Below are 56,733 nucleotides of genomic sequence, written 5' to 3'. Positions count from 1 at the left end.
GCGAGCCGGTCGACGAGATCTTCGAGTCCTTCATCCGCCCGCTCGTCGAGAACGCGGTCCCGGAATGGCGGACCACGCTGGACGCCCTCCTTGAGCTGCCCGAGATCGGCGGCCCGGTCGGGTACTCGGGGTGGACCGCCCTCGGTATCCACCTTGCGGCGGTCGAGCCGCGGATCGCGGCCGCCGGCTTCTTCGCCGGCGGGTACGTGCCCCGCGCCCAGCGCGAGGAGGCCCGGCAGGTCACCATTCCGCTGCTGTTCCTGCTCCAGTGGGACGACGAGGGGAACCCGCGGCAACGGGCCCTGGACCTGTTCGACGCCTTCGGCAGCAAGGAGAAGACGCTGCACGCCAATCTGGGCGGGCACACCGGCACCCCGTGGTTCGAGGTGGACGACGGGAACCGGTTCTTCGGCCGGCACCTGAAGTAGGACCTGACTGTCCGGCGGGCAGCTTGCGGTGAGCAGTATCGGCCAGGATGCCGTCATCGAGGACAGGTTCCGGCCCTCCTCGATGACGGCGGCCGACCGATGCACAACCGCCGCGATCGTGGCGGCAGTCGGTAGGTATTGACCCCGGAACCATCGGTGGCCGTCAGACGAGCAGGCCCACTCCGGGCTGCCGCGCGCGCAGCCCGGTTTGTGGCTTCGGGTCGACGAGCACCCAACCGGGGTGCGGATCGAGGAGACTGCCGGGACCTGAGCCCTGCCGGCCCGGTGCGAGCCACAGGGACGGGGTGCGGTGCCTTGGGCTTGTCCTTCGACCATGATCCGTTCGGGCCTGCAAGCGTCTCGCTGTTAGGACACGGCTTCTGAATCACGCGGGAGGGGACAGCTGTTCGCGCACCCATCCGGGATCGGGGTTGGTGTGTGGCCTGCCCGCGACGACGACAGTCGGCACGGTCTCGTCGTTGGCCGCTCTCACTGCTGCGGCTCCTGCCGGGTCACTCCAGATGTTGACCCAGTGCGCCTGGCAGGCGCTGCGGCCCAGCCGGATGCGCAGTCGCATGCAGTACGTGCAGCCGGGCCGCCAGAAGACGACCGGCCGGCCGTCGGCCGCGCTGCGGCGCTGTGCCTCCTGAGCACCGATCGACCGCGGGAAGATCAGGGGCGAGTTCATGCCTGCAAGCAGCACAAACACCAGCAGGAGCACCGCGGCTTCGCCGGGACTCCCCCTCAAGATCAGGCCAGCCGCGACGACCGCTCCACACAACACCAACAGCATCGGCAGGGTCCAAATGCGCCTCATGATGACGCAGGCTATCGGCGACCCGAAACGCTCCGAGAAGCAGGATCCGGGTCCTGGATCGGTGCCGGTGTCTCAGCGGGGGCAACGGCGGGCGAAGTCGCCGTTGTGTTGTCAACGCATGACCAGGCCGACGCCGGGAAGAGCCTCCAGGCTTGGGCTGCGGGTGGCCTGGTTGGCGTGAGGCTCTTTCGTGGGTCCCGTGGACACCCGTAGAGCCATGCACCCGTCACTACCCCCTGACAGCCAATCGTTGACGGCTTCGAGCAGAGCAGTCGCTTCGCAGCGTACGGCTAAGGGCCGTCCCGTAATCCCAGGAGGCCGAGGGTCATACTGTCTCCGGGTCGGTGCCGATGGCGCCAGCCGAGCGAAGGGAATGCCCGAGATCCCCGGTGAGGATGCGGGGGTATCGCCGCCACCACCACAGGTCGGGGCCGGGCAACTTGTGGAACTGGTCGAGTGCTTGACCGTCGTCGTCAACGGTCGCGGCCTTGTACCGGTCGTCCAGGTCTTTGATCTGTGGGGTCCAGAGCTGGACGATGTGTTCGTCCAGCAGGAGCCACGCGTCGTGGAGCCAGTTTCGGCAGTACAGGTCGTTGGTGTACTCGTGGATGTCGTCTCGACAGCCGTGTTCGATGGAGCTCACCAGGACGGCCCACGCGTTCACCCTTTCAGCGACTGTGAACGCCGTCCGCCAGCCGCGCTGGTGCAACAGCTCTCCCACCTCGGTTTCAGTAGCCACAGGCGTGAGGCTCTCACGCCAGATCCGTCAGGACTATCGAGTAGATCCCGCCACAGCTGGTGCGATCCCGCAGGTGATCAAGGTGGGACGATCTCGCCGTGGCTGGTGTGATCACGGCGTCGGAACGGTCCTGGATAACCCCGTTCACCGGGCTGAGCCCGCGGCAGTTCGGGAAGCTGGTGACCGTTCTGCGACGCGAGGGTGCGGACGCGGTCGACAGAGGCCAGGGCCGTGGAGCATCAACCACCAGGTCGTCATCGACGCCGACAGCCGCCTCGTCGTGGGGGTCGGCCGGCCCTGTCCGGTCGCGGTGGCGGCCGGCAACCGCAATGACTGCAAGGTGGCGGCCGCCCCAGCGGACACTTTCTCGCTGCGGAGATTCCCGCGGGCCGAGCCCTTCGGGCGGAGCCTGCCGCCCTTTGCCGGCCGGCAGGAAAGGCCGCAGCCATGCCCGCTCGCCATCCGTAAGAACTCCCCGTCTCATGCCCCTCCCAACGCCCTGGGTGCGAAGTAGTCACATGATCGGCTGGGCAAGCCATAGCCAGTGCCCGTGATGGCCCCCATACTTGGATCACGCCAATACGGGGAGGTAACAATGGCATTCGTAGTGCTTTTCGGTGTTCTGGGCGGCCTGGCTCTGCTGCTGATCGTCACGCTCCTACGCCGCAACGGGAGGCAGACGGAGACGACTGAGGGACTCCGTGTCGAGGAGCAGGCACGACTGCAGGCAGGACAGGACCGTGCTTCCTTCAATGTCGTGGCCATGCACACCGCACCGCCCACGGCCAGCGACGCCTACCACCGCCACTAAGACCCCAAAGCCCTGACGTCCCGGTCACATGCCGACCGGGACGTCGCGTGTTTCCCGCACCCTCCAAGCTGAACTCATGTCCGAGCGCCCCGGCCAAGGGCCGGCCCGGTCTCGGTCGTGTCGCGGCTGTGCGTCCGATGGGGTGGGGTCTTCATCCGGTCTCGAAGCCACGTTCGATTGTCAGTGGTGGGTGAGACGGTAGGAGCATCACGTCGGAAAGAGGGGGAACTGCCTTGTCCGGAAGCCAGAACTACATCAATCACGTTGCCCTTGTGCTGGATGCGAGTTCGTCCATGTCGCACCTGAGCCGCAAGGTCGTCGAAGTCGCCGACCAGCAGATTGCCTATCTTGCCCGTCGGTCGGGGGAATTGGACCAGGAGACCCGCGTCACTGTGTACGTCTTCGCCGACACGGTGGAGTGCGTCATCTACGACAAGGACGTGCTGCGAATGCCGTCCCTGAAGCAGTTGTACCGGGCCGGCGGAATGACGGCGCTGCTGGCAGCCGCTTTGAAGTCGCAGCGGGAGCTGGCGCAGACGGCTCAGCTCTATGGCGACCACAGCTTCTTGACCTTCGTGCTGACCGATGGTCAGGAGAACGCAAGTCATCGCTGCCCTGACGCCCCTGCCAGGGATCCGCGTGAACTGGTCGCGGCCGTGGCCCGGATGATCGAGACGCAGGAGGACAACTGGACGCTGGCCGTCCTCGTACCGGACCAGATGGGCAAGCGGGAGGCCATGCAGAGCGGTTTCCCGAAGGACAACATCGCCATCTGGGACGCCACCAGCACCCACGGTCTGGAGGAGGCCGGACAGGTCATCCGTGAGGCCACTGAGAAGTTCATGGTGGGCCGCACCCAGGGCATCCGGGGATCGCGATCCGTCTTCTCCACGGGTGCGGACGCGGTCAACAAGGACACCATCAAGGCAGCCGGTCTCACCCCCGTGAATCCCGCCGAATACCAGCTGATCCCGGTGGCACGCGCCGCGGCGATCCGCGACTGGGTCGTCGAATCCGGACACACCTACCGGACCGGTGGCGCGTTCTACCAACTGAGCAAGTCGGAGAAAATCCAGGCACGCAAGCAAATCGCGGTGTTGGAGAAGAAGACGGACCGGGTGTACACGGGTCCCGAGGCCCGAGCCCTGCTCGGCCTGCCCGACGAAGAGGTCCGCATCAAGCCGGACCATAACGACGACTTCACCATCTTCGTCCAGAGCACCAGCGTGAATCGCAAGCTTGTCGCGAACACGCGGCTGTTGCTGATGGTCTGACGCCCCGAAGCCCCGCCCCGTCCCCGCTTGAACTCTCGTGGTCGTCGCAACACCTCGGCTCAACGGGTGCGATGGACTTCGAGGTACGCCAGATCCGTAAGGCTCAGGGGGCGGCCAAGGAGCTGCGGTTGAGGCGTGGGAATACCCGCGCCTCATCTCGCTGAGCTCGTGGGCCGCAGCCAGTTGAGAAACTTGCAGGCCGGCGCGCGTGGTTCAGGCGCCCGCTCGAGGGATCAGCGCTGCGGTCGCCGGGGGCCCTCAAGAGGGGCAGGAGTCCCTGTGGCTGGCATCGCGTTCCACTTGCCGCTCCGCGACGACCTTCATTCCGTCTGGAAGCGCCGGCAGCGCGAGCCTCCACAGGCTGTCGCGCTGCCCGTCCACCGAGAGCTGCCGAAGCGCCGTGTCGGTCGCCTGAGCCACCTCCAGGACGGCGAGCAGGTACGTTCGGCTCACACCTTCTTCAGGGCCTACGGTCACCGCGTCGGCGCTCCACTGCCCCCGCCCCTCGGCGCTGTTCTGCCGGGCCTGCGCCACCAGGTAGTACGAACCCTCGATGCGTACGGCAATCCAGAGTTGGTGTCCCTGGGCAGGCTTCCCGCTGCCCGCGATGCTGAGGCACCGGGGAACGACGCCGGTGGCCGCCGGCTTGTCGATGCGTATGCTGCGGTCGGGCTCCTGTGGAAGCAGCGCCTTCAGCCCGACGATGGCCCCGCTGACCACCGTGACCGCTGCGGCCTGTCCTTGACCGCCGTGGCCGTTGCCGGCCCCCTGTCTTGTGTCTTCCACGGCGCGGTCTCCTCTGTCTCGATCCGGCTGTGGCTTCGTCCGTGATCCGCTGTACGGAACCCGACGGCGAGGCGCTCGAAAACCGGTGGCAGGGGGCCGGTGTGCGCCATTACCGTGTTGGTGGACCAAGTCGTCTAGGCAAGGACGTGCCGTTGTACACGCTGTGAGACCTCCCGAGAGCTGATGTGTCGCGCGTCGCGCATGTGCGCCGCGCTCCTTTTTGCTGCGGACTTCTCACTGAAACCGGTGTACTTCTGTGCTCAATAGCTGGGTGGTCATGCCCACCTGCCTGCCGCTCGTTCTCCGTGACTGCCACGCGTGCGCGTCCAAGCGCTTCCGGGCCAACGGCAAATTTCGTGTCAACGCCAACCACAAGCTCATCGATGCCTGGCTCCTCGTGCTCTGTACCGCCTGCGGGGAGACGGCAAAGCTCACGGTCCTGGAGCGGGTGAACGTGCGCTCCGTACGGCCTGAGCTGCTGGACCGGCTGCATGACAACGACCCCGGCCTGGCAGCTGAGCTGCTCCAGGATCCGGTCGTACGGCGCCGAAATCGCGTCGCCCTCGACTGGGACGACGCCTGGCGCCTCGACACCGGCGGGTCGGATCACCTGGACCGCGAGGTCCTGGACGTCTCGGTCCGCTTCGCGGCGCCGATCCCTGTCCGGCCGGTGCGCCTGATCGCTGAAGGTTGCGGTCTTTCGCGGGCCGAGGTCGAGAGACTGGTCGCGGAGGGCAAGCTCGTTTCGGCAGTCCGGCTGAGCGGCAGGCTCTCCGGCGACTTCACCTTCACGCTCAAACGCTGAGCCGTAAGGGCCTCCAAGCCCTCAAGCCCTCACCAAGGACCAGGGCCCGTCCGGCCAGTTCCGCCGGACGGGCCCTGAAGCGTGTTGCGAGGTGCTGACCGCGTCGGACAACGATGTCTGATTCCCGCCAGCAGGCTGGGCCGTGGCTGATCATCCTGGAGCCATGACGATGTCATCCACTCCTGACTCCGAGACGGTCCTCACCGGCATGTACGCGGCCGAGGCCGAGTACCTGGCGGCCGGAGGCCCCGGCGAGGCTTCGTTCGAGCTGCTCGCCCCGTTCTTCGCGTCCGATGTCGAGCTGCATCAAGCGGCTGCTCTGCCCTATGGAGGCACGTGGCGAGGGCACGAGGGATTGACGCGGTTCTTCCTGACGATGGGACAGGTCTGGGAGACGTTCGACATGGTGGAGCAGGAATTTCTTGCCACCGGTGAGACGGCGGTCGTGCTGACTCAGGTCCGTGCTCGCGCTCGTGCGACCGGCCGTGAACTCGACTTCCCCATCCTGCAGACGATCACGGTCAAGGGCGGGCGGATCACCGAGGTCCGTCCGTTCTACTGGGACACTCAGGCCATCGTCGACGCCTGCGCCCCGTCCGCGCCGACGGACTGAGACCCTGGTCGGCCGGCGCCCCGACCCCGGAGACCCGCGCCGCGCCGGCGGACGCAGGCGGGGAAGCCCGCCCCCGTGTTTCTGGGAGCGGGCCTCGACGTACGGGGCCTAAGCCGCGGCCGGACTGTCGTCGCGTGGGGTGGTGCCGGGATCAGGCGAACAGCTCGGCGAGCGCCTCGGGGCCGATGGCGATGGGGGCGGGTCGGTAGGCGGGGGGCTGCGTGCCCGTCAGTTCGCGTACCAGGAAGTCCCAGGAGCGCTTGCGGACGTAGGCCAGGCAGTCGAGGAGCGTGTGCTCGGCCCCGGGCACGATGAGCAGCTCGAAGTCCTTGTCGGCGGCCACGAGTCGGTCGGCGAGCCGCAGCGTGTGGTCCGGGTGTACCTGGTCGTCCATTTCGCCGTGGATGAGCAGCAGCTTGCCCTCAAGGCGGTCGGCGAGTTCGACGTTGGAGGTACGGGCCCACGCCTCGGGGTTGTCCGCGCCGTCGTAGGTCTCCACGAAGCCCGGGTTGAAGTGGCGGGCATCGTGTGAGCCGGAGAGGGCGACACCGGCCTTGTAGACCTCGGGGAAGTCCAGCATCGCCCGCGCTGCGGCGAAGCCGCCGCCGGAGTGGCCGAACGCGCCCACCCGGTCCAGGTCCATCCACGGTCGGGTCTCGGCCAGTTGCAGCAGCGCCGTGACGTGGTCGGCCAGGGAGCCCGCGTCGGCCAGGTGGCCGTAGGAGGCGTCGTGGAAGGCCTTGCTGCGGCCCGGGGTGCCTCGCCCGTCCAGCGCCACCACCACGAAGCCCAGCGCCGCGAGGGGTTCCGCGTCCATGCCCATGCCGCCGGGGTCGAAGCTCGGGGCTACGCGGTTGACCTGCGGGCCGGGGTAGAGGTTGTCCACCACCGGGTAGCTGTGGGCGGGGTCGAAGCCACGCGGCAGGTACAGCACGCCGTAGATGTCCGTCACGCCGTCGGCCGCCTTGACGCAGAAGCGCTCCGGCGCCGTCCAGCCGGTGGCGGTGAGCTTCGTGATGTCGGCGCGCTCCAGCTCGACCAGCGTCCGACCGGTCCAGTCCCGGACCGTCGTCACCGGCGGGGTGTCGACCGTCGAGGCGGAGTCGATGAAGTACTCGGTGCCTTCCGCCATGGTGACGACGTGGTCCAGGTCGTCGTCCGTGACCTTGGTGAAGCCGGAGCCGTCCAGGCCGACCCGGCACACCGTGCGTCGGTACGGGTCCTCGTCGACCAGGCCGGAGGCGGTGAAGTACACCAGCCGCTCGGTCTCGTCGACGCGCAGGATCTGCCGCACCGCCCACTGCCCGCAGGTGACCTGGCCGAGCAGCGCGCCGGTCGCCAGGTCGTAGCGGTAGAGGTGACCCCAACCGTCGCGCTGCGAGTACCACAGCACCTCGCCGCCCAGCACCCGCACGATCGGCGGCTCGTACAGCCACTGGTTGGGCTCGACGCGGGTGGCCCCGGTCTCGCTCAGCACGGCGGTGACCTCTCCGGTGGCCGGATCCAGGCGGTGAAGAGTGAGGGTGCGCAGGTCGCGGGGCCGGTCGAGGTAGTACACGGCCGAGCCGTCCGGGGCCCACCAGGCCCACTTGGTCGCGATCGGCGACAGCTGCGGCATGAGGAGCGGGTCGGTCTGCGCGCGGACCAACGTGCCCTCGGCGACGTCCAGGACGACGAGCTCGGCCTGCGGCACGTGCTCGTCGCCGGAGTAGGCGTAGCGCTGGGTGTGCACGAGGGGCGCGCTGCCGTCGACGGGCCTGGCCTCGACGAGGTGGGTCTGGCGGACGGCGCGCTGATCGGTCCGGTGTGCGAGCACCTTCGTCGAATCGGGCGACCAGGCCACCGCGGGCGGCATGTGCGGCAGGCCGATCTTGCGCAGCAGGGTGGCGTTGCTCGTGGAGTCCGGGCCGTAGCCGTACCCGTGGTCGGGCTCTCCGTCCGTGGTCAGCGCCCACTCCCGGCCGTCGGACAACGACCGGGCCCAGAGGTCGTGCCCCCGCCGGGACACCGCGAACTTCCCGTCGGGGGACGGCACCTCCAGCGGGTTGCCCGGCGGGGTGAACTCGGCTCGCTCACACGTGTAGTCGGCCAGCCCGCAGCGCCAGTACTCGCCGAGGGCGAAGAACTCCACGGCGTCGCCGGCCAGTTCGATCGCCGTGAAGGGCAGGGCTTCGGAGTCGACCTGCTGGCCGGAGGCGGCGGCCAGCGCGGTGGCGAGCCGGGCGTGGTCGAAGGCCGGCTCGCGGGTGCCCGCCGCCGGATCGGCCAGCACGAACCGCCTGCCGGCACCATTGCTCACCGCGTACCAGAAGCGGGTGCCCCCGTCGATCCACTGCGGCCTGACCTTGTCTCCGGTCACGAGCTCGCCAGGGCAGGCGGGACGGCGCAGGAGTTGCTCCGCGGCCTCGTAGTCCTCGGTGGTGCTCATTGTCGTCGTCCATCCTCAATGTCGATCTTGGAAATGATCATGCCATGGTGTCGCATCACGCGGGAGTGATGAGGGCATGTGCGGGTCAAGCGGGCTTCGGCCAACTCGCAGGCCGAGTCAGATGGGTGGGGCGGGGCGGGGCGAGTCGCGGGGCGAGGCGCGGGGTGAGGCGAGTCGCGGGGTGAGGCGAGTGAGGCGGGCCCCGGCCCGCCCGGGGCCGCGCCGGGGCCCGGCGGGGGCAAGCCGCGTCAGGCGGGAGCAGGAAGGGGCAGGGGCAGCGGGCGATGGCGTCACCGCCGTCGCCCCGGACGCTCCTTGACGGCCTTCAGAGACTGCGGGCGGTGATGTCGCCGTAGGCGGTGGTCGCCTGGATGGCCAGGCCGGCGGCGGTGCCGGCGGCGTTCGTCAGTGCGTTGTGGATGCGGCCGTAACTGGTGCGGGCCTCGAGGGAGGCGGAGACACCGTGGGCGGCGCCGACGGAGATGTCACCGGCCTCGGTGTGCAGCACGAGCGAGCCGCGTACGGCCTCCGTGATCCGGATGTCGCCCTTCTGGGTGCTGATCTCCGCGGCGCCGTCCAGCCGGCCGACCGACACGTCACCGGCCTGGAGGGTGAGGCGGACGCTCGCGGTCTCGTCGAGCTCGACCGTGCCCTGCGCGCCCTCGAAGGCGACGTCGCCGAGCCGTCCGATGCCGCGGAAGTCGGCGCCGGCCGCCGTGGCCTCGACACGGGAGCCGGCAGGCAACTGGATGGTCACCTCGACGGACCCGGAGTTGCCGAGGAGCCGGTGCTGCGCCGCCGGGGCCGTAATCCGCAGGACGCCGTCGCGGTAGTCCACCGCGACCTCCTCCGCGGCCTTCACGTCGCTGCCCTTGGAGGCGTCCGCGGGCAAGACCTCGACCGTGGTGTCAGCCCGGTCCGCGGCGAAGAGCCGGATACGACCCGCCGGGATGTCGAGGACGGTGGAGACGGTGGCGGGGGTGTCGAACTTCTGCATCGTGCTTCTCCTTCTGCTGCAGCGGGCGCTCTGCCGTCCCGTCGCTTTCCGATGAGGGAAAAGCTACGTTGCGTTCGATGTATTGGCAACTCGCTCGTTGCGTAAATCTTGCGTATGCGCAGGTAGATGGAGGTAAATCGTTGCGACGGGTTGACGATTAATGCAACACTCCCTCACCGTGTCTGTTGCAATGACATGGAGGTGAACGCCATGCCGCCAATCCGCCGCCGCCGACCGGCTCCCCCGAACCTGGGGCGATGTCGCCCGTGCGCGGGCACGCTTCCGTCGCCCGCACTGGTGAATCTAGGCGCGCGTGGAGCGCGAGACTGTACGTGGCGTGCAGGAATCCTCAACAGTTCACGCGTCGCTGGGACGCAGGGCGCTCGCGCGGTGTTCGCTGGGAGTGACGCCGTACGCCTCGCGGAAGACGCGACTGAAGACGGTGGAGCTGGCGAAGCCCCAGCGGGCAGCGATGGCCTGAACGGGCTGACTGCTCAGTCGAGGACACGCCAGGTCGGCGCGGCAGCGCTCCAGCCTCTGCCGGCGGATGAACGCGGCGACGCTCAAGGGCCGGTCGCGGAAGAGGGCGTAGAGGGTGCGAAGGGAGATGCCGTGTCGGTCGGCGATCGTCTGGGGGGTCAGGTCCGGGTCGCCGAGGTTGTTCTCGATGAAGCGGGTGATCCGCTGCATCATCACCTGGGCGCGGGCATCCGCCGGCGCCTCCTCGAGCGCACCGAGTTGTTGGGCCAGGCAGGCAGTGACCAGGTCCAGCGTGACGGACCCCATCGCGGCCAACTCCTGCTCCCCGCACAGCGGGGCGTGGTCGAGGAGCGTGCCGAGGAATCCGGTCAGGATCGCCGCCGTTCCCGATGCGGCGGGGATGCGCTGCGCGAGGAGACCGTCCACCCTGCCGGAGCGCAGAGCCAGGGCAGTTCGGGGTATCTGGAGTACGACCGCAGTTATCCGTCCGTCGTCGCAGATGCCTCTGGTCTCCGTGGGGCGTGAGGTGTCCGCCAGCACCATGGCTCGATTGACGAGCGCCTCGCGGCCGAGCTGGGCGACCTGGAAGGAGCCCCTCCTGACCCAGGTCAGGTGGTAGTGCTCTGGATCGCCCCGCCGGATATGAGCGGCGGTGCGCCGCGCCAGCACCGGCGAGAACGTGTACGCGGACACTCGGAGCGGCCCCAACTCCACATCGGTGATGTCTGCGCTGAAGTCGCTCACGTGCTTCGTGTTGAGCGACACGGGCATCACCTCGTTCGACACGGTCTCGCAGAACCAGTCGAACGGGAAAGCCTCCGCCACGTCGGCAGCGGATGTACGCGTCCATCCCACGGCAGTCTCCCCCCTACCCCGGCTTTGAGCGCAGGCAGCGCCCTGCCCAGGGCCTTGGTGAACAAGCGTCACCAAGCAACCCCAGCGCAAAGGTCCATTATGAGACATGGCCGGATCGCGGCGACGAGCCAGTTGGTCGAGAACGGCCCGGCGGCTTCGTCTCAGGTCCGGAGACGACCATCGTGGCAGCACCACACCAAGGGAGACCGAGCATGACGATCCAGCGGATGGACAACGTCCTCATCGTTGTCGACGACCTCGACGCGGCTATTGCGTTCTTCGTCGAACTCGGCATGGAGCTGGAGGGCAGGATGCCGATCGAAGGACGTTGGGTGGAGCGCGTCATCGGGCTCGACGACGTCCGCCAGGACGTCGCCATGCTGCGGACCCCGGACGGCCACGGCCGAATCGAGCTGGCGAGGTTCCACACGCCGAACGCGATCCGCCCCGAGCCGAAGAACGCGCCGGCGAACACGCTGGGCATCCGCCGCGTCATGTTCGCCGTCGACGACATCGAGGACGCCGTTGCCCGCCTGCGCACCCACGGCGCCGAACTCGTCGGCGAGCTGGCACGGTACGAGGACAGCTATCGGCTCTGCTACGTCCGCGGTCCCGAGGGCATCATCGTCGGACTCGCCGAACAGCTCGACTGAGCGGCTTGTCAGAGGGCAGTGCGAGGATGGCGAGTGTTCCGGCAGGTGACCGGGACGGAGACCTGGACAGGTTTCGAGCAGTAGGAGGCGGCAGATGGCCAAGGAATTCCAGGTGACTTACGACTGCGCCGACCCGGGCGCGCAGGCCGCGTTCTGGGCTCAGGTGCTGGGTTACCGCATCGCTCCGCCGCCCGAGGGCTTCGCCGACTGGACGGCTGCGCTGACGGCGTGGGGCGTGCCGCCTGAGCACCACAACGACCGGTCGGCCATCACGGATCCGGAGGGCAACGGGCCGCGGGTGTTCTTCCAGAAGGTCCCCGAGGGCAAGACGGTGAAGAACCGCTTGCACCTGGACGTGCGTGCGGCGCCCGGCCAGTCCGGGGAGGAGCGGATGGCCACGCTGGAGGAGGAAGCGACCAGGCTGGAGCAGCTGGGAGCGAAGCGGCTGTACCGGCTCGAGCCCAATGACATGGACGAGGGGATCATCGTGATGGCCGACCCTGAGGGCAACGAATTCTGCCTGGATTGAGAAGCCCGTCCGGCTACACAGCTTCCCGGCCTTCGACGATGGAAGGCAGGCCGTCGAGGACGGCCTTGAGGCCGAATGCGAACAGCACGTCGAGATGCAGGTCAGAGCCGTCGTCGAAGGCTCCGACCACCTTGGCGAAGGTCGGGAAGCGGCCGGATTCCCTCAGTCTCAGAAGAGGTGACGATCTCGGGGTTGCGGATGTCGTTGTCCAGGCCGCGGAAACCGAGATCGGCCAACGCCCCTAAGACGTCGTCTCATTTGGCGGGTTGAGTAGTCTGCGCTGTCGAACGCTTGGTGCCGGACGAGCTGTGGGAGCTGTTCCAGCGAGTGGTCCCGCCCGCTCCGGCGCGACCGCAGGGCGGCGGCCGACGCCGGTACGGGGACCGAGAAGTGCTGGCCGCGATCATCTTCGTGGCCACGACGGGCTGCACCTGGCGGCACCTGCCGCCGGTCTTCGGGCCGTCGGGACCAACCGCACACCGCCGCTTCACCGAGTGGAGTACCGCCCGGGTCTGGGCCAAGTTACACCGCGTCATCCTCGACGACTGGGCTCGCGCGGCGGCTTGGACTGGTCGCGCTGCGCGATCGACTCGGTGAACATGCGGGCCCTGAAAGGGGGGAACTGACGGGCCCGAATCCTGTCGACCGGGGCAAGAATGGCTCGAAGATCCACTTGATCACCGAGCGGACCGGTCTGCCCATCTCCGTCGGGATCTCCGGCGCGAACCTCCACGACAGCCAGGCGCTTGAGCCGCTGGTGCGCGGCATTCCGCCGATCCGCTCGCGTCGCGGCCCGCGACGCCGGCGGCCCGCCAAGCTCCACGCGGACAAGGGGTACGACTACGACCACCTGCGCCGTTGGCTCCGCTCGCGCGGTATCCGGCACCGCATCGCCCGCAGAGGTGTCGAACCCTCCACAGGTTGGGCCGACATCGCTGGACGATCGAGCGGACGATGTCCTGGCTGGGCGGCGCCGCCGCCTGCACCGCCGCTACGAGCGCAAGGCCGAGCACTTCCTGGCCTTCACCGCTATCGCCTGCACCCTCATCTGTTACGGCCGCCTGAAGATGTGACCCCCGGCCCGCATGAAGGTTGCGGCAACATGGTGTAGGTGAGCGAATCATCTGAGCAGATGCGGGATGCAGCCGGTCTCTGGCACGAACACCGCCATGCACCTTTCCCCGCCAGCCTGCGAGGTGCTGAGTTCGGGGGGGGCAGACATGGTGTTGCTTGACGCGGACACCGCCGGCTGCGTTCTTACGTGGCTGAACAACGGCGGCGCTCTCGACCCGAAGCGCACCCGCATCCTGCAAAGCTGCATCGAGGACCTGGACCGAGTCGTCCCTCAGATCACCGAACCCGCAGGAACCCAGTACTACGAGCGCCTGCGCCAGCTCGCCCTCCTCGTGTCAAGGGCTCCCTCCAGCACCAAATGAGATGACGTCTAAGCCAGCGGCGCGCAGGTGGGCCAGGATGCGGTCGTCGCGGAAGCCGGTGCTGTCGTGGGTGCGGCCGGGCCGGGCGGCGGATGTCCCGGTCCGCTCTTCGGCCCTGTCCGTCGCCGTCTGCTTGTCGGCGGCCGGGTCTAGGCTGGGCCGCATGGCTTCCTGGGAGTTGGTGCGGCCCGGACCTGATGGTGACACGACCGACCTCGTCTTCCGCGAGACCGGCGGTTCGCGCGGCCATGCAGTGCTGATCGCGCTCGCCTCTCTGGTGCGGATGCTGATCCTGCTGTGCTGCTGCGCGGGAATCGCGATCACGATTCTCATGGCCGCCTTCGGCGTCGAATTCCCGAGGCGTTGATCGTGCCCGGCTTGGTCGCTGTGACCAGCTTTCTCATCGCCTCCCCCTTTGTCGCGGCACGCGCACTGCGTCGTGTCCGTCGAGTTCGGTTCGCCCTGGCTCAGGACCCCCGGTTTCGCTTGATCCGGGCGGGTCGGCCGGATCCCTGGGTGCCGATCGCCGACCTGGCACGCATAGATCTTGTCGAGAGCATCGTCGAGCCGTACGAGGGCGACCCTCTGCCGGCCACCCGAACGCTGATGGTCGCATTGTTCAGGGGAGATGATTTCGCCGAGCTGGCTTGCGGGCACTCGAGGCATACGGACGGACGGCAGCTTAAGGAGGCCCTGGATGCATTCCTCTCGGATGTCGGGGTCCCCGTTCAGCAGCACACATCGCGCACCCGGCGGCCCAAGCCTCCACCGAAGCCTCGTCGGTCAGGTTCGGCTCATGCCGGGGTGATCGCCAACAACGGGTGGTCGGGCGGTTCGGGATCTGGCAACGCTGCCGGCTTCTAAGACGTCATCTCATTTGGTGAGTCTGCGGTAGCAGGTGAGGGTGCAGGCGATGCTGGTGAAGGCGAGGATGTGCTCGGCTTTGCGTGCGTAGCCTCGGTGAGGCAGACCGGTCCGCTCGGTGATCAGATGGATCTTCGACCCGTACGTGCCCCGGTCGACAGGATTCGGACCTGTCAGGTCCCCCCTTTCAGAGTCCGCATGTTCACCGAGTCGATCGCACATCTCGACCAGTCCAGCTCACCGCGGGAGCCGAGCTCGTCGAGCACCAGGCGGTGCAGCCTGGCCCAGACCCTGGCCTTCGACCACTCAGTGAACCGACGATGGGCCGTGGCTCCGGACGGTCCGAACGATGCGGCGGGCAGCTGCTGCCACGTGCACCCGGAGGTCGCAACGACCACGATCGCGGCCAGCACCTCACGGTCACCATGCCGACGCCGGCCACCACCTTGGGGCCGGCGTCGGCTCCTTCGGCGCCACCCGCTGGAACAGCTCCCACAACTCATCCGGCACCAGCCGTTCAACGATCCCTGTCACGCTCCACAGGCTACCGAGCCAGTTGAGACAGCTTTGGATCTTGAATGATCTAATGATCGACGGCCCCGCAGGCGTCGGTCGTCGTCTTTGCCACGGCTGTGGCGAGATGAACGATCCGGCGGGGCCAGGCTCGCTCCCCATGCACCCCCGCCGAGGGGTGCATTTTTCTCGTTCGACGGCAAGGGATGTGAAGAGCTGGATGAGGAGACCTTCCATAGCAGTGGGCTCGGCCGTGCTGTGCTTCGCTCTGCTCGGCCTGTCCACGGGCGCCGGTAGCGCGACCGCCGCGCCTGGGCAACCGGCAGGGACGGCCACGGCATTCGAGGGCACTGCGGATGCGCCGACCATTGAGGCGGCCAAACCGGGCACCGGTGTCCGGTTGGCCGGCACCGGTGCCCGTCACGACTACAACGGTGACGGCCGCAGCGATCTGGCCGCCTGGTACGACTACGCAGACGGGCACGACGCCGTACGCACCTTCCTCGCGGGCTCAAACGGCGCTTTCGCCGCGCCCGGGGTGGGCTGGGAGACCCCCGCAGGCACCTACTGGGTCGAGAACATGAAGCGCCTCACCGGCGACTTCAACGGGGACGGTGTGGGCGACCTCGCGGCCTTCTACGGTTACGAGGACGGCCGGGTCACCCTGCTGACCTGGCTCGGCCGTGGAGACGGCAGATTCGAGAGTCCTCTCCATTCCTGGACTGCGGCGCCGGGCAACTGGAACTTCGACGCGATGACCGCCCAGGCCGGCGACTTCAACGGGGACGGCCGTGACGACGTCGCCGTCTGGTACGCCTACGGAGACGGCAGCGACAAACTCTTCACGATGCTCGCCCGCCCGGACGGCGGCTTCGGCGCGCACTTCTCCTCCTTCCAGCGGGCCCCTGGGGATGGCTGGTACGTCAACCGCATGAAGTTCGCCACCGGTGACTTCAACGGGGATGGTCGTGACGACCTCGCGGCGCTGTACGGGTACCGGGACGGCAGTGTGAAGCTGATGTACTGGGCCGGGCGGACCGATGGCGGGTTCGCCGAGCCCGTGCACGGCTGGGAGTCCACGGGCTGGACGTTCCGGCAGGCGAGTCTGCACGCGGGTGACTTCGACGGTGACGGCCGTGACGAACTGGCTGCCTGGTACGACTACGCAGACGGACACGACGCGGTGATCGGCTTCCGTCTCGGCACGGACGGAAAGTTCGGCGGCCGGCGGGACATGCTGGCCCTCCCGGCGGGCTCGTACGACCGTTCGCGTATGAAGATCGTCACCGGTGACTTCAACGGGGACGGCCGCGACGATCTGGCCACTCTCTACGGCTACGCCGACGGACGGGTGAAGACGATCACCTTCACCGCCAAGTCCGACGGTGACCTCAACAGTCCCCTGCACAGCGGGGAGTCCGAGCCCGGCAACTGGACCTTCAGCCAGGTCCACATGATGGAGGGGTACGCCAGCCCCACCCTGCTCCCCTACTGTCCCGCGGTGTTCGGGCACGGCGGGTGGCCCACAGAGGCGGAAGGCTGGCAAGAGGACCAGATCCGTGCAGCGAACCACCCCAGGGGCCTCGCTCAGGAGAAGAGCTGGGGCGCGGGCGGGGTGGAGGCCGATCTGCGGCTGACCAAGAACGGCACCAAGGCCGTGATGTGGCACAACAGAACCACCTACGGGCTGACCGGATCGTCCGATCCCGTCTCGGAGCTGACGTGGGCGAGCGGGCCGAACCCGCTCAATGGACGCACCATCACGCGCGGCCCTTACACGGGTGAGACCGTGTACACGTTCCGCGAGTGGCTCGACAGCGCCAAGGCCCTCGGCATGGTCGTGTTGGTGGAGGTGAAGAAGGAAACGAAGGAATCTCTCCTCAGCAGCGACTCGTCGATCCGGGACACGGCCTGGAACGAGGTGCTCGCACCGATCGCGGAGCGCATCGCGTCCCAGGAGATCATGATCTACACGCAGGACACGGAGCTGGACCCGGTGTTGCGGAGCCGGGTCAGCGCCGCAGGCCTCTCCGCGGCCCTCACCGGTTTCCCCGACTGGTACGACGTCGTCGACTGGCAGGAGCCGCCCCCGCCGGCCTCCGGCAACTACGCTTCCTGGCAGCGGGCGCTGGATGCCGATGTGACCCGTCTGGCCACGTCGTGGACGCCGGGCCTCACCGACTGGATGGACGGACGCTGCGTCTGACGTTCGCGCCTGGCCGCGGGGGAGGCGATGAAGTTCGCCTCCCCCGCGGCCCGGTGCTTGCCGGAATCGTGCCCCGGCAACTGCCCTGTGGAATCCGGTGGGGTCACAGCGGGAACTTTCCCGGATACCTCGTCGAATCGTAGGCAACCGCCAAGGGACAGCGCCAGGCGGCCATCGCCCTGAACTACGACCCGAACTCCATGCCGCACAAGACGAGAGCCGCGGTCGAGAAGCTCACCGAGACGACTGCTTGATCGAATAAGGAGTCAGTCACCAGGATCCGTTGACCGCCGGCACACGTCGGCGCCCCTGGCGGGGCAGGTGGAGTAGGACCGGCGGCCCCGGGTGACCGAAAGTGAAAGATCTAGGTCGGGGATGATTTGCGAGGTGCTGTTGGGTGATACGAGGATCACCCGGTCAACTTCTTTGTGCCTTTTGCCAGTACGGGCGGTCAGACGGCGCGGAGCAGACTCTCTGCCACGACCACGGCCGGCCGACCTCCGGATTCGGGGGGCCGGCGTGGCCACGTACAGGACGAAGCACAGAAGGGGGCGGCACGTGAGCGTGCAGCAGTACGACGAGATCGGCGAGGCCTTCGAGGGGTTCAAGTCCCTGCCGTTGATGCGGTTCGGGGAAGTGCCGAGCTTTCTGAGCATGGTCGGGGACGTGAGCGGCAAGTCCGTTCTCGATCTGGCGTGCGGCACCGGCTTCTACAGCAGGGAGTTCAAGCGGCGCGGTGCCACCGATGTCTTCGGTGTCGACATCTCCGTCGAGATGATCGCCGCCGCCCAGGAGATGGAGCAGGGCGAGCCGCTCGGTGTGCGCTACGAGGTCGGCGACGTATCCGAACTGCGCCCGGTGGACCGGCCTTTCGATATCGCACTGGGCGTGCAGTGTCTCAACTACGCCGAGGACATCGCGGAGATGGAGCGGATGTGCCGCAACATCCACCGAAGCCTGGTGCCGGGCGGAGAGTTCTTCATGCTCGCCCAGAAGCCGGACTACGCGTTCGACTGTCCGTCTCTGGACACGTACGGGTACATCTGCGAGCCGGCCGGCGAGGAGATCGAGACGGGTCCGCGGGTGCGGGTCACCGCCCTCCTCGAGCCGCAGCCGATCACCATCGTCAGCACGGCCCCGCGCCGCGAGGTCTACGAGCAGTGCCTGCGGGCGGCCGGGTTCAGTGCGGTGGAGTGGGTTCCGCTGCACGTGTCCGAAGCCGGCATCCGCGAGTTCGGCAAGGACTTCTGGGCGGACCTCCTAGCGCACCCGCCGCTCGAGATGCTGCGCTGCCGCGCCTGACCTCGACCCGCTCGTCAGGCAGGGCCGACGTCGCCGGATGATGTCCGCTTCATGACGGTCCGTCGGGTGAGAAGCCCCTCTTCCAGCGCGTCAGGGTGCAGAACCGTGCTGTATGGCGTGCGGGGTTGGCCGGCTGTGTGAGACATCCCTCTCCCGTCGTCGTGGCGCTGGAGGCCTGGGAAGGTTGACCATGTAGTCATGACCTCCTCGCCCCGCCCGCCGCACGTCGGTGACCGACCGGATCCTCCAGGCGGGACTTCCGCCCTCGGAGGAGAGCCCGCTCCCGCCCGTGGGTACCTGCTGGACAACGCGCGCGCCGAGGCGGGCGAGCGGTTCGTTTGGCTGGCCGAGCTGTTCGACGGTGTGACGCGCGGGCACTTCGATCGGCTGGGGGTCGGGGCCGGCTCGCGCTGCTGGGAAGTGGGGGCCGGTGGCCCCAGTATCCCGGAGGCGCTCGCGGCGGCCGTCGGTCCGACGGGGCACGTGCTGGCCACGGACATCGCCCCGTCGTGGCTGAAGGGAGGCGACGGGTACGAGGTGCGCCAGCACGACGTCGCCGCCGATCCGCCCCCGGAGCCGGGAACGTTCGATCTGGTGCACGCCCGGCTCGTGCTGGTCCATGTACCGGACCGGGCTCGCGCGTTGGCCACCATGGCGGCAGCGCTACGGCCCGGCGGCTGGCTGCTGATCGAGGACGCCGATACCGCTCTGCAGCCACTGGCGTGCCTGGACGACAGCGGCCCTGCGCAGCGGCGGGCCAACCGGCTGCGTGACGCGGTCCGGGAGCTGCTGACGCGCCGCGGCGCGGACCTGCGCTACGGCCGGACACTGCCGCGGGCCTTGCGTGAGGCGGGCTTGGTGGATGTCGCCGCGTCGGGCTTCTTCCCGGTCGGCGGACCGGCCTGCGACCGGCTGGAGGCGGCGACCATCCGGCACGTGCGCGGCGAGCTGCTCGCGGCCGGCCTGGCCGACGACGCCGAGATCGACGCGCACCTGGCCGCCGTCGACACGGGGAAGCTCGACCTGACGCTCGCGCCGCTGATCTCGGCCTGGGGACGCCGTCCATCCGAGCACCCTCCGGCACTCGGTTAGGTGCGGATCCAGGCGTTCGGGGCGTCGGCCCTCCCGAAGCCCCGGCTCCTCAGGTAGCGGCATCGGAATCGGCCGCGCGACTTCGACGTCGCGCGGCCGCATTTTCGGCGGCTCCGAAGCGGGCGATCAGCGTGTCGAGGCCGCACTTGATGCGGTGCACGTCCCAGCCGCGTTCGGTGCGCTGGAAGTCGAAGAGGCCTGGCGTGAACGCCATCAGGAGCAGGTCCGCCACGTAGTCCGCGTCCATGTCGGGGGCCAGTTCCGCGACCATGCCGGCGATCTGCTCGTGGTGCCGGCGGAACGGGGCGCTGTGGTAGCGGCCTGCCGGGGCGCTCGCTTCTGCCAGGAGCAGCAGTTCCCGGTTGCCGTCGACGAGGTCGGCCAGGCCGTGCAGGAACGCGCGCAGCCGGTCTTGCGCTGACGGGGCCTCGTCCTCGCACAACAGCGTGAACGCCTCCTGGAAGCGGGTCTCGTTGTCCTCGATCAGGGCGTAGACGAGCCCCGCCCGGTTGTGGAAGCGCCGGTAGACCGTACCGACGCCGACCCCGGCCTCCTTGGCCACCGCGTCCAGGGACAGCTCGGCGAAGCCGTCCGCGGCCAGCAGGCGCCGGGCGGCGTCGAGGATGCGGAGGCGGTTGCGGGCGGCGTCGGCGCGCTCGGTGGGGGCGGTCATGGCGGGCAGCCTAGCGGACGTAGCGGAGACTTCTCCGGTTACCCCTTGAGAATCGGAGAGCTCTCCGCTTATGGTTACGGCAAGTCAAACGGAGAACCCTCCGGTTGATGGACCGAACCTCCCAGATGCCTCGCCCACAAGGGGATTACGCCATGACCGCCATCACCTCCTCCACCCCGCTCCTCAACGGCCAGTCGATCGGTATCGCCTACCACGCGATCGCCGCGGTTCGAGACCGGCTGCTCACCGCCTCCGGCCTGACCTTCCGCCAGTCGGTGGCGCTCAAGGCCGTCGCCGACGGGCACGACCGTGACGGCGCCGTCGACCGCATGACCGCGACGCTCAAGATCGGCGAGCCGGAGGCGCAGGCCCTGCTCGACGAAATCGCCGGTGCCGGGCTGATCGAGGGCTCCCGGCCGTCCCTCACCGACAAGGGCGACCGCGTCCAGCGAGGGTTCACGGACGCCGTGGCCGGACTGACCGAGCGGCTGTACGGCGGCCTTCCCGAGGCCGAGCGCGAGATCGCCGCACGCGCGCTCGCCCACGTCACCGCCATGGCCAACGCCGAACTCGCCGCTCAGTAGGCGGCGTGCGCCGGGCTCTTGCCCGAAGATCCGGACTCGGCACGACGTACGCCCCACAGCCGGGCGGCGCCCCGTCGTGGCCCTCGGTTCCTGCCGAAGGCGGCCACAGGGACAGCGAAGCCGCGCCTGCCGCGTACGGACGTCAGCGTGCGACGGCGTAGACGATGAGGTTGTCGACCGGGTGGCCCGCCGAGTCGAAGGCTCCGTCGCAGGTGATCAGTCGCAGCGTGCGCCCCTTGGTGGCGCCGTAGACCTTCTTCGTGGGAAACGTCTCCTTGGCGACGGTTTCGGTCCCGCTGACGGTGAAACGGGCGGTGCCACCGCGGCTGTCCCGTACCTCGACGGTCGCGCCCGCGCGTATCCGCTTGAGGTCGTGGAACACGGCCTTGCCGAAGCGGGTGGAGTTGTGACCGATGATCACCGCGGCGCCCGGCTGTCCCGGCCGGGGGTTCCCCGTGTACCAGCCGGCGGTCATTCCCTTGTCCGACGGCGGCACTTCGACCGTGCCGTCCTGGTTGAGGCCGAGCCTCATCAGCTCGCCGTCGATGCCGAGGGACGGGATGGACACACGAGTCGGGATCGTCTTCGTGTCGTCGGCCCGGGTCGGGTCGGCCGGATCGCCGGTGGGAGTGCGGGGGGCTGTCGCCGCCGGGGGCGATCCGCTGTCGTTCGCGGTGCCGCTCGCGTCGCTCCCGGCGCCGTCGGTCGCGCAGCCGCCGACGGTCGTGGTCAGGACGATGCAGAGCAGCAAGGGCCGGGCGTACGTGCGCCAGGTGCGGGCGCGCCGGCCGGTCGTGCGGGTCATGGGTGGCTCCCGGGCACGGAGTCGTGGTGCCGCCGCTGCCGACGGCACCACGACATGTCGGTCAGTTGTCGCGCTGGGCGGCGCCCCGGCGGCGCAGCAGGACGGTGCCCGCGCCCGCGAGGAGCGCCGCGCCGGCCACCGAGCCGGCGACGGCGGTGGTGTTGTCCGTACCCGCGGCCTCGGGGCGCTCGCCGGCGGCGACGCCGCCACGCGGTGCGGCCACCTCGCCGGGGGTCCGGTCCGCGACAGGGCGCGGTCCGCCGTCCTCTCGCTCACCGGCGGCGACTCCGCCACGCGGCGCCGCGCCCTCGCGCGGGGTCTGGTCCGGGACGGGGCGCGAGTCGCGGTCCGCCTCGACGCGCTCCCTCTCCGACGAGCTCGGGGCCGGGACCGGGCGCGGCTGGCCGGTGCTCGGTGCGGGGGTGGAGTCGGCGGCGCTCGCCGAGGGGCGGACGGGCAGCTCGGACGGCGGTGCGGACGGGTTGCCGGACGCGAACGCCGAGGTCGAGGGCAGGAGCACCCCGCCGATCACGGCGGTGGTGAAGGCTGCGGCGCGCAGGCTGCGACTGCGTCGGGACGGGCTGCGGTGGGACGGCATGGCTGTTGCTCCCTGTTCGATACGAATCGGCCGGCACCCGCGTCTTGGCTCGCTCTGGGGGCGCCGGTGGTCGCCATGCTCACGGAAACTTGTCAGAAAGCTGTCAGCAGCCTGTGGCCTTGCCGTCAGAGCTTCGCGGCCCGGACCGCACCCTCCCGCGCGTCTGCCGGAAGGCGCAGTGTGAAGGTCGAGCCGACGCCTTCGGTCGAGGCGGCGGTGGCCGAGCCGCCGTGGGCCTCGGCGAGTTTGCGCACGATCGACAGGCCGAGTCCGCTGCCGCCGGTGCGCCGGTTGCGGGACCGCTCCGCCCGCCAGAACCGGTCGAAGACGTACGGCAGATCGTCGGCGGCGATCCCGCTGCCGGTGTCCGCGACCTCCACGACGACGTCGGACAGGGGCCCGTCGCCGCAGCCGTCGACGCGCTCACCGAAGGCGCGCAGTTCGACGCGTCCGCCGCGTGGGGTGTGGCGTACCGCGTTCGAGACCAGGTTTCCTACGGCCTGCCGCAGCCGTACGGGGTCCGCCGTCAGCGCCGGCGGGCTGTCGGGTGCCGTGACTCTGAGGGTGACCCCGGCCCGCTCGGCCTCTGCCTGGTGGGCGGCGGCGACCTGGCCGAGGAGGTCGGCCACGTTGACCGGCTCCGGGTGCAGGCGCAGCGCGCCGGCGTCCGCCTGCGCGAGATCCTGCAGGTCGTCGATGATGTGCTGGAGTTGTACGGCCTCCTCAAGGAGCGAGGCGATCAGGGCCGGACCGGTGTCGGCCAGACCGTCCTGAGCGGCCTCCAGCCAGCCGCGGATGTTGCTCAGTGGCGTACGGAGTTCATGGGCCACGTCACTGACCATCGCCTTGCGCTGCGCCTCCAGACGGGCCCGATGCTCGGCCAGCTCGTAGAAGGCGGCGGACAGTTGGCCGATCTCGTTGTCGGCGTGCACCGCGACGGGGGTGGCTTCGGCTCCTTCCTTCATGCGCTGCGCCGCGCCGGTCAGCGCGCGCAGCGGGCGTACGAGACGGCGTCCGGTGAGGATCGAGACGCCGATGGTGAGGGCGAGGACGAGCGCGGCCGCGCCTGCTATGCGGGCGGTGTTCGTCGCGGACAGGTCGAAACCGGGGACGTTGCCCCGGTCGGTGTCGCCGATGAACAGCAGGGCCGGTTGGGTCACGTACGAGCTGAGCTGCTCGCGTCGTGCCGTGTTCACGCAGGAGCCGATGGCCTCGTCGGCCGCCCTGTCGAACTCCCTCGGTACGGGAACGGGTTCCGCCGCGGGCGCGGGTACGGGCAGGGGCCGCCGTCGGCTGCCCTGCCAGGTCAGGTCCGGGTTCAGCGTGATGCCCGGACGACCCTGGCGGCTCAGGCAGGCGTTGGCTAGCTTGGTGAGGGCTGCGAGGGCCTTGGCTTCCGTCTTCGTGGGGGCGTCGAGGCCGGTGGTGGAGCAGTCGTCCGACACCACGCGGTCGGCGGGGTGGTCGCCCTGGTCGATGCGCGGGCGCCCTGACGGACCGTCCGTCACCGCGACGTCCCGGCCCTCTCGGCGCAGGCAGGTCGCGATGCGATCCGCCGTGCTGCGCAGGTCGCGCCGTTCCGAGGGCGGCAGGCGGAAGGGGCCGACGGCCCGCGCGTCGATGCGGTCCGTCGACGACTTCGCGTCCTCACGCGCGTTCACGACACCGGACAGCGCGCTGTCCACGGACAGCGGGTCGACGACCGCGGACGGGCGGTTGGGCAGTTGCGGGCCCGAGCTGCCGGCCGAGTCGGCGAGGGGCTCACGGGCGTGGGTGGTGACGGCTATGCGGCGCCCGTACCGGGAGGCCAGTTCCTTGACCGTGCCGTCCACGCCGTCCCATCGGGGGTGGGTCGCGGCGTACCCGAGCAGGGCGTCGTAGATGCGGGCGTCGTCGGCCAGGGCCTGCCCCTGTTCCTGCTGGAGTGCTCCCGAGGTGGTCTGGGCGGCGATCCACGCCGTCGCGGCGACGGAACAGGCCGCGACCAGGGCGAAGACGCCGAGGAAGCGTCCGAGCAGGCTCTTGCGCAGGGGCAACCGCGAGCGCGCCGTACGGTTTCCGCGGTCGGCCCGGTCACGACGTCGCACGCCGTGTGCCCTTCGCGGGGTCGGTCAGTTTGTAGCCGACGCCGAAGACGGTGAGCAGCATGGCCGGGGTACGCGGCTCGGGTTCGATCTTCTTGCGCAGGTTCATGACGTGCATGTCGACGGTGCGTTCGCTGACGTAGCGGCCGAAGCCGTGCAGCTCCTCGATGAGCTGGGGCCGGCTGAAGACGCGGTCCGGTTCGGCGGCCAGGGCGGCGATGACGCGGAACTCGCCGGGGGTGCAATCCACGGGCGTGCCGTCGAAGGTGACCTCGTGCCGGTCGGCGTCGACCCGCAGCGCGCCCACGCGGAGAACCCGGCCGTCTTCGGGGGCGGGCGTTCCCGCTCGGCCGGTGCGGCGCAGCAAGGTGCGCACGCGCGCCATCAGCTCGCGCGGGCTGTACGGCTTGGTCATGTAGTCGTCGGCACCGAGGTCGAGCCCGAGCAGCAGGTCGTCCTCGGTGGACCGGGCGGTGAGCATCAGCACGGGCAGCTCCCGCGCTTCGCCGCGCAGGACCCGCACGACATCGAGCCCGTCGACGCGCGGCATCATCACGTCGAGCAGCAGCAGGTCGGGCTCACATTGCCGGACCCGCTCCAGCGCCGCGCGCCCGTCGGCCACGACCGTGACCGCATGGCCCTCATTCTCGAGATAACGCCGCACCAGCTCGGCCTGCTTCTCGTCGTCCTCTGCAACCACCACGTCAGCGCACACGCGGCCGATCGTAGGCGATGCCCAGGTCGGCGAGGACGGGCGCTGCACCCCTCTGGCGAGGTGTCGACGTCTGCGGTTCACTCGACCGCCATCGGCACCACTTCGCCACCACACCGGGGCGCATCACGGGCCATCTAGCTTCCGTGGCGCCCTCGTCACGCAAGCGAAAGGTCTCGCATGCCCAGTCGGAAGGTCACCACGCTGGCCGTCGTCGGCGTTCTCGCCTCGGCCACACTCGCCTCGACCGCCCTGACCGACCTCGCGCCCACAGCCACGGCGGCGGGCACCACGTTCACCGCCACCGCGGACACCTACGTCGACAGCCAGAACCCCGCCACGAACTACGGTGCCTCGCAGCAACTCGGCGTGGACCACAGCCCGGTCAAGGAGACGCTGCTGAAGTTCGACGTGGCGGGCATCACGCAGCCCGTGACCGGCGCCAAGCTCCGGATCCACGTCGACGACGTGGCGGGAGCGGAGAGCAGCAGCGGCGGGACGTTCCGGGCCATGTCCCAGACCACCTGGACCGAGACGTCCGTCACGTACAACAGCAGGCCGTCGATCGACGGTGCCACCCTGGGCTCCCTCGGCTCGGTCGCCCGCAACACCTGGTACGAGGTCGACGTCACCTCGTACGTCAAGGGGAACGGCACCTTCAGCATCGGCATCACCTCCGCCAGCAGCAACGGGGCCGACTACGACGCGCGCGAGACCGGCTCCACCGCGCCGCAGTTGGTGATCGAGACGGGCAGCGGCCCGTCCCCGACGCCGTCGACCTCCACCACCCCGCCGACCGGGGATCCGGTGCTGGTCGGCACGGGCGACATCGCCACCTCGGGTTCCGGGGACACCGCGACCGCGAACCTTCTCGACAACATCCCCGGCACGGTGTTCACGACCGGTGACAATGCCTACCCGAACGGCACGGCGTCGGACTTCTCCACGTACTACGAACCGACGTGGGGCAGGCACAAGGCCCGCACCAGGCCGGCACCGGGCAATCACGACTACCTCACCTCGGGCGCCTCGGCGTACTACAGCTACTTCGGCGCCAACGCGGGCACGGCGGGCAAGGGCTACTACTCCTACGACCTCGGCAACTGGCACGTCGTGTCGCTCAACTCCGAGGTCGGCATGGCCGCCGGATCGGCCCAGGAACAGTGGCTGCGCTCCGACCTCGCGGCCAGCGACAAGCCGTGCACCGTGGCCTACTGGCACAAGCCGCGCTGGACGTCGAGCTCAAGCCACGGCCCTGACGCCTCGACCGGGCCGCTGGTCCAGGCGCTGTACGACAACAACGCCGAGCTCATCCTGACCGGCCACAACCACCAGTACGAGCGGTTCGCCCCGCAGAACCCGAGCGGTCAGCTCGACACCGCCCGTGGCGTCCGGGAGTTCGTCGCCGGCATGGGCGGGGCGAGCCTCTACGGCTTCGGCACCCTCCAGCCCAACAGCGAGGCCCGCAACAACGACACCTTCGGCGTACTGAAGCTGACCCTGCACGCCAACAGCTACGACTGGGAGTTCGTCCCGCAGGCGGGCAAGACGTACAACGACCGCGGCACCGGCACCTGTCACTGACCCCGTCCGTCGGGCTGGATGCCGCTCGCGCCACGCCCCCGCCGGCGGGAACGGCATCCGGCCCCATCTCCCTTCGGCTCTCCTCGCAACCATCCCCACCATCCCGACCGGAGGTCGCACCCCGTGTATCTCTCCACGATCGGCAGGCCGTCGCTGCCCGCCGCCTCCCCCGGGGCCGGCCGGCGCGGCCGGTGGACAGTGGTCGGCGGCAACGTCCTCGCGCTCGGCTCCGTCAGCCTGATCACCGATGTCTCCGCGGAGATGGTCACCGCCGTCCTGCCGCTGTACCTCGTCCTCGGTCTGCACCTCAGTCCGGCGGCGTACGGCGTGCTCGACGGACTCAACACCGGGGCCACCGCCCTGCTCAGGCTCGTCGGCGGTTACGTGGCCGACCGGGTCCGCCGGCGCAAGGCGGTCGCCGGCGCCGGGTACAGCCTGTCGGCGCTCGCGAAGCTCGGTCTGGTGGCGGCGGGCAACTCCGCGGCGTCGATCGGGCTCGTACTCGCCGCCGACCGGGCGGGCAAGGGGCTGCGCACCGCTCCTCGCGACGCCCTCATCACCCTGTCCGCACCGGACCACGCCCTCGGCAGGGCCTTCGGGGTGCACCGCGCCATGGACGGCGTCGGCGCCTTCGCCGGTCCGCTCGTGGCCCTCGCCGTGCTCACTGCCGCGGGCCAGTCCTTCGAAGCGGTCTTCGTCACCAGCTTCTGCATCGCGGCCCTCGGCGTGCTGGTCCTCTTCCTCTTCGTACGGGATCGCGGGGAGGCCCGGCCGCCGTCGGGCACCGTCTCGCCGCGCGCCGTCGGCCGCCTGTTGCGGACCCGTCCGGTGCAGCGTCTCGTGAGCGCGGCCTGCCTGCTCGGACTCGCCACCATCGGCGACGGATTCGTGTACCTGCTGCTCCAGCGGCGCGAGTCGCTGTCCATCGGGTGGTTCCCCCTGCTGGCCGTCGGCACCAGCCTCTCCTACCTCCTCCTGGCGGCTCCGCTGGGCGCGCTGGCCGACCGGCTGGGGAGACTGCCCGTGATGCTGGGCGGATACGGCGTACTCGCCCTCGTCTACCTCCTGCTGCACAGCCCCCTGGAGGGACCGCTCCTCCTCGTCGTCGTCCTCGGCCTGAACGGACTCTTCTACGCCTCCACGGAGGGCGTGCTGATGGCACTCGCGGCGCCCGTCCTGCCGGAAGGACTGCGAACCACCGGCATCGCCCTCGTCCAGAGCGGCCAGGCCCTCGCCTATCTCGGCTCGTCCGTGCTCTTCGGACTCGCCTGGCAGGCATGGGGCCCCGCCGCGGCCAGTCGGGGAGCGGCGGCCGGTGTGCTCGTCGCCGGGGTGGCCACGGCGCTCCTGCTCGCCCGCCGGCCCGGCACGTCGCCCGATACGAAGCCGATCGAAAGGACCGGTGCCGCCTCGTGAACGGCCCGACCCAGCGCGTCAGGATCCTCGTCACCGTGCTCGCCGCCGTCCTGCTCGCGGGGCTGGCGACCACCGCCGTGGTCCGCGCCCGGCAGAACGCCGCGTCCGCCTCCCCCGACGGCGGTCACGGGGCGATCGCCGCCGCGTCCCCAGACGCGCCTCGCCCGCCCGGTCCGCGCCTTCAGGTGCTGAGCAACGGACTGCTGTCGACGGTGGACCTCGCCGACCCCTCGGGCACGCGCACCGTCACCACGCAGAAGTGCGACCGCGCGTACACCGCGGGCGGCACCACCGCCTGTCTGACGCCCGCCGGGGCGCTCAGCGGCCCCCGGCTGCTGGTGCTCGGCCCGGACGGACGCGTGCGACGCAGCATCCCGCTGACCGGCCTTCCCAACCGGACCAGGGTCTCCGCCGACGGCCGCATGGTCGCGTGGACGCTGTTCGTCGGCGGGGACTCGTACGCGGGCGGAGGCTTCTCGACCCGGACCGGGATCCTCGACACACGCAGCGGCCGGCTCATCGGGTCCCTGGAGGATTTCACGGTGTTCCGGGAGGGCCGTCGCTACCGCGCCGCGGACATCAACGTCTGGGGCGTCACGTTCGCCGCCGACGACAACCGCTTCTACGCGACGGTGTCGAGCGCGGGCACCCGATCCCTGGTGGAGGGGGATGTACGGGCCCGGACCCTGCGTACGCTGGCGGACGACGTGGAGTGTCCGTCGCTGTCGCCTGACGGCACGCGGATCGCCTTCAAGCACGCCGTCGACGCCGACCCGGGCAAGGGCTGGCGGTTGTCCGTTCTCGACCTCGCCACCCTCCGCCGAACGCAGTTGGCCGAGACCCGGACGGTGGACGACCAGGCGGCTTGGCTCGACGACAGGACCGTCGCGTACGGCCTCCAGCGCGCAGACGGGACCAACGACGTGTGGGGCGTCCCCGCGGACGGCACCGGGCGGCCACGGACCCTGGTCCTCGGAGCGAACTCCCCCGCGGTGCTGCCGCCGGTGCGTTGAGGCCGTGGCCTCGTCCCGACCGGACCGGAGCCCGCACGTGGCGAAGGGCCGGACCGCCGCAGCGACCCGGCCCTCCCTCGGGCTTTCCTCGGGCTTTCCTCAGGGCGTTCTCAGCCGCTGTACCAGCCGCTCAGGTCGGCGATGACGTGCACGTTCCCCGTGTGGTTCGCGAGCGTGACGCGGCCGTCGACCACGGGGACGACCACCAGGTTGGAGAGGGTCGTGCCGGCCGTGTAGTTGAGGTTCGACGCCGCCGGCTTCGGGGTGCCGTGCGGGTGGACGGTGAGGAAGCTCGCGGCCGTCGGGGCCGTGACCGTCACGTTGAGGACCACCGCGGTGACGCCCTCGACGGGGACGCCGGCCACGCCGGAGACCTGGATGCTCACCACGCCGCCGGGGCCGACCGCGCCCGTCCTGGCGCCGAGGCCGGAACGGGTGTCGAGCAGGCGTACCGGCTCGGCAGCCGTGAACCCCGCACCGGTCGCGGAGAAGTAGCCCGTCACGTCGGCGAGCAGATCGACCGTGCCCGCGCTGTTGCGCAGGTTCACCGTCCCGTTCACGACCGGCACGATCACCAGGTTGGGCAGGGTCTCCCCCGCCCGGTAGTTGATGTTCGAGGCCGTCGGCACGGGCCGGCCGTCGGGGTAGACGGTGACGAAGCCGCCGGCGGTGGGGGCGACGGCGGTGACGTTCATGACCACCGCCGTCACACCGGTCGCGGGCACACCATGGACACCGGCGACCTTCAGCTTGGCCGTGCCCCCCGCACCGACCCGCGCCCTGGGCGCGCCGGTGCCGTCGCGGGTGTCCAGGAACCGCGTCGGGGCGATCGACGTCAGTGCGGAGCCGGTGCCCGTCGTGTCCGTGTAGTAGCCGGCCACGTCGGCGACGATGTCGACCGTCCCCGCGCTGTTGCGCAGGTTCACCGTCCCGTTGTGGACGGCCACGGTCACGAGGTTGGAGAGCGTGCGGTTCGCCGTGAAGTTGAGGCTCGACGCCGACGGAACGGGCCGGCCGTCCGGGTAGACCGTGAGGAAGCCGCCGGCTGTGGGGGCGACGGCGGTGACGTTCATGACCACCGCCGTCACACCGGTCTCTGGCACACCATGGACACCGGCGACCTTCAGCTTGACCGTGCCCCCCGCACCGACCCGCGCCCTGGGCGCGCCCGTGCCGTCGCGGGTGTCCAGGAACCGCGTCGGGGTGACCGGGACGAAACGCGCCGGCGTCGGCGTGGCCGGGTCCGTGACCGTGTACGCCTTCGGCAGATAGCCGGGCGAACGGGTGCCGGAGGTGTACCCCGGGCCGTCGGCCACGAGGTCGTACGTGCCCGGCGGAAGCTCGTGCGTGCCGAGCAGCACGGTGAGCGAGGTCCCGTCGGGGCTGACCGACACCGGCGTCGTGAACGTGTTGGTCGCGTTGCCGTCGATGAGCCGGATCTGGGTGCCGAGCGTCAGGCCGGTGCCGTACAGCACGACCGGGTGCGCCGTTCCGGCGGGGCCGCTCGTGCTGCTGAGCCGGGCGACGTCGGCCTGTTGCGGCTGCGTGGCGCAGCCGCGCTTGCAGACGCCCTGCATCGTGTACTCGAGCGGGGCGGCCGCACCGCCCGGACCGAGGACCAGCACGTACTGGCCGGTGGGCGCGTTGCGCGTGGTCAGGCAGTTGAAACGGAAGGTGCCGTAGTTGTTGCACTGGTACGCGTAGTCGGTGGTCGCGCCGAAGGCGTTGGGCGCGAGCAGGTTCAGCCAGGGCTTGCCCTTACCCGCGGAGCTCTCGGTGCCGTACACGTCGAAGTCCTGATCGGGCTTCAAGTCGAGCACCGCGCAGTAGGCCGTCGCCGACTCGGTCAGGACGCCGCCGCGCAGCGAGAAGCCGCCCGGTGCCACCTTGTTCGCCGCGCACTCGGGGGCCCAGCCGGCCGCCGTGGCCATCCGCCAGGTGTCCACGTACGCGGTGATGGGCGTGGCGTCGTAGCCGGAGGACAGGACGTACACCAGGTACGAGGTGGAACCGCTGACCCGGCAGGTGCCGGCGGTGCCGAAGGTGCGGCACAGGATCGTGCCCTTGTCGTCGACGACCCCGAGGATCGCGCCGGTCCGGTACGCGGCGCCCGGCGTGCGCACGGACAGCCACATCTTGTCGGCGGCCGCCGCGGCGATCCGCAGACAGGTGCTGTCCAGGCTTCCCTTGAAGGTGTAGGCGGTGGAGGGCCCGCCGACCTTGAGCGACTTCGGCGCGGCGCAGGGGGCGGTCGCGCTGATGTCGCGCCGGACCAGCTTGTAGGTGTCGGGGACGTACGCGGTGCTCGACAGCAGGACGGTGTAGGCGGTGCCGGCGGTGAACCGGCAGGTCGTCGTGGAGGTGCCGACCGCGGCGCAGACCTGCTCGCCGGCCCCGTCGTGCACGTACGCGGCCGCGTTGACCTTGTTGCTGTCGTTCGCGTAGTCGAACATCTCGGCGGTGGAGTGGGCGCCTGCCGCGATGGACAGGCAGGCGGTCGGCAGCGCCGGGGTGGTCCGGACCTCCGCGCCCCACGTGTTGCCGTAGCCCGACTGGGTCCACGGGGTGCAGCCCGCCGCCTCACCGGTGCGGTGCACGGCCAGGCGGTAGATGCCGGTGTCGGCGTCGGTTCTCGCCGCCAGGACGGCGTGGAACGGGGCGGTGCCGGTCAGCTTGCAGACGGCACCGCGGTCGGCGCACTGCTGGGCGCCCTTCGCGTCGAAGACCTTCACGCCCGGGTGGAGGTCCGCACCGGAGCCCCGGTCCACGAGATAGAGGCCCCGGCCGGAGGCGGTGGGCAGGCCCAGGCAGAGGGCCTGGCCGGCGCCGCTGAAGGTGCCGGTCGCCGGGCCGCTCGCGAAGCCGTCGTCGCGGACCGGTGTGCAGCCCTGTACCTGGGTGGTCGCGTAGAACCAGACGGTGTACGGGTCGTTGCCCGTGCTGCGGCCGTCGCGGGCCCAGGTGTAGTCGCCCGCGGTGAGGTCGCAGGTCTCGTCCGCGCCGGGCGGGCAGGCGGGCGTGCCGTCGGCGCGGTGGAGCCGGCCCTCGACGCCGGTGCCGACGGGGCCGAAGAGGTACGGGCCCGCGGCGGGGACGTGCAGGATGCGGCAGCGGGCCGCGGACGTGCCGTCCGGGACCGTTCCGTACGCCTGCGGCTGGACGGTGGGGCAGCCGGCCGGGGCGGAGAGCCGCGCGGCCGTGAGGGTGTAGTCCTCCGCCGCCGCGGACTCCTGGCTCAGCAGGGCGCGGAACGGTGCGGTGCCCTTCAGCGCGCAGTCCAGGTCCGTCGTGTTGCCCGTACGGGTGGAGCAGACCTGGGCGCCCTCGGCGTCGTACACCGTGGCGTCCACCCGCCAGTTGTCCAGGTGCAGGCGCAGGACGTCACCGGCGGCGTTCGGCAGGGAGCGGCAGGCGCCGGCCGAGCCGGCGGGGAGGCTGCCCTTCAGGGCGGAGGGCGTGCCGAGCGACGTGTCCGGCTCGGTGACCTGGACGCAGGAGGTGTCCGACAGGAGCGGCTTGTACGACACGGAGATCGCGCTGCCGCCGCCCCAGGTGTCGAGGACCTCGAGCGTGTACGCGCCGGCCTGGCCGGTCGGGCAGCGCAGCGCCCCGCGCCAGGTGTCCGGCCGGTCGCACGTGAGCGCGCTGCCGTCAGGCGCGGTCAGCTTGACGACGGGGTCGGTGTCCTGGGTGTCGAGGACCTGGACGAAGAGCAGGTCGGTCGCGCGGGAGAGGTCGAGCGTGAAGGCCTGCGTACCGCCGGGGGTGCGCGAGGAGCAGGTGTGCACGACATGGGGTTCGATGCGCCCGGAGCAGGTCTCGTCGAGTCCGCCCTCGGCGATCTGACGGACCGCCAGGGCGTGCTGGTCGACGGGTCCCTGCTGGTTGCCGGGGGGCTTGGCGGCGGTCTTGGGCGCGGCCTCCTGCGCGGTCCTGGGCGCGGTCCTGTGCGCGGTCTCGGGGGCCGCCTTCGACGCGGCGGGCTGCGGCGGAACGGCGGCGGCGGACGCGGTGGCGACGGGTCCCAGGAGGGAGCCGAGGACGGCGACGATCAGCGCGACGAGCACACTGCCGCGAGGTCCTGGCCTTCCGGGCGGTCGGTCGTGAAGGCGGGCGTGGGCGACTGGATGTCTCATGCGGCTCCCCCCGGGGATGATCGTCAGGCAGGCGGAGTCTACGGCGGTTCGAGCGCGCGTTCCTCGGTTTTTTGTACGCGTTCAAGGGAGCGAGTACCGGGGCGCGGCCCTGGGCCGATCGGCTCAGGCACGGCGCGCCTCGCACGTGCGAGAGGCCACCGGTAGAGGATCGGTGGGGCGGCGGCCTCGGGACGGGCCGCCCGGCACCGCCCACCGCACGAAGAGGTCCGACCATGAAACCGTCCGACGACCCGCCGTCGCGCTTCCTCGGGCTCGGCGAGACCCTCCGTGTGACGCCGGCGGCGGCGTGACCTCCGCCGGGAGCGGGGACGCGAGGGGCGGTGGGCGATACGGCGAGGCCGTCTTCCGTCCCGGACAGGCGGGCGAGGGCGAGCGCATCGACTTCGGCGCCCTCGCCTATGACGACATCACCATGGCTCGGCTGCGGGCGCTCGGCGCCGGCCCGGGCTGGCGCTGCCTCGATGTGGGCGCCGGCACGGGCACGGTCTCCCGCCGGCTCCTGGAGGAGGCCGGGGTGGCGAGCGTGCTCGCCGTGGACCGTGACGTACGGTTCCTCAGCGCGCGGCCCGTGCCAGGGCTCGACGTCCTGGAGGCCGACGTCACCGCCCCGGACTTCGCCCCCGGCCGGTTCCGGCTCGTCCACGCGCGCTTCGTCCTGATGCACCTGCCCGAGCGCGACCGCCTGATCCGGGCGCTGGCCGAACTCGTCGCACCCGGCGGTGTGCTCGTACTCAGTGACGCGGTCGACCTGACGAGCGACCGGACACCACCCGACACGCCGTACTCGGCGGCGATGCGGGCGATGTGGCAGGGCCTGCGGGCCACCATCGGCACCGACGTCTCCTGGGTCCCGTCGTACCCGCACCTCCTGCGCGAGGCGGGTCTCGAGCCCGTCGCCGCCGAGATCCACGTACCGCCACTCCTGCCGGACAGCCCCATCAGCCGCTTCTGGGCGGACACATGGGAGCGCAGCAGAGCGGCGATGCTCGCCACCGGGCTGGTCGACGACGCCGCCGTCGACGCGGCGATCCGGTATCTGGCCTCCGACGAATGCGCGGCACTGTCGGCCGGCATGCTCACCGTTTGGGGAGGGAAACCCGAGCAAGCCCGACGATGACCCGCCCCCGGCCGACCGCGTACGGGCTACGTCGCGCCCTGCCATTCCCGCTGGTCCGAGGCGCTCATTGGAGTTTCCGCCGATGAGAACCGGCTCCCATGGTTCGGAAACGCATTGCCCATACGGGTCCTGGCGGATTGGGTGGCCACGTCGCGACGGTGGCTTCCGGTTCAGGACCTGGTGCAGAGAGAAGCGAATGACATCCATGCTCGACGGCTGTACGCCCTGGCCCGAGGAATTCGCCGACCGCTACTGGATGGCAGGGCACTGGCGGGGCAACACGCTGGACAACCTGCTGCGCGCCTGGGCCCTGCAGTACGGGTCGCGGACCGCGCTCGTGCACGGCGACACCCGGATCACGTACGCGGCCCTGAACCGGCGCGTGGACCGCATGGCCGCCGGATTCCGGCTCCTCGGCATACGGGCCGGGCAACGGGTCGTCGTCCAGCTCCCGAACGTTCCCGAGTTCGTCGTCACCGTGTTCGCACTGATGCGCGCCGGCGTGGTGCCCGTGTTCTGTGCGGTCTCGTGCCGCGCGCCCGAGGTGTCGCGGCTCGTGCAGTTCACGCAAGCCGTCGGGTACGTCGGCCCCTCGACGCGCGAGGGCTTCGACCATACGGCGATGGCCGCGGACATCGCGACCCAAGGGCCTTTCCTGCGGCGGGTGTTCACCCTTGAGGCACCCGGCGCATCGTCCCCGTACGGCGGCTTCACGACCGACCCGTCGGGCTGCCTCTACTTCTCGCTGGGCTCCGTCGACGCCCCGCCCGAGCCGGCCCTGGCGCTGAGCGCCGACCAGGTGGCGTTCCTCCTGCTCGCCGGAGATGGCACCACGGATCCCCGGCTCGTTCCGCGTACCCACAACGACTACGCCTACCAGGCGCGCGCCGCCGCCGAACTCGTGTCGCTGACCGAGAACGACGTGTATCTCGCAGCCCTGCCCGCCGAGTCGAACTTCACCTGGGGCTGCCCGGGCATCGTCGGCACGCTCTCCGTCGGCGGTACCGTCGTCCTCACCGAGGACCCTGAGCCCGCCGAGTGCCTCCGGGTGATCGAACGGGAGGGGGTCACCGTCACGTCGGTGGTATCCGCCGCCGCCCGGCTCTGGCTCGACACCCTTGCCTCGGTCCAGGCGGATCTGAGCAGTCTGCGTCTCGTACAGGTCGGCGGTGACGTGCCCTTGCAGCGCGAGATCGCCGAACGGATGGGGCCCGCACGGGGCTGTCGCGTGCAGCAGGTCTTCGGCATGGCCGAGGGGCTGCTCACGCTCACCCGGCCCGAGGATCCGGACGGCACCGTGCCCACCACACAGGGCCTGCCGCTCTCGCCCGACGACGAGATCCGCATCGTCGACGCCGACGGCAGGGCGGTCGTGTCCGACGGCGAGGTCGGCGAGCTCCTGGCCCGCGGTCCGTACACCGTGCGGGGTTACTACCGCGCGCCCGACCACAACGCACGCGCCTTCACCGCCGACGGCTACCTCCGCACCGGCGTCCTCGCGCGACGCACCCCGGACGGCGGTGTGGTGGTGTCCGGGCGCGTCGACGAGGTCCTGCGGCGGGGCTGAAGACGAAGGTCCGTACGCCGGACGCCTCACGAGGTCCGGGGGCGGAGGCACCGGGCACCGGCGGGTACGGCGGCGGGAGCGGCGTCACTGGGGGGCCGAACTGCCCACGGGGCAAGGGCGGTCGGTCCGGTGGCGACGGCGCTGCCGGCCATGGGGTGCCCGTCGGCGGTCGTCAGGCTCCAGGTCCGTGCGGATCACTGCCCGTCCTGCGCACGGCGTCGTCATGCCATCTCAGACCCCCGGCCGGTCCTCGCCGGGCCGGCCCGCGACCCCCGGGCGATCCGGAGGACACCGCTCGAACTCCCACCCGGCTGGCAGACACGTAACCTGGGCCGAGACCCGCACCGGAAAGTATGATCAAGCGATGTCTGACATGACGGAGACCACGCCCGGTTGGCTGACCAGGGACGAGCTGGAAGCGGCCAGGGCCCGGATGCCGATCCTGTACGTCGAGGCCGTTCCCGTACGCGTGGACGACAGCGGCGAAGTCACCAGTATCGGGCTGCTCCTGCGGATCGGCTCGGACGGAACGATCAGCCGTGCGCTGGTGTCCGGACGGGTCCTGCACCACGAGCGGGTCCGCGACGCGCTGCTGCGCCACCTGGAGAAGGACCTCGGCCCGGTGGCCCTGCCCCGCGTGCCCGCCTCCCTCCAGCCCTTCACGGTCGCCGAGTACTTCCCCACGGCGGGCATCACGGCCTACCACGACCCGCGCCAGCACGCGGTGTCCCTCGCCTACGTCGTTCCGGTGACCGGCGACTGCCGTCCCCGCCAGGACGCCCTGGACCTGGTCTGGTTCAGCCCGCAGGAGGCGGCCTCACCGGCCGTGCAGAACGAGATGCCTGGCGGCCACGCCATGCTGCTCAAGCAGGCACTCGCGCATGTGGGACACGCGTACTGACGGAGCGTCGCCACCACTGACCGCGCCACCCCCGTTCTCCGATTCGCCGTACCGAGAGGCGCGTCCGGTACGACACGGGTTCCGGGAGACGGCGGTCCACCCGTGGCGGCGGGCGCCCGCGCGGGCGGGCAAGTCCGCCTGATGGCGTGGTTCGCCCTGGACAACTGGCGCCACACGGTCGGGGCGTTGGGGAGACGGGGGCCCGGCACCGTCGCGGCGATGACCGACGCCCACCTGAGCGGCACGGTCCGACTCGCCGGTTCGGCCGACGGTCGATGATCAACCGGACGCATTCGGTCGCACGCCCGGGTGACGTCCGACGCGGCTCCGGGACGCGGAGGCCCTGCGCACGCGATGGTGGGCGCCCAACCAACGACACACCTGGAAGGCCCCTGATGAAGCTCTTCTGTCGCCTGGCCGCCGCAGCCGTCCTGACGGCATCCGTCGTCGCAACCACTGGTGCCACCGCACACGCCAACGACGACGACGGCGGCCCCAGCGTGATCAGGCACTGTCACGTCCTGACCGTCGACTTCGTCACCGAATCCACCGAAGTGGAGTGCTTCACCGCCCTCCAGGGCTGAGCACCACGCACCGCGCCGATCCTCCCGGGAACGGGCAGCGGAAACGCCTGGTGGTGCGGGATCCGTCCCGCACCACCAGGCGGGGCGGCGGGCGTCAGCGACCCTGGAGGGCTTTGACGTTGTTGCCGAAGGTCCAGCCCTTCGAGCCGTCCCAGTTCGCCGACCAGGTCATCAGGCCCTTGAGCGCGCCGCCGTAGTGGTTCCACGCCTGGGCCACCGCCGAGGGCGCCATGTAGCCGCCGCCCGCGCCCGGCTGGGCCGGGAGGCCGGGGACCTGCTTGTCGTACGGAACCCGGATGGTGGTGCCCTGGATCACCAGGCCCCGGTTGAGGCAGTCCGTCTGCGCGACGAACCCGGCGACGGTGCCGGCGGAGTACGAGTCCCCCGAGCATCCGTACATGCTGCCGTTGTAGTACTGCATGTTGAGCCACCACAGGCGGCCGTTGTCCGCGTACTTCTTGACGATCGGAAGGTACGCGCCCCAGATCGAGCCGTAGGCCACGCTGCCACCGGTGACGTACGCCGTCTCCGGCGCCATCGTCAGACCGAAGCCGGCGGGCATGCGGGCCAGGACGCCGTCGATGATGTGCACGAGGTTGGCCTGCGAGGTGGAGAGCGTGCCGATGCTGCCGCTGCCGACCAGGCCGGTCTCGATGTCGATGTCGATGCCGTCGAAGTTGTACGTCTTCAGGATCGGCACGATGGTCTCGACGAAGCGGTCGGCGACGGCGCGGGAGCTCAGGTCGATCCCCGCGGCGGCGCCGCCGATCGACATCAGGATGGTCGCCCCCGCCGCCTTGGCCCGGCACATCTCGGCGGGGGTGGCGACGCGGACGGTGCTGTCCATGCCGTCCTCCCACAGGACCGTTCCGTCCGAACGGATCACCGGGAAGGCGGCGTTGACGACGTTGTAGCCGTGGGCCGCGAATCGCGCGTCGTCGATCGGGGCCCAGCCGAACGGCGGATGGACGCCGTTGGCCGCGCCGTCCCAGTTCTCCCAGTAGCCCTGGAGCACCTTTCCGGCGGGCTTCGGCTTGAGGGCGCAGGTCTCGGCGGCGGTGGCCGAGGCGGAGGTGGTGGCCACGGCGGAGGGGGCCGCGAGGGCGGTGGCGGCCAGCAGGGTGGCGAGACTCGATCCAAGGATCCGGGCGATCCGGTGACCTGGCATGCGTGCTCCTAGGGACGTGGGGGTGTTCCTGGGCATGGGCGCGCTCCAGCCAGACCGTAGGTTGGTCCAGACCATTCGTCAACTGCTTGTGCGCGCCGATCAGTTGCTCCGGCAATCCGGTCGGCGGCCGCGGGCACGCCCGCCTTCGTTGCGCCCCGGAGGGCGCACACCAAGGCCGCCCCGGCCTGAATTGGCTCACCGCATGGCACCTCGTACTCTGACCTGGCCCGTTCCGGCGAACTGTTGTTCGTCTACCTGAGGAGTGTCTTGTCCAGACTCCGTCGCGGCCTCGCGGCTGCCGTCGCGCTGACTTCACTGGTCGTGCTGCCACCCGGCGCACCGGCTGTGGCAGAGGACTCGAGCGGCACGGAACCGCACATGCCGCTGGGCCCCGCCGATCTGCGGACCGTCGCGGAACCCGTCCAGACCCTGGCGCCCGGGATCACGTACCAGAAGTTCAGCCAGGGCCAGGCGTCCGACCTGTGGTCGGTCGAGTTGGAGATCCCGCGCCCGGGCGGCACGAGCTGGCGGGTCGGCAACAGGACGTACGCCGACGCCTTGGTCAAGGACCTGGCCGCCAAGGGGTTCGCGGGCCGCGTCGACTCCCGGCAGGTGCCCGTCATGACGGGGAGCGGCGGCCCGCTGACCGAGAACATGGTTCGTGTCGGGCAGTTCGCCCCCGACGACCAGGCCCATGAGAACCGGTTGAAGGGCTGGCTGGAATCCTCCGACTACTCCGCCCGCACGGTCTATACGGCCCAGGACGGCTCCTCCACCACAGGGCCGTGGCAGGTGCAGGTCGTCAGGGTGGATCCCACCGCGGCCGTCGCCTTCAGGGCCGTACACGGACAGGATGTCAGCACGACGCAGACGGTCCGCGACATGGCCAGGGCGGCCGGCGCCCTGGTCGCGGTCAACGGGTCCGAGTTCGACATCGACTCGCCGAGCAACAAGGAGTTCTCGGACTACGACGGCGATCCCGAGGGGCTGTACGTCCAGGGCAACAACCTCCTCAGCGAGGCCAACAACGGCTGCACCGCACTGCTCCTGGAGGGTGCGGGAGACCGCGTCCGCGTCGACGAGATCACCTCCAGGACCCAGGTGACCGCGCCCGACGGCCAGGTCCGCCCGATCGACGGCATCGACCGCGTGCCCGGCCGGATCCGCGGCTGTGGCGGAATCGGCGGCGACCATCGCAGTGACGGCAAGGGCGCCGACCCCGAGGCCAGGCCGTGGCGGGGCGCCATGTGCGTCGACGACGACGAGGTCGTGATCTTCCGGCCCGAGTGGGGGACGACGACCCCGCAGCCCCGACCGGAAGCCGGCAACAACGTCGACGTCGTCATGGACGGCAGCTGGACCGTCAAGGAGGTACGTCCGGCCGGGGGACCCATCCCCGCGGGCAGCAGGATCATGCAGGGCATCGGCGCCGGGGCGGACTGGCTCCGTGCCCACGCCGTCGTCGGCCGGTCCTTCAAACCCGGCACCACCATCACCGACTCCCAGGGCAAGCCGGTGACCAGCCCGACCCTTTCCGCGGTCGCGGGCGGCGGCCCCGCCCTGGTCCGCAACGGCGAGGTCCTGGTCAACACGGTGGCCAACGGCATGCACGACCCCACCTACGGCACGCCGACCGCGGCCGTCATCGAGCGCCACCCCCGCACCCTCGCAGGCGTCACGGCCGCCGGCGAACTCCTCCTGGTCACCATCGACGGGCGTGACCCCCACACCAGCGTCGGCGTCACCGCCCGAGAAGCCGCCGACGTCATGAAGTGGCTCGGCGCCAGGGACGCGCTCAGCCTGGGCATCGGGGGCGACACCACCCTCGTCGCCAACGACACCCTGTACAACCACCCCATGGACAGCTGGACCGCGAGCGCCTCCACGGAACGCAAGGTGGGCAATGCCGTCGTCGTCGTGAAGAAGTAGACGGCGGCGGCGCGCCGAGGGCGCGGGCAGGCGGCGTCTTCCCGCTACGGGGTGCCGGCATCCGGCTGCCGGCGGCCCTGGTCGCGCAGGCCCCACGGCGACCCGTACCGGGTCAGGAGGTCGAGGAAGGGCCGCGGGGGCAGGGCCTCCGGTCCGAGGACGCCGCTGCCCTGCCACGCGCCGGTGGCCAGCAGTTCCAGGGCGACGACCGGGTTGACGGCCGTCTGCCACACGACGGCCTGGGAGCCGTACTCGCGCATCGACCACTCGTTGTCGACCACGTGGTAGAGGTAGACCTCGCGCGGCGAGCCGTCCTTGGTGCCCTTCACCCACGTGCCGGCGCAGGTCTTCCCGGTCATCCTGTCGCCGAGGGTGGCCGGGTCGGGCAGGCAGGCCGCGACGACGTCGCGCGGGGAGACGCGCACGGGCCCGTCCTCGCCCGGCACCGTGACCTTGGCCGTGGAGTCGAGACCGAGCTCGTGGAGCGTCTTCAGGCGGGCGATGAAGTCCTCGCCGAGCCCGTACTTGAACGTGACGCGCCGTGCGTCCACCCAGCGCGGGATCAGCAGCACCTCTTCGTGTTCGACGTTGACGCACTCCACCGGGCCGATGCCCCCGGGGAAGTCGAAGACCTCCGGCTCGCTGAAGGGAGCCGTGGTGAACCAGCCGCGGTCCTTCTCGTACACCACGGGCGGGTTGAGGCATTCCTCGATGGTCGTCCAGATGCTGAACGAGGGGGCGAAGTCATAGCCCTCGACGGTCAGGTCGGCGCCGTCGCGGACGCCGATCTCCTCGATCTCGTCGAAGAGCTCGTCGGCCGCGTACCGGGCGAAGACGTCGGAGAGGCCGGGTTCGACGCCCATGCCGACCAGGGCCATCCTGTCGGCCTGCTCCCAGCGCCGGGCCAGGGCGAACTGTTCGTCGCCGAGTTTCACGCCGCATTCCTCGTACGGCCGGGCGGTGTGCGGCGCCGACAGGGACATCGCCATGTCCAGGTAATGCGTGCCGGCCTCCAGCGCCGCCTGGAACAGGGGCATCACGAAGCGGGGGTCGGTCGCGTTGAGCAGCACGTCGCAGGACTGCTCGGTGAGGACCCGCCGTACCGCCTCCTGGTCCGAGGCATCGAGTCGCACCGCGCTGAACCGACCGTCCTGCCCGTCCTCCTTTCCCACCGCCGCGACGGCCGCCTCGGCACGGCCGAGGTCGTAGTCGGCGACCACCATGTGGGTGAGGAACTCCCTGCGGGCCGCGATCCGGGTGACGGCGGTTCCGACACCGCCGGCGCCCATGAGAAGTACGCGCACGTCGAACACCTTCCATCGGGGAGACGGGTGCCTCCGGTCAGGACTGATGCAAGGCGATGGGGCAGGTTAAGGTCAATGACGTTGGCATAAGAGCGTCCGCGTGTTGCCCGGTGGGCCGGCGGCCGGAGTGCGGAGGGTGTACGCGACATGGCCAAGAAGGTGGTGCCGGAGGCGGCACGTCGGAGGCGGCGTCCCACGCGCAGCGGCACGGTGCTGTCGGAGCAGATCATCGTGCGGGCCGCCTTGCGCGTCCTGCGGGAACACGGCAGCGCCGGGCTCACCGTCCGCCGCCTGGGGACGGCGCTGGGAGCCGATCCCAGCACCCTCTACCGGTACTTCGCCGGGATGGACGAACTGACCCGGGCCATCGGTGACGAGCTCATGGGCCGGGCGCTCGACAGCTGGGCGGCCACCGGGGACTGGCGCGTCGATCTGCGGGCGCTCGGACTGGCCGTCCACGCCTCCTACCTGGCCCACCCGCAGGCGGCCGTGCTCACCGCCAGCCGGGTCACCGGCCGGCCGCGCGAGATCGCGGTGGACGAGACGATCCTCGGCATCCTGCGCAGGGCCGGCCTGTCCGATGCCGCGGCGGTCCACGCGTACCACGCGTTCATCGACCAGAGCCTCGCCTTCGCCGCGCTGGACGCGGGCTCGCTCGCGCTGACGGACGAGGCGCGGACGGAGGACGAGGCCATGTGGCAGTCCACCTACGCACGGCTGCCCGCCGCGTCGCATCCGAACATCGCCGCGACGGCTCCCCTGCTGGCCCGGCGCATGCCCCACAGCGCCTATCCGGCGGTCCTGGAGATGCTGCTGGAGCACGTCGCGGCGCAGCTGGCCGGGGCAGCCGGGTGAAGCGCCCGACCCGGCTGCTCACGGGTGGTGACCGGAGGAATTCTCCACGTGAGAAATAGATGAACGCTTTACTGAATTCGCGTCAATAACCGTCCCGGGATTATTTCGATTGCATAACAGGATCGATGAAATGGCCTGGACCAAGCTCCATCACGACGCCCAACTCGCCTTTCTTTAAAGAGAATTGACTCATCATCAGAAACGACCACCCAGGTAACGGAATGGATTCTCAGGGCGGGCTCCCCTTTGTCCGAATTCTCCACCGGGCGGGTCTGACAAGCTTCCGCGCACCCAGTCTTCTGACCAAAGAATTGAGGTGTGCATGTCCAGACATCGCAAACCGAAGGAGCGTCAGCCGCGCCAACCGCGGCCGCGCCGAGGGTTCATAGGCGTCACCGCCGCCATGGCGATGGCGGCGGTCGTCGCCGGGGGGATCGCCTACCAGGCCGGGCGCGCGGACTCCGCCGGAACGCCGCTCGCCCGCCTCGACGCCCCCGTGACCGACATCGCCGTCCCGGCCTCCGCACCGGCCAGGGACGAGGAGCCGGAGCCGATCGAGAAGAAGCCGGCCAACGAACCGGCCCGCGGCATGGTGTACGACGGGCTCAGGATCGCCCCCGAGGGGGACCGCTGCGCGGGCGTCTACTCGACCGTCACCGGCCAGTGCACCCACGGCCCCGACGCCCCGCCCAAGGGCGTCGACATCAAGAAGGACACCCCGCCCGCGGTCAAGACCGTGGCGCCGGCAGCGGATCCGGCCAAGCCGACCGACCGGGGAGCCGCGCCCCGCAAGGGCGAGGCGCCCGCACAGGACACGCCCGCCGTCGACGCGCAGGCCGCCCGCACCGCCGCGGCCGCCGCTCCCGGACCCACCCGGTCCGCCAACGCCGCCACCGGCACGGCCGGCACCCCGGGTGCCACCGGCCCCACGGCCGCAGCCGGACCCGCCGGCCAGAGCGTCCAGTGCGACGGCGACGGGAACACCGGCAACCGGGTCCAGGTCGTCTACGCCCACGGCCCCGGACGCGACCGCTACTCCGAATACCTCGCCTCCTTCCGGAAGTGGGCCGCCGACGCCGACCTCATCTACTCGGCCAGCGCCCAGGAGACCGGCGGCACCCGCTACATCCGGTACGTGACGGCCGCCGACTGCACGCCCACGGTCCTCGACATCGAACTGACGGACTCGGCCCTGGCCGAGTTCAGCGCCACCAACCGCGCGCTCGCCGCCAAGGGCCTGGACCGACGCGACCGCAAGTACATGATCTTCGCCGACACCCAGGTCTACTGCGGCATCGGCACCTTCGCCGGGGACGAGCGCCCCGGCCAGTCCAACCAGAGCAACTTCGGCCCCTCGTACGGCCGCACGGACAGCGGCTGCTGGGGCGGGCACACCGCTGCCCACGAACTCGGCCACAACCTGGGCGCGGTCAACAACAGCGCGCCCAACACCAGCCGGGGCGCGCACTGTACGGACGAGTGGGACGTGATGTGCTACTCGGACAGCCCGTACTACCCGCGGATGCGCGACGTCTGCACGAATCGCGCCTCCGAGAACATCCTGGACTGCAACCACGACGACTACTTCCACACCAACCCCCGGCCGGGCAGCTACCTGGCCACGCACTGGAACATCGCCGACAACCAGTTCCTGATGCGTGCCAAGGGCGGCGGCACGGACCCGGGTCCGGACCCGACGCCCACCCCGACGGCCACGCCGACCCCCACCCCGACGCCGACTCCGACGACGCCGCGGCCCGGCGCCGGTCCTGACGTGACGGTCGGCCAGATCCAGGCGGACTCCGTCGTGGCGAGCTGGCCGCGGGTGGACGGAGCCACCTGGTACCAGGTGATCTTCGACGGCAGGCACCTGACCTGGGTCCAGGGCACGGCGCTGCGCATCTACAACCTGCGCCCGGGCACCGCGCACACCGTCGCCGTGTCCGTGCGCGACGCGCAGGGCCGGGACAGCGGGCCGGGTCGTGCGACGGGCTTCCGCACCACGGGGGCGGGCGGCACCACGGCGCCGAACACCCGCTACCTGCTCTCCAACGGCAGCACCGGTCTGAACGCCCAGCTGTGGGGCGGCCGTTCGGCCGACGGCACGGTCCTGGTCGGCGGGCAGAGCAACGGCTACGAGCAGCAGCAGTGGTACTTCGACGACGCGGGCAACGGACTGGTCCGCATCCGCTCCGCCGCCTCGGGCAAGTGCCTGCAGCCCGGCAGCGCACCCGCCGCCGGCATGTGGGTCGCCCAGCAGCCCTGTACGGCCGGCTCCACGGCCCAGCAGTGGCGGATGAACCTCGCGAACGGCACGGCCACGGTCACCGACCGGAACGGAGCCTTCGCCCTGACCGTCAGCAACCGCCCGTACTACGGAACCTGGCTGCTCGACCTCCAGCGCCTGGACGGGCGCCCGGCCCAGACCTGGACGGTCCGCAAGGCCCAGTGAACCCTGGCGCGGCCGACCGGATCGGCCGCGCCTGCCACGGGCCGCACAACACCTCGGGCGGGCCGTCACCGGGCGGCCCGCCCCACCCTCCCCCACACCGCCATACGGGAGCACCACGATGCACACGACCACCCGCCACGGACTCGTCCTCACCACAGCACTCACCGGGGCACTCGCCCTCGGCCTCGCCCTGCCGGTGCCGGCCGCCGCCCACGGCGACACCCTGCACGTCATCGTCACCGGCCACCGGGACGGTCACGTCCTCACCGAGGTCACCTGGGAGAACGACGGGGACCCGGTGGAGGAGAAGGTCGCGGCCGTGGTCAGCGCCGTCAGTACGGACGGGAGCCGCACCGCCGGTCCCTGGAAGCTGGTCCGCGGTAGCGGACCCACCGGTTACACCACGGCCGAGGCTCTCCCGGCCGGAACCTGGAAGATCACCGTGGACGCCGGCTTCCCTGGACTGGGACACGGCGAGCGACAGCTGACGGTCACCACGGCACCGTCGGCCACCGCTTCGTCCGTACCGGGCAGGACGGCCGCCGTCCCGACACCGACCCCGGCGCCCAAGACGTCCACGGGCGCCGGTTTCCCCTCCGCGGCCAGCGGACCGAAGGACGCGCGCAAGGACTCGGACACGGGTACGGGCGGCGACACGGTCAGGGACGGCGACACGGATCACGAGGCCGCCGGACTCACGGCGGCCGTGCTCGCAGTCGCCGCGCTCGCCGGGGCCGCCGCCGGGATGTGGATCCGCCGCTCGCGCAGGCGACGGCGCTGACGCTGCCCCACCCGTCCGGAGACCCTCAGGATCACGCCGGCGGCTCCTCGGCCTCCGGCCGGCGGGACCGCAGGGCGCGCGCCGTGCGTACCGTGCCGTAGCCGAGCAGCCAGGGCAGCACCGTGATGCCCAGCACGTAGAAGACGAGATAGCCCAGCAGGTCCTCCTGCCAGGTCTCCTCTTGCAGTCGGATCAGGCCGGCCGTCAGGACGCTCCCGGAGACCCCCACCGGCAGGGCCGGCAGGGCCATGGACCAGAGCCTCGGCCTCCAGCCCGGTCGGCGGGCGCACCACACCCCCATGGCACCCATGAGGAAGGGCCCGAGCGGCACCCAGAACACCACCGGGACGAACAGCACCGCCCACCAGTCGTCCGAATACCCGAACATCACGAGACATCCCCCCTGACATCACCCGCCCCTCGGGTCTCTACCCAGCGGTGATCCCTCGTGAACGGGCCGGGATCTCACCGGGCCTCCCCCGCCGAACCGGGTGCGTCCGTGCCGCCCGACGCGTGGTCCGGCGCGTCCGGCGCGTCCGTGCCGCCCGGCCCGTCATCCGGCGCGGCATCGCCACCCGGCCGGTCGTCCTCCGGTCGCAGGTAGTGGCTCAGGGGCGGCTCGTCCACCAGGACCGCGCCGATGGTGAACGCGAACGTGACTGCCGCGCACACGACGATCAGCCAGGAAAGCATGGTGAGCACGAGACCCAGGGATCCGTACTCCCCCAGCGCCCTGTTGAGCGCGGCGGGCATGTACAGGCGCGCCGTCAGCGCGAGGGCGCTCGTGGCCGCGGCCGCCAGGATCGCGCCGGGAAGCAGGGGCAGCCAGGCGACGCGGTTGGCCAGCAACAGGTGCTGCGTCCACATCCAGGTGCCCACGCTCACGAGGAAGAAGACCGGCACGCCGAGCCACAGCCCCGCGCCGAAGCCGTCGCGCAACGGGCCCTGCAGGAAGACCACAAGGATCAGCGCCATCAGCCACACCAGCCAACGCCAGGCCGCGATCCGCGTCTTGGCCTTGGGCAGGGCCCAGGCGCGCTCACAGACCCGGGCCATGACCCGGCTGAAGCTGGTGGCCGACACCAACGCGATGACCAGACTGACCCCGCCGGTGGTCTCCCTCAGCTCCGCGTCGGCGGAGCCGTCCAGGACCTGCTGCAGCTCGACGTCGGAGCGACCACTCAGGCCGAACATGGCGCGCAGGGAGTCCCGGAGCTGGTCACGCACGGCCTGCGGGGCGAACGCGCCGATGGCGAAGAGGAGCGGCACCGCGGCCAGGAAGGCCTGTGCGGCCAGGCGGGTCCCCGCGTCCAGCAGGTTGCCGGACAGCAACCGGTTCGCGAGTTCGGACAGGACCGGCAAGCGCTCCTCCGCCGCCCTGCGCAGCCGCCGCCATCGTGTCTCCCGCGCCATCCGGCCTCCTCGAAGCGGGCCAGATCCGCGGCCTGGGCTGCTGTCCCGTCCACGAGGTGCCTCGGCCACGTGGGGGTACGCCGGCCACCAGCCGCTTCGAGCAGTATCAGGTCCTACGCCTCTGCTTGCGAGTCGGGCGCCGGACGGTCCGGGCGGCCACGGCGGGCACGCGCCGCCGGCTATCCACCCGTTTGCTCCGCCTCCTGTGGCCCGACTCGCGCGGGCGGGTTTACCTGGATCCACCCTGAGGAGGTGCCCGTGCCGGACGACGAACAGCCGAACGAACTGGCCGCACTCCGTGCCCGTATCGCCGCGCTGGAGGCGGAGAAGGAGAAGGCCCGACCGACTCCCCGTCATCGCGGCCGCTCGTTCCTGGCCGCCGTACTGATCGTGATCGGTTGTCTGCTCGTCCCGCTGGGCATCGTGTCGGCGTGGACCTCCGACATCGTCGGCGACACCGACCGATACGTGTCCACGGTCGCCCCGCTCGCCTCCGACGAGGACGTCCAGGCGGCCGTCGCCAACCGCGTCACGGGCGCGGTCATGGAACACATCGATCTGAACGCTCTCCTCGAGGGAGTCGCCCCTGACGAGCGCCCTCGCCTCGCCAAGGCCCTGGGGCGGCTCGGCGATTCGCTGGAGGGCGCGGTCCGCAGCTTCGTCCAGGACAAGACGCAGGAGGTCGTGGCCTCGGACGCCTTCGAGACGGTCTGGACCGACGCCAACCGCGCGATCCACACCTCGGTCGTGCGGGCACTGACCGGCAGTGGCGAGGGTGCCGTACAGATCAAGAACGACACCGTGACGATCGATCTCGCTCCCGTCATCGACCGGGTCAAGCAACGGCTCGTCGACGCCGGGCTGAGTGTCGCCGGCAAGATCCCGGAGATCCACACCGACTTCACGGTCGTCCAGTCGAAGGACATCGGCAAGGTCAAGACCGGCTTCCGGCTGCTGCAGATCATGGGAGTGTGGCTGCCGGTCCTCGCCGTCCTCCTGGTCGCCGCCGGCATCCTGCTCTCCGTCCACCGCCGCCGGACCCTGGTCGCCGCGGCGATCGGCGTGGCCTTCGCGGCCCTGGTCCTCGGCATCGCCCTGACCGTCTTCCGCACGGTCTACCTCAACGCCCTGCCCGACACCGTCTCCCAGGCCGCGGCCGGGTCCGTGTACGACGCGCTGATCCGCTTCCTGCGCACCACGATCCGCATGGTCGTCGTGCTCGGCCTGGTGCTCGCCTTCGCCGCCTGGGTCAACGGCCCGAGCCGCCCCGCCGTCGTCACCCGACGCATCTGGAACGACGGCATCACCGCCACGCGCACCGCGGCGGACCGGGCCGGTCTGCGGACGGGGCCGGTCGGCCCGTTCGTCCGCCGCCACCGCACGTGGATCACCTGGATCCTGGTCGCGGTGGCCGTCGTCGTGTACGTCCTGTGGGACCACCCGACCGGTTGGGTCGTCGTCGGCCTCGCCCTCGCCCTGCTCTTCGCCTTCGCCGTGGCCGGCTTCCTCGCGGCGGAGCCTTCGGCGGCCGACGGGGAAGCGCACGCGCCGGGTGGCCAGCCGGAGACCTGAACGGGCGGCGGGACGGGCGGCGGTGACGCGGTGACGCGTCAGCGCTGATAGGTCCCGAGCAGGGTGGCCGAGGCCAGGTCCCGGCCCTTCAGGGCACGGTGTACGTCGTCGGCGCCCGGATGGCCGTGAAGCGGCAGTGGCGCGGACAGGGCGTACAGGCGGAAGAAGTAGCGGTGCGGCCCGTGCCCCGGGGGAGGCATCGGGCCTCCCCAGCCCACCCGCCCGAAGCCGTTGGGCCACGGGAGGCCGCCCTGGGGCTTCTGGCCCTCCGCCACCCCGCTGGTCCCCGGATCGATGCCGGTCACCAGCCAGTGCAGGAAGGTCGTCCCCGGCGCGTCCGGGTCCTCGCACACGAGCACGAGCTCGGTGGCCGCCTGGGGCACCCCGGACCAGGTCAGGGGCGGTGAGATGTTCTCTCCCTCCCCGCTGTACCGAAGGGGGATCACCGTGTTGTCGTCGAACGCGGTACTGCTGAGTTCCATTCCGCTCATGCGCGCCGCCCTACCCGCAACGGCGACTTCGGCACCGGTCCCCCGCACCGAAACGCCCGTTCGGGTCAAGCAGCGACCTCGGCGTCCTCGATCAGGACCGTTCCCGTTCGTCCCGCTGCCGCATCAGTTCCTCGACCGCGCTCGGCAGGGTGGTCTCGAAATCGATCAGCTTCGCCCACGTCGGGGCCACGACGACCCGGACCATGCCGTCGTAGAGCGCGCGGACGCCCGCTTCCCACTCCACACGCTGCTCGGGCGTCATCTCGTACGTGCCGCTGCTCTGGAGGAACTCGTCCGGGATGCCCTCGACGAAATCCAGCTCCGCCCGACCTCTGAGGAGGAGGATCTGCGGCGGGTGCACCTCGGTGTCGATCGTCAGGGCGACCGCCGGGTTGCGGCGCAGGGCCTGGACCTTCGGGGCGTTCGGGGGGGTGCACATCACGGCTTCCGAACCGTTCCAGAAGAAGCCGATCGGGACGACCCGGGGCGTGCCGTCCTTCGCGACGTAGGCCAGGCGGGTCAGGTCCCGGGCCAGGAGCTCCCGGCTGAGCGGCCGGTTCAGGACCTCGGCGACTTCGGTCGGCTGCACGGTCGGACCCACTTCCCCACGGTCGTTCGCCGGTACAGGCCCAGCCTAGGAGGAATCGGGAGCGATCGGGGCGAAGCGGAGGGGCCGCGACCCCCGGGTCGGGCTGCGGGCCGTCTCCGCGCCGAGCCGACTGTCGAACAACTGGAAGCCGTCCAGGTGCGCAGTGCGCGCAACCAGGGGTGGTCGTGGCAGGAGATCGCGACCGAACTAGGGGTCAGCCGCCAGGCCGTCCACAAGAAGCGCTCACCACCACGGGCGGGGTCGTCGCGGAGGTCCTGGCCGACCACGGCGTGACGTACGCCTCCGTCGACACCGCGGTCTCCAGCCCGACGGCCTCCTGACTCCCGCGAACCGCGCAGTCGAGCGTCGTCTCTGGTTTGAGGGTTCAGCCCAGAAATCCTGCTGATATCGCGGGAAAGTTTCAACCGAACCTTCAACGATAGCGTTGAAGGCATGGATACCGACATCAGGCACACCGCCCATCCCGTCGACTCCGCCGCCGTCATGCGGCTGCTCCCGGTCCGGCCGCGGCTGCTCGCCCTGGGTGAGCCCACCCACGGCGAGGACGCTCTGCTCGACGTACGCAACGAACTGTTCCGGCAGCTCGTCGAGCGGGAGGGCTACCGGACGGTCGCGATCGAGAGCGACTGCATGACGGGCCTGGTCGTGGACGACTACGTCGCCTCGGGCGCGGGCACCCTCGACGACGTCATGGAGCGTGGATTCAGCCACGGTTGGGGCGCGTCCGCCGCCAACCGCGAGCTGGTGCGCTGGATGCGTGCCTACAACGACGGCCGGCCGGCGTCCGATCGGGTCCGCTTCGCCGGGATCGACGGCCCGCTGGAGATGACCGGCGCCGCCAGCCCCCGGCAGGCCCTCACCGCACTCCACGGCTATCTCTCGGCCCGCGTGGACGCCGACCTGCTTCCCTGCACCGCGGAAGCGCTCGACCGCCTGCTCGGCGCCGACGACCGGTGGACCAATCCCGCCGCCATGATGGACCCGGCCCAGTCCGTGGGGCAGTCGTCCGAGGCCAGGGAACTGCGGCTGCTCGCCGACGATCTCGTGGCGTTGCTCGACACGCAGACGCCGCACCTGATCGCCGCCACTTCGCGGGCAGACCGGGACCGGGCGCGCCTGTACGGCCGTACCGCCCTCGGTCTGCTGCGCTACCACGCCTCGATGGCCGACACCTCAACCGCCCGTATGGCGCGGCTGGTGGCGGTGCGGGACCAGATGATGGCTGAGAACCTCCTCGCCGTCGCCGAACGGGGCCCTGCGCTTGTCCATGCCCACAACTCCCATCTCCAGCGGGAGAAGAGCGCGATGCGGATGGGCGGGATGCCGTTGGAGTGGTGGAGCGCCGGTGCACTGGTGAGCGCCCGCCTCGGCGAGGAGTACGCCTTCGTGGCCACGGCCCTCGGCACGATCCGGCACAAGGGGGTGGACACTCCGTCATCGGACACGATCGAAGGGCTCCTGTACGCGCTCCCGGAGGACCGCTGCGTCATCGACGCCCCGCGCCTGGCCGCCGCCCTCGGCGACACGCGCCCCGCGCCCCGCGTGTCCCCCTGGTTCGGCTACGCCCCGTTCGACCCGGCCCACCTGGCTGACAGCGACGGCATCGTGTTCGTCAGGGACGTCCCGCAGAGCTAGAGCCTGGTTGTCCGGCATCCGCACCCTGGTCTGTCATCGGCCTCGGACGCGGAGGGAGAAACGAGGGGCAGGTCGCCCCTGAACCGGGCCATGGCCTCCCCCGCCGCCACCCGGCCGGTCGGCGGCCTGTCGGCGGCCGGTCGTCCGCGCCGTCAGCCGGCTCACCACCGGAGGGGTACGCCGCAGGCCGAGTGGCGGGGCGGGCGACTGCGCCGCGGGGTCGCCGTGATGTCCGAAGAGAGAATGCCGGGCAGAATTGCCTTGAAGAGTCACCTGTCGTGTCGGCGTCGGCGTACGCGCGTGAAGGGGGCCTGGTGCGATCGAATCGGCCGGGGGACGAGCCGGCTCCCGGTCCGCTCTGGTCGGAGCCGGGAACCCTGCTCGAGCACGTGGCCGTGGCCGTGCTGGGCATGGACCAGGAAGGGCTGATCCGCTACTGGGGCCCCGGCGCCCGGGCCCTCTTCGGCTACGAGGCCGCCGACGCGCTCGGCCGGCCGGCCGCCGCCCTCTTTCCCCGCCCCGCACCCGGCGGGACCGGCGGCGCCGAGCAGCTCGTGGAGCGGGGCCTGGCGCTGGGCTACTGGCGGGTGAGGATGCCGGCGCGGCATCGTGACGGCACGGTGTTCGACTGCGGTTTCCGGGTCTTTCCGGTCAAGGGCATCGAGGGCCGTTCCGTGATCGTCGCCCTGGCGAGCAGGGGCGACGAGCTCGACCGCGTGAAGACCAACCTGGCGTTCCTCGACGCGCTCTTCGAGACCTGTCCGATCGGCCTCGTCATGCTGGATGAGGATCTGCGGTACGTCCACCTCAACCAGGCGCTCGCCGAAATGGACGGGGTCCCGATCGAGGACCACATCGGGCGCGGCATGGGCGAGATCATGATCACGTCCGACGACGGCGCGTACGAGCGCATGCTGCGGGCCGTAGCCGACGAGGGCCGCCCCGTGATCAGCGCGCTGGTCACGCTCCGTACGCCCGGACACCCGGATCGCGACCAGGCCCGCTCCGTGAGCTTCTTCCCGCTGAGCCAGGCCGTCGGTACGCCGGCGGGGGTCGGCGGACTCGTCGTGGACGTGACCGATCGCGAGCAGGCCCTGGTCGAGGCGGCGGCCGGCCGGCAGCGGCTCGACCTGCTCCACCGGGCGGCGTCCCGTATCGGCACCACGCTCGATGTGCAGGTGACCGCGAGCGAGCTGGTGGACACGGTCGTGCCGGAGTTCTGCGACGCGTCCGTCGTGGAAGTGGTCGAGTGGATGGACGAGCCGGAGGTCTTCGTCCCCGAGAGCCCGCTCACCACGCGCCGGATCGCCTCCGGCACCACTCTGCCCCCTCCGGCGGCAGAGCTGGTGGGCGGGCTGACGAACGTCACGTACCCGCCGGACTCCACCATCCACATGGCCTTGAGCACCGGCCGCCCCGTCTGCGTCCCTGTCAACGACGACTTCATGACCCGGACCGTCATCCACCAGGACCGCGCCCGACTGCTGATCGAAAGCGGGCTGACCTGCCTTCTCATCGCACCCCTCATCGCCCGGGGCACGGTCCAGGGAATCGCCATGTTCGGCCGCTCGCCCGCCCGGCCGGTCTTCACCGAGCAGGATCTCAGCCTGGCCGCGGAACTCGCCTCCCGCGCCGCCCTGTGCCTGGACAACGCGCGCCTCTACAGCCGTGTCAAGGACATCGCGCTCACCCTCCAGCGGGCCCTGCTCCCCACCGCTCTGGCAACGATCCCCTCGCTGCGCATCGCGCACCGTTACCTCCCCGGCAGCCACATCACGGAAGTGGGCGGCGACTGGTACGACGTGATCGACCTGCCCGGCGGACGAGTGGCCCTCGTGGTCGGTGACGTGATGGGACACGGCGTACCGGCCGCCGCGGCGATGGGCCGGCTGCGCATCACCGCCAAGGCGCTCGCCCGCCAGAACCTCGATCCCCAGGACCTCATGGCCGGGCTCGACTTCTGCGCCCAGGAAGCGGGCATCGAGCTGGCTACCTGCCTCTACATCCGGTACGACCCCGCGGCGGGCCGCGCGCTCATCGCGAACGCCGGTCATCCCCCGCCCCTCGTACGCCATCCGGACGGCACGGTGCGAGTCGTGGACGAGGTGTTGGGCGTTCCCCTCGGTGTCGGCGGCCTCCCCTTCGGCACGACCGAGATCGCACTCCAGGAGGGCGACCTGCTCGCCCTGTACACCGACGGTCTCGTCGAGTCGCGCGACAAGGACATCGACGAAGGCGTGCAAGCGCTCCGCGCCCGGCTGGCCGCCGTCACGGGAACCCTGGAGGAGTCGGCGGACACCATCCTCGCGAGCCTGCTGCCGGACGTACCGAGCGACGACACCGTGCTCGTCCTCGCCCAGGTGGGCCGGTCACCCGCTTCCCCCGGCCACCTGACCGAGCGGAGCGGCTGACGGCTCTCGGCCGCTTGGAGCAGCCCTGGTGGGCGTGGTCCGGGGCCCGCTCGTAGCGTGGGTGGGGCAGTTCCACCGGCCCCGGGAACCAGGAAAGAGACCCGCTATGGAAGACATGGACGCGATGGCCGAGACGACCTCCGAGGACAGCGCCGGCGTGGTCGGTCTGGGGGTGACCGGGGTCGCCGGGTACGCCAGGCCGGCTCACCGGGACGTGGCCAAGGAGCGGGAGACGCGCGCGGGGGTACTTGGCGTCGGGGAGGCGAACGCGCACTCCCCCGGAGTGGCCGGTTTCGGGGAGATCGGCGTGGCCGGTCACGGGTCCTCGGTCGGAGTGCGGGGCCGGGGCACGGAGACCGGAGTACGGGGTGAGACCCTCTTCGGCGAAGGCGTCCTCGGAGTGGCGAAGGCGACCGGTGGGGGTGTCGTCGGGATGAGCAAGGACGGCCCCGGAATCCTGGCGCAGAGCGAGAACGACGCCGGCCTCAGCGCGCAGTCCGGTGCGGGAGTTGGTGGCGTGTTCGCCTCGGGGAAGGCCGCCCAGATCGAGCTCGTGCCCCATCTGGACGAGGCCCGCTTCGCGGACTCCGCTCCGCAGCTGCCCGCGGTGGGATCGCTCGGGCAGCTCCTCACCCACGCCGATGCCGACGCGACCTGCCGCCTCTACCTGTGCGTGGACGCCCAGGAGGGAGCTCCGGCCAGGTGGGCGCAGGTCCTGCTGGGCGACCCGGTGGAGGGGCGGCTTTCCTAGGAGGGGGCACGTCACCGCCGACAGGCCTGCGCCACTGCCGCGAAGGTGCCTCGGGTTCCCCTTCGTGGAGGCGGTCGCTCCTCGGCCGATTCGACGGAGATGCCATCACCCGGCCCGCCACGCGAACGGGCGGTTCACCGGCCGGGGAAGCGGCCTGGCGAGTGTCGGTCCACCTGACGGCGCCGGGTGTTGGGGTTGAGTGGCAGCGCCGTCCCTACTTCCGAGGAGCTGCCATGGCCGTACTGGAACGTCTCCCTGCCGGCACGATCCTGCTCTGCGACTCGCAGGCCTTCGGCTGCGCCGGCGCGGTGTTCCGCGTCGACCCGGCGACCGGTGAGCGGGGGACGCTCGCCATGGCCGGCGACCTGCAAGGGGCGACCGGGATCGCCCTCGAGGCCGATGGCAGCGTCCTGGTCAGCAAGGACCGGCTGTTCCCCGGGACCGGTGTGCTGCTGCGGCTGCCGGCGGGGACCGGAAGCCAGACCGAGGTGTCCTCCGGCGGGAAGTTCACCGCGCCGGGAGGGGTGGCCGTCGAGGCCGACGGCCGCATCCTGGTGGTCGACACGTTCGCCGCCGGCTCCGGCGCCGTGATCCGCGTCGATCCCGTCACGGGCGACCAGACCGTCCTGTCGCTGGGCGAAGGCGAAGGCGATCCTCCGCCGCGACCCGTCAAGCTGTGCACGGCTCACGACGGCACGATTCTCGTCGTCGAGCAGGCCATGGCGGGCGGCGCGGACCTGTCGGCCCGCGTGGTCCGGGTCGACCCGGTCACCGGGGCACGTACGACGGTGACCTCGGGCGGTGAGCTGCGCAGCCCGATCGGGGTGGCGGTGGACGGCGAGGGCAGCATCCTGATCGCCGATGCCAACGCCTTCGCCGGCTTCGGGGGTGGAGTGATCAAGGTGGATCCGGTCAGCGGGACCCAGACCACCGTGGCTTCCGGTGGTGGATTCGTCGCCCCTCAGGCGCTGGCGATCGAGGCCGACGGCAGTCTGCTGATCACCGACAACGAGGCGATGAACGGCGTGGGCACCCTGTTCCGTGTGAACCCCACGACCGGGGAGCAGCAGGTGCTCGCCTCCGGTGGCAACTTCAAGCGCCTGACCGGGATCGCGGTCGTGCCGGCAGCCGCGGGGTGAGGGGGCGGGCGCGGTGTCGTCAGGTCCCGAGGTCGCCGGCGGGCCGGGCCGGCAGCGGCCGGGCCCTGGGGCTGGACCTGTCCGCTCCGATGCTGGCGCGCGCCCGCGAGTCCGCACGGCGCGAGGACATCGGCAACGCGACCTTCGAGCAGGGTGACGCCCAGGTCCACACCTTCGCACCAGGCGCCTTCGACGTCGCGATCAGCCGCTTCGGAGTCATGTTCTTCGCCGACCCCGTCGCCGCCTTCGCCAACATCGGACGCGCCCTGCGCCCCGGTGGCCGCATGGCGTTCGTCTGTGGCGCGGAGGCCGGACGCAACGAGTGGCTCCAGGCCATCGCGGCACTGCGCGACATCCTGCCCATGGGGGACTTCGGCGCGCCGGGAAGCCCGGGAATGTTCTCCCTGGCCGACCCGGACCGCACCAGCGCAGTGCTGTCCGCCGCCGGATTCGAGCACATCGACACGGCACGCGTGGAGGCGCTGGGGACATGGGGGCAGGGCGCCGACGACGCGGCGGCCTTCCTGCTCGACTCCGGCCCCGGTCGCCACCTGACCAGCCGGGTCGGCCAGGAACTCCAGGACCGCGCCCGCCGGACCCTCACCGACACCCTGCGTCCCCACGAGCAGCCCGGCACGCTGCGCCTGCGCAGCACCGCCTGGCTGGTCACCGCAACCCGCCCGGAGTAACCGGCAAGCACCCGGACGCGCGCTACACGACGGCGGTCGGACGCCGTCGTGATCAGACCTGATCGGCCTCGGGGATGCTGACGAGCCAGCGGGAGTCCCGGCGCGGCCGC

At 70.8% G+C, this 56,733-nt stretch carries 48 protein-coding genes and 4 pseudogenes (2 of these 52 running past the window's edge); 32 read left to right on the top strand and 20 right to left on the bottom strand.

Features of this window, described 5'->3' with window-relative positions:
* A protein-coding gene (locus ACIGEZ_RS19575; RefSeq protein WP_399832645.1) for a dienelactone hydrolase family protein crosses the window boundary here: on the top strand, positions 1–428 show its 3' portion. The gene continues 295 nt to the left of window position 1, outside the view; only the last 428 of its 723 coding nucleotides appear in the window; its start codon lies off the left edge, out of view; its stop codon occupies positions 426–428.
* A gap of 385 nt (positions 429–813) precedes the next feature.
* On the opposite strand, the gene ACIGEZ_RS19570 is transcribed toward ACIGEZ_RS19575, so the two are convergent.
* Both ACIGEZ_RS19570 and ACIGEZ_RS19565 read right to left on the bottom strand, forming a co-directional pair.
* Positions 814–1,245, bottom strand: a complete 432-nt coding sequence (locus tag ACIGEZ_RS19570) for a glutaredoxin domain-containing protein (RefSeq protein ID WP_399832643.1) — start codon at positions 1,243–1,245, stop codon at positions 814–816.
* Between the two features lie 325 nt (positions 1,246–1,570).
* Positions 1,571–1,984 (bottom strand): hypothetical protein, encoded by a 414-nt coding sequence (locus ACIGEZ_RS19565; protein WP_399832641.1) that lies wholly within the window; start codon positions 1,982–1,984, stop codon positions 1,571–1,573.
* Positions 1,985–2,082: 98 nt separating this feature from the next.
* Between ACIGEZ_RS19565 and ACIGEZ_RS19560 the strand changes: the two are divergent.
* Positions 2,083–2,324 (top strand): annotated as a pseudogene (locus tag ACIGEZ_RS19560) (hypothetical protein); the annotation flags it as partial.
* A gap of 704 nt (positions 2,325–3,028) precedes the next feature.
* A complete protein-coding gene (locus tag ACIGEZ_RS19555) occupies positions 3,029–4,069 on the top strand; it encodes a vWA domain-containing protein (protein ID WP_399832639.1) in 1,041 nt (346 codons plus the stop codon).
* 258 nt (positions 4,070–4,327) lie between these two features.
* On the opposite strand, the gene ACIGEZ_RS19550 is transcribed toward ACIGEZ_RS19555, so the two are convergent.
* Positions 4,328–4,855, bottom strand: coding sequence for a hypothetical protein (locus tag ACIGEZ_RS19550; protein ID WP_399832637.1), 528 nt, complete (start codon positions 4,853–4,855; stop codon positions 4,328–4,330).
* Positions 4,856–5,132: 277 nt separating this feature from the next.
* On the opposite strand from ACIGEZ_RS19550, the gene ACIGEZ_RS19545 reads away from it, so the two are divergent.
* Both ACIGEZ_RS19545 and ACIGEZ_RS19540 read left to right on the top strand, forming a co-directional pair.
* On the top strand, positions 5,133–5,660 hold the full coding sequence (locus tag ACIGEZ_RS19545; protein ID WP_399832741.1) for a DUF1062 domain-containing protein: 528 nt from the start codon (positions 5,133–5,135) through the stop codon (positions 5,658–5,660).
* A gap of 163 nt (positions 5,661–5,823) precedes the next feature.
* Positions 5,824–6,273 carry a nuclear transport factor 2 family protein gene (locus ACIGEZ_RS19540; protein WP_399832739.1) on the top strand — a complete coding sequence of 150 codons (450 nt, stop codon included), beginning with the start codon at positions 5,824–5,826 and terminating at the stop codon, positions 6,271–6,273.
* A 151-nt stretch (positions 6,274–6,424) separates the two neighbouring features.
* Here the strand turns inward: ACIGEZ_RS19540 and ACIGEZ_RS19535 are convergent, their stop codons facing one another.
* The 3 genes from ACIGEZ_RS19535 to ACIGEZ_RS19525 all read right to left on the bottom strand — a co-directional run bounded on the left by ACIGEZ_RS19535 (position 6,425) and on the right by ACIGEZ_RS19525 (position 11,003).
* On the bottom strand, positions 6,425–8,701 hold the full coding sequence (locus tag ACIGEZ_RS19535) for a DPP IV N-terminal domain-containing protein (RefSeq protein ID WP_399832635.1): 2,277 nt from the start codon (positions 8,699–8,701) through the stop codon (positions 6,425–6,427).
* Between the two features lie 325 nt (positions 8,702–9,026).
* Positions 9,027–9,698 (bottom strand): DUF4097 family beta strand repeat-containing protein, encoded by a 672-nt coding sequence (locus ACIGEZ_RS19530; RefSeq protein ID WP_399832633.1) that lies wholly within the window; start codon positions 9,696–9,698, stop codon positions 9,027–9,029.
* Positions 9,699–10,055: 357 nt separating this feature from the next.
* Entirely contained in the window at positions 10,056–11,003 is a 948-nt protein-coding gene (locus ACIGEZ_RS19525) for a helix-turn-helix domain-containing protein (protein ID WP_399832631.1), read from the bottom strand.
* 242 nt (positions 11,004–11,245) lie between these two features.
* Between ACIGEZ_RS19525 and ACIGEZ_RS19520 the strand changes: the two genes are divergently transcribed.
* The 5 genes and pseudogenes from ACIGEZ_RS19520 to ACIGEZ_RS19500 all read left to right on the top strand — a co-directional run bounded on the left by ACIGEZ_RS19520 (position 11,246) and on the right by ACIGEZ_RS19500 (position 14,018).
* Positions 11,246–11,686, top strand: coding sequence for a VOC family protein (locus tag ACIGEZ_RS19520; RefSeq protein WP_399832629.1), 441 nt, complete (start codon positions 11,246–11,248; stop codon positions 11,684–11,686).
* 94 nt (positions 11,687–11,780) lie between these two features.
* Positions 11,781–12,215, top strand: coding sequence for a VOC family protein (locus tag ACIGEZ_RS19515; protein ID WP_399832627.1), 435 nt, complete (start codon positions 11,781–11,783; stop codon positions 12,213–12,215).
* Positions 12,216–12,506: 291 nt separating this feature from the next.
* A pseudogene (locus ACIGEZ_RS19510) lies at positions 12,507–13,288 on the top strand (IS5 family transposase).
* Between the two features lie 147 nt (positions 13,289–13,435).
* Positions 13,436–13,651, top strand: a complete 216-nt coding sequence (locus ACIGEZ_RS19505; protein WP_399832625.1) for a hypothetical protein — start codon at positions 13,436–13,438, stop codon at positions 13,649–13,651.
* 163 nt (positions 13,652–13,814) lie between these two features.
* Positions 13,815–14,018, top strand: coding sequence for a hypothetical protein (locus ACIGEZ_RS19500; RefSeq protein WP_399832623.1), 204 nt, complete (start codon positions 13,815–13,817; stop codon positions 14,016–14,018).
* 596 nt (positions 14,019–14,614) lie between these two features.
* Here ACIGEZ_RS19500 and ACIGEZ_RS19495 read toward each other — a convergent pair.
* Positions 14,615–15,049, bottom strand: a pseudogene (locus ACIGEZ_RS19495) (transposase); the annotation flags it as partial.
* Positions 15,050–15,101: 52 nt separating this feature from the next.
* Between ACIGEZ_RS19495 and ACIGEZ_RS19490 the strand changes: the two are divergent.
* The 3 genes from ACIGEZ_RS19490 (at position 15,102) to ACIGEZ_RS19480 (ending at position 19,628) form a co-directional block, all read left to right on the top strand.
* Positions 15,102–17,234 (top strand): FG-GAP-like repeat-containing protein, encoded by a 2,133-nt coding sequence (locus ACIGEZ_RS19490; RefSeq protein WP_399832622.1) that lies wholly within the window; start codon positions 15,102–15,104, stop codon positions 17,232–17,234.
* A 558-nt stretch (positions 17,235–17,792) separates the two neighbouring features.
* On the top strand, positions 17,793–18,536 hold the full coding sequence (locus ACIGEZ_RS19485; RefSeq protein WP_399832620.1) for a class I SAM-dependent methyltransferase: 744 nt from the start codon (positions 17,793–17,795) through the stop codon (positions 18,534–18,536).
* A 198-nt stretch (positions 18,537–18,734) separates the two neighbouring features.
* Positions 18,735–19,628, top strand: a complete 894-nt coding sequence (locus tag ACIGEZ_RS19480) for a methyltransferase domain-containing protein (RefSeq protein WP_399832618.1) — start codon at positions 18,735–18,737, stop codon at positions 19,626–19,628.
* Between the two features lie 49 nt (positions 19,629–19,677).
* On the opposite strand, the gene ACIGEZ_RS19475 is transcribed toward ACIGEZ_RS19480, so the two are convergent.
* Positions 19,678–20,301, bottom strand: a complete 624-nt coding sequence (locus tag ACIGEZ_RS19475; RefSeq protein ID WP_399832616.1) for a TetR/AcrR family transcriptional regulator — start codon at positions 20,299–20,301, stop codon at positions 19,678–19,680.
* A gap of 152 nt (positions 20,302–20,453) precedes the next feature.
* On the opposite strand from ACIGEZ_RS19475, the gene ACIGEZ_RS19470 reads away from it, so the two are divergent.
* A complete protein-coding gene (locus tag ACIGEZ_RS19470) occupies positions 20,454–20,885 on the top strand; it encodes a hypothetical protein (protein ID WP_399832614.1) in 432 nt (143 codons plus the stop codon).
* 142 nt (positions 20,886–21,027) lie between these two features.
* Here the strand turns inward: ACIGEZ_RS19470 and ACIGEZ_RS19465 are convergent, their stop codons facing one another.
* The 4 genes from ACIGEZ_RS19465 to ACIGEZ_RS19450 form a co-directional block, all read right to left on the bottom strand.
* A complete protein-coding gene (locus ACIGEZ_RS19465) occupies positions 21,028–21,690 on the bottom strand; it encodes a class F sortase (protein WP_399832612.1) in 663 nt (220 codons plus the stop codon).
* A gap of 61 nt (positions 21,691–21,751) precedes the next feature.
* Entirely contained in the window at positions 21,752–22,288 is a 537-nt protein-coding gene (locus tag ACIGEZ_RS19460; protein WP_399832610.1) for a hypothetical protein, read from the bottom strand.
* 125 nt (positions 22,289–22,413) lie between these two features.
* On the bottom strand, positions 22,414–24,375 hold the full coding sequence (locus ACIGEZ_RS19455; RefSeq protein WP_399832608.1) for a sensor histidine kinase: 1,962 nt from the start codon (positions 24,373–24,375) through the stop codon (positions 22,414–22,416).
* A complete protein-coding gene (locus ACIGEZ_RS19450) occupies positions 24,362–25,087 on the bottom strand; it encodes a response regulator transcription factor (RefSeq protein WP_399832606.1) in 726 nt (241 codons plus the stop codon). Before ACIGEZ_RS19450 ends, ACIGEZ_RS19455 begins: the two co-directional genes overlap by 14 nt.
* 177 nt (positions 25,088–25,264) lie before the next feature.
* Here ACIGEZ_RS19450 and ACIGEZ_RS19445 point away from each other — a divergent pair, with 177 nt between their 5' ends.
* The 3 genes from ACIGEZ_RS19445 to ACIGEZ_RS19435 all read left to right on the top strand — a co-directional run bounded on the left by ACIGEZ_RS19445 (position 25,265) and on the right by ACIGEZ_RS19435 (position 29,097).
* Positions 25,265–26,668: a DNRLRE domain-containing protein gene (locus ACIGEZ_RS19445; protein ID WP_399832604.1), complete on the top strand. Its 1,404-nt coding sequence runs from the start codon at positions 25,265–25,267 to the stop codon at positions 26,666–26,668.
* A 123-nt stretch (positions 26,669–26,791) separates the two neighbouring features.
* Positions 26,792–28,084 (top strand): MFS transporter, encoded by a 1,293-nt coding sequence (locus tag ACIGEZ_RS19440; RefSeq protein WP_399832602.1) that lies wholly within the window; start codon positions 26,792–26,794, stop codon positions 28,082–28,084.
* On the top strand, positions 28,081–29,097 hold the full coding sequence (locus ACIGEZ_RS19435; RefSeq protein WP_399832600.1) for a TolB family protein: 1,017 nt from the start codon (positions 28,081–28,083) through the stop codon (positions 29,095–29,097). The genes ACIGEZ_RS19440 and ACIGEZ_RS19435 overlap by 4 nt, the downstream gene beginning before the upstream one ends.
* Positions 29,098–29,207: 110 nt before the next feature.
* Here the strand turns inward: ACIGEZ_RS19435 and ACIGEZ_RS19430 are convergent, their stop codons facing one another.
* A complete protein-coding gene (locus ACIGEZ_RS19430; protein WP_399832598.1) occupies positions 29,208–33,164 on the bottom strand; it encodes a hypothetical protein in 3,957 nt (1,318 codons plus the stop codon).
* A gap of 376 nt (positions 33,165–33,540) precedes the next feature.
* On the opposite strand from ACIGEZ_RS19430, the gene ACIGEZ_RS19425 reads away from it, so the two are divergent.
* From ACIGEZ_RS19425 to ACIGEZ_RS19410, 4 genes are all read left to right on the top strand, one after another.
* Positions 33,541–34,371, top strand: a complete 831-nt coding sequence (locus ACIGEZ_RS19425) for a class I SAM-dependent methyltransferase (RefSeq protein ID WP_399832596.1) — start codon at positions 33,541–33,543, stop codon at positions 34,369–34,371.
* Positions 34,372–34,567: 196 nt separating this feature from the next.
* Positions 34,568–35,938, top strand: coding sequence for a (2,3-dihydroxybenzoyl)adenylate synthase (locus ACIGEZ_RS19420; RefSeq protein ID WP_399832594.1), 1,371 nt, complete (start codon positions 34,568–34,570; stop codon positions 35,936–35,938).
* 364 nt (positions 35,939–36,302) lie between these two features.
* Complete coding sequence (locus ACIGEZ_RS19415; protein WP_399832592.1) at positions 36,303–36,839, top strand: NUDIX hydrolase family protein; 537 nt, start codon at positions 36,303–36,305, stop codon at positions 36,837–36,839.
* A gap of 395 nt (positions 36,840–37,234) precedes the next feature.
* Positions 37,235–37,423: a hypothetical protein gene (locus ACIGEZ_RS19410; RefSeq protein WP_399832590.1), complete on the top strand. Its 189-nt coding sequence runs from the start codon at positions 37,235–37,237 to the stop codon at positions 37,421–37,423.
* Between the two features lie 94 nt (positions 37,424–37,517).
* Here ACIGEZ_RS19410 and ACIGEZ_RS19405 read toward each other — a convergent pair whose 3' ends face one another.
* The gene (locus tag ACIGEZ_RS19405) at positions 37,518–38,591 is read right to left on the bottom strand and encodes a chitinase (RefSeq protein ID WP_399832588.1); all 1,074 of its coding nucleotides are present in this window, start codon (positions 38,589–38,591) and stop codon (positions 37,518–37,520) included.
* Positions 38,592–38,969: 378 nt separating this feature from the next.
* Between ACIGEZ_RS19405 and ACIGEZ_RS19400 the strand changes: the two genes are divergently transcribed.
* Positions 38,970–40,520: a phosphodiester glycosidase family protein gene (locus ACIGEZ_RS19400; protein WP_399832586.1), complete on the top strand. Its 1,551-nt coding sequence runs from the start codon at positions 38,970–38,972 to the stop codon at positions 40,518–40,520.
* Positions 40,521–40,564: 44 nt separating this feature from the next.
* On the opposite strand, the gene ACIGEZ_RS19395 is transcribed toward ACIGEZ_RS19400, so the two are convergent.
* Positions 40,565–41,824: a saccharopine dehydrogenase family protein gene (locus ACIGEZ_RS19395; RefSeq protein WP_399832584.1), complete on the bottom strand. Its 1,260-nt coding sequence runs from the start codon at positions 41,822–41,824 to the stop codon at positions 40,565–40,567.
* Positions 41,825–41,971: 147 nt separating this feature from the next.
* Here ACIGEZ_RS19395 and ACIGEZ_RS19390 point away from each other — a divergent pair, with 147 nt between their 5' ends.
* The 3 genes from ACIGEZ_RS19390 to ACIGEZ_RS19380 all read left to right on the top strand — a co-directional run bounded on the left by ACIGEZ_RS19390 (position 41,972) and on the right by ACIGEZ_RS19380 (position 45,912).
* Complete coding sequence (locus ACIGEZ_RS19390; RefSeq protein ID WP_399832582.1) at positions 41,972–42,679, top strand: TetR/AcrR family transcriptional regulator; 708 nt, start codon at positions 41,972–41,974, stop codon at positions 42,677–42,679.
* A 322-nt stretch (positions 42,680–43,001) separates the two neighbouring features.
* A complete protein-coding gene (locus ACIGEZ_RS19385) occupies positions 43,002–45,131 on the top strand; it encodes an RICIN domain-containing protein (protein ID WP_399832580.1) in 2,130 nt (709 codons plus the stop codon).
* A gap of 118 nt (positions 45,132–45,249) precedes the next feature.
* Positions 45,250–45,912, top strand: a complete 663-nt coding sequence (locus tag ACIGEZ_RS19380) for a hypothetical protein (RefSeq protein ID WP_399832578.1) — start codon at positions 45,250–45,252, stop codon at positions 45,910–45,912.
* Between the two features lie 31 nt (positions 45,913–45,943).
* Here the strand turns inward: ACIGEZ_RS19380 and ACIGEZ_RS19375 are convergent, their stop codons facing one another.
* Together ACIGEZ_RS19375 and ACIGEZ_RS19370 are read right to left on the bottom strand one after the other, a co-directional pair.
* Positions 45,944–46,300, bottom strand: a complete 357-nt coding sequence (locus ACIGEZ_RS19375) for a hypothetical protein (RefSeq protein WP_399832576.1) — start codon at positions 46,298–46,300, stop codon at positions 45,944–45,946.
* 77 nt (positions 46,301–46,377) lie between these two features.
* On the bottom strand, positions 46,378–47,325 hold the full coding sequence (locus ACIGEZ_RS19370; protein WP_399832574.1) for a YhjD/YihY/BrkB family envelope integrity protein: 948 nt from the start codon (positions 47,323–47,325) through the stop codon (positions 46,378–46,380).
* 258 nt (positions 47,326–47,583) lie between these two features.
* Here ACIGEZ_RS19370 and ACIGEZ_RS19365 point away from each other — a divergent pair, with 258 nt between their 5' ends.
* Positions 47,584–48,897, top strand: coding sequence for a hypothetical protein (locus tag ACIGEZ_RS19365; RefSeq protein WP_399832572.1), 1,314 nt, complete (start codon positions 47,584–47,586; stop codon positions 48,895–48,897).
* A 38-nt stretch (positions 48,898–48,935) separates the two neighbouring features.
* On the opposite strand, the gene ACIGEZ_RS19360 is transcribed toward ACIGEZ_RS19365, so the two are convergent.
* Together ACIGEZ_RS19360 and ACIGEZ_RS19355 are read right to left on the bottom strand one after the other, a co-directional pair.
* Complete coding sequence (locus tag ACIGEZ_RS19360; protein ID WP_399832570.1) at positions 48,936–49,388, bottom strand: YbhB/YbcL family Raf kinase inhibitor-like protein; 453 nt, start codon at positions 49,386–49,388, stop codon at positions 48,936–48,938.
* 91 nt (positions 49,389–49,479) lie between these two features.
* A complete protein-coding gene (locus ACIGEZ_RS19355; RefSeq protein ID WP_399832568.1) occupies positions 49,480–49,977 on the bottom strand; it encodes a pyridoxamine 5'-phosphate oxidase family protein in 498 nt (165 codons plus the stop codon).
* A gap of 64 nt (positions 49,978–50,041) precedes the next feature.
* Here ACIGEZ_RS19355 and ACIGEZ_RS19350 point away from each other — a divergent pair.
* The 6 genes and pseudogenes from ACIGEZ_RS19350 (at position 50,042) to ACIGEZ_RS19325 (ending at position 56,623) form a co-directional block, all read left to right on the top strand.
* Positions 50,042–50,271, top strand: a pseudogene (locus tag ACIGEZ_RS19350) (helix-turn-helix domain-containing protein).
* Positions 50,272–50,430: 159 nt separating this feature from the next.
* A complete protein-coding gene (locus tag ACIGEZ_RS19345; RefSeq protein WP_399832566.1) occupies positions 50,431–51,633 on the top strand; it encodes an erythromycin esterase family protein in 1,203 nt (400 codons plus the stop codon).
* A 314-nt stretch (positions 51,634–51,947) separates the two neighbouring features.
* On the top strand, positions 51,948–54,044 hold the full coding sequence (locus tag ACIGEZ_RS19340; protein ID WP_399832564.1) for a SpoIIE family protein phosphatase: 2,097 nt from the start codon (positions 51,948–51,950) through the stop codon (positions 54,042–54,044).
* Positions 54,045–54,150: 106 nt separating this feature from the next.
* The gene (locus tag ACIGEZ_RS19335) at positions 54,151–54,795 is read left to right on the top strand and encodes a PE-PGRS family protein (protein WP_399832562.1); all 645 of its coding nucleotides are present in this window, start codon (positions 54,151–54,153) and stop codon (positions 54,793–54,795) included.
* A gap of 233 nt (positions 54,796–55,028) precedes the next feature.
* Positions 55,029–55,934: a hypothetical protein gene (locus tag ACIGEZ_RS19330; protein WP_399832560.1), complete on the top strand. Its 906-nt coding sequence runs from the start codon at positions 55,029–55,031 to the stop codon at positions 55,932–55,934.
* Complete coding sequence (locus ACIGEZ_RS19325; protein ID WP_399832558.1) at positions 55,931–56,623, top strand: class I SAM-dependent methyltransferase; 693 nt, start codon at positions 55,931–55,933, stop codon at positions 56,621–56,623. Before ACIGEZ_RS19330 ends, ACIGEZ_RS19325 begins: the two co-directional genes overlap by 4 nt.
* 52 nt (positions 56,624–56,675) lie before the next feature.
* Here the strand turns inward: ACIGEZ_RS19325 and ACIGEZ_RS19320 are convergent, their stop codons facing one another.
* On the bottom strand, positions 56,676–56,733 hold the final stretch of the coding sequence (locus ACIGEZ_RS19320) for an APC family permease (protein ID WP_399832556.1). 1,340 nt of this gene lie beyond the right edge of the window; only the last 58 of its 1,398 coding nucleotides appear in the window; its start codon lies off the right edge, out of view; the stop codon is at positions 56,676–56,678.

The sequence above is a fragment of the Streptomyces sp. NPDC085481 genome (genome assembly GCF_044541845.1).
Classification (GTDB): Bacteria; Actinomycetota; Actinomycetes; order Streptomycetales; family Streptomycetaceae; genus Streptomyces.
The sequence above is the reverse complement of the archived record's forward strand: the minus strand, read 5'-3'. Positions and strand labels throughout refer to the sequence as shown.

What these genes read in the sequence shown, in the direction of transcription:
- ACIGEZ_RS19570 (WP_399832643.1), bottom strand. Translation starts at nt 1,245, where the DNA reads ATGAGGCGCATTTGGACCCTGCCGATGCTGTTGGTGTTGTGTGGAGCG.
- ACIGEZ_RS19545 (WP_399832741.1), top strand. Translation starts at nt 5,133, where the DNA reads ATGCCCACCTGCCTGCCGCTCGTTCTCCGTGACTGCCACGCGTGCGCG.
- ACIGEZ_RS19540 (WP_399832739.1), top strand. Translation starts at nt 5,824, where the DNA reads ATGACGATGTCATCCACTCCTGACTCCGAGACGGTCCTCACCGGCATG.
- ACIGEZ_RS19535 (WP_399832635.1), bottom strand. Translation starts at nt 8,701, where the DNA reads ATGAGCACCACCGAGGACTACGAGGCCGCGGAGCAACTCCTGCGCCGT.
- ACIGEZ_RS19530 (WP_399832633.1), bottom strand. Translation starts at nt 9,698, where the DNA reads ATGCAGAAGTTCGACACCCCCGCCACCGTCTCCACCGTCCTCGACATC.
- ACIGEZ_RS19520 (WP_399832629.1), top strand. Translation starts at nt 11,246, where the DNA reads ATGACGATCCAGCGGATGGACAACGTCCTCATCGTTGTCGACGACCTC.
- ACIGEZ_RS19515 (WP_399832627.1), top strand. Translation starts at nt 11,781, where the DNA reads ATGGCCAAGGAATTCCAGGTGACTTACGACTGCGCCGACCCGGGCGCG.
- ACIGEZ_RS19505 (WP_399832625.1), top strand. Translation starts at nt 13,436, where the DNA reads ATGGTGTTGCTTGACGCGGACACCGCCGGCTGCGTTCTTACGTGGCTG.
- ACIGEZ_RS19500 (WP_399832623.1), top strand. Translation starts at nt 13,815, where the DNA reads ATGGCTTCCTGGGAGTTGGTGCGGCCCGGACCTGATGGTGACACGACC.
- ACIGEZ_RS19490 (WP_399832622.1), top strand. Translation starts at nt 15,102, where the DNA reads ATGATCGACGGCCCCGCAGGCGTCGGTCGTCGTCTTTGCCACGGCTGT.
- ACIGEZ_RS19480 (WP_399832618.1), top strand. Translation starts at nt 18,735, where the DNA reads ATGACCTCCTCGCCCCGCCCGCCGCACGTCGGTGACCGACCGGATCCT.
- ACIGEZ_RS19475 (WP_399832616.1), bottom strand. Translation starts at nt 20,301, where the DNA reads ATGACCGCCCCCACCGAGCGCGCCGACGCCGCCCGCAACCGCCTCCGC.
- ACIGEZ_RS19470 (WP_399832614.1), top strand. Translation starts at nt 20,454, where the DNA reads ATGACCGCCATCACCTCCTCCACCCCGCTCCTCAACGGCCAGTCGATC.
- ACIGEZ_RS19465 (WP_399832612.1), bottom strand. Translation starts at nt 21,690, where the DNA reads ATGACCCGCACGACCGGCCGGCGCGCCCGCACCTGGCGCACGTACGCC.
- ACIGEZ_RS19460 (WP_399832610.1), bottom strand. Translation starts at nt 22,288, where the DNA reads ATGCCGTCCCACCGCAGCCCGTCCCGACGCAGTCGCAGCCTGCGCGCC.
- ACIGEZ_RS19445 (WP_399832604.1), top strand. Translation starts at nt 25,265, where the DNA reads ATGCCCAGTCGGAAGGTCACCACGCTGGCCGTCGTCGGCGTTCTCGCC.
- ACIGEZ_RS19420 (WP_399832594.1), top strand. Translation starts at nt 34,568, where the DNA reads ATGACATCCATGCTCGACGGCTGTACGCCCTGGCCCGAGGAATTCGCC.
- ACIGEZ_RS19415 (WP_399832592.1), top strand. Translation starts at nt 36,303, where the DNA reads ATGTCTGACATGACGGAGACCACGCCCGGTTGGCTGACCAGGGACGAG.
- ACIGEZ_RS19410 (WP_399832590.1), top strand. Translation starts at nt 37,235, where the DNA reads ATGAAGCTCTTCTGTCGCCTGGCCGCCGCAGCCGTCCTGACGGCATCC.
- ACIGEZ_RS19405 (WP_399832588.1), bottom strand. Translation starts at nt 38,591, where the DNA reads ATGCCAGGTCACCGGATCGCCCGGATCCTTGGATCGAGTCTCGCCACC.
- ACIGEZ_RS19400 (WP_399832586.1), top strand. Translation starts at nt 38,970, where the DNA reads ATGCCGCTGGGCCCCGCCGATCTGCGGACCGTCGCGGAACCCGTCCAG.
- ACIGEZ_RS19390 (WP_399832582.1), top strand. Translation starts at nt 41,972, where the DNA reads ATGGCCAAGAAGGTGGTGCCGGAGGCGGCACGTCGGAGGCGGCGTCCC.
- ACIGEZ_RS19385 (WP_399832580.1), top strand. Translation starts at nt 43,002, where the DNA reads ATGTCCAGACATCGCAAACCGAAGGAGCGTCAGCCGCGCCAACCGCGG.
- ACIGEZ_RS19380 (WP_399832578.1), top strand. Translation starts at nt 45,250, where the DNA reads ATGCACACGACCACCCGCCACGGACTCGTCCTCACCACAGCACTCACC.
- ACIGEZ_RS19375 (WP_399832576.1), bottom strand. Translation starts at nt 46,300, where the DNA reads ATGTTCGGGTATTCGGACGACTGGTGGGCGGTGCTGTTCGTCCCGGTG.
- ACIGEZ_RS19370 (WP_399832574.1), bottom strand. Translation starts at nt 47,325, where the DNA reads ATGGCGCGGGAGACACGATGGCGGCGGCTGCGCAGGGCGGCGGAGGAG.
- ACIGEZ_RS19360 (WP_399832570.1), bottom strand. Translation starts at nt 49,388, where the DNA reads ATGAGCGGAATGGAACTCAGCAGTACCGCGTTCGACGACAACACGGTG.
- ACIGEZ_RS19345 (WP_399832566.1), top strand. Translation starts at nt 50,431, where the DNA reads ATGGATACCGACATCAGGCACACCGCCCATCCCGTCGACTCCGCCGCC.
- ACIGEZ_RS19335 (WP_399832562.1), top strand. Translation starts at nt 54,151, where the DNA reads ATGGAAGACATGGACGCGATGGCCGAGACGACCTCCGAGGACAGCGCC.
- ACIGEZ_RS19330 (WP_399832560.1), top strand. Translation starts at nt 55,029, where the DNA reads ATGGCCGTACTGGAACGTCTCCCTGCCGGCACGATCCTGCTCTGCGAC.